The sequence below is a fragment of the Nocardia sp. NPDC004340 genome, assembly GCF_053602575.1.
This window is the reverse complement of the sequence record NZ_JBSGDW010000008.1, coordinates 56602-112457: the sequence shown is the minus strand read 5'-3', so window position 1 is coordinate 112457 and position 55856 is coordinate 56602. Positions and strand designations below refer to the sequence as shown.

55 protein-coding genes and 1 riboswitch (1 of these 56 running past the window's edge) are annotated in these 55856 nt (G+C 70.1%); of the genes, 22 read left to right on the top strand and 33 right to left on the bottom strand.

Annotated elements, in window-relative coordinates:
• The 5 genes from ACWEOI_RS27595 to sigJ form a co-directional block, all read right to left on the bottom strand.
• Positions 1–288, bottom strand: the start of a protein-coding gene (locus tag ACWEOI_RS27595; RefSeq protein WP_433666719.1) for a histidinol-phosphate transaminase. It extends 858 nt beyond the left edge of the window; only the first 288 of its 1146 coding nucleotides appear in the window; the start codon lies at positions 286–288; its stop codon lies beyond the left edge, outside the window.
• Positions 285–1622: a histidinol dehydrogenase gene (gene hisD / locus ACWEOI_RS27590; protein ID WP_433666720.1), complete on the bottom strand. Its 1338-nt coding sequence runs from the start codon at positions 1620–1622 to the stop codon at positions 285–287. Before hisD ends, ACWEOI_RS27595 begins: the two co-directional genes overlap by 4 nt.
• A 126-nt stretch (positions 1623–1748) precedes the next feature.
• Positions 1749–2564 (bottom strand): membrane protein insertase YidC, encoded by an 816-nt coding sequence (yidC, locus tag ACWEOI_RS27585; RefSeq protein WP_452361479.1) that lies wholly within the window; start codon positions 2562–2564, stop codon positions 1749–1751.
• Positions 2565–2665: 101 nt separating this feature from the next.
• Positions 2666–2962, bottom strand: a complete 297-nt coding sequence (locus ACWEOI_RS27580) for a DUF6412 domain-containing protein (RefSeq protein ID WP_452361478.1) — start codon at positions 2960–2962, stop codon at positions 2666–2668.
• Between the two features lie 74 nt (positions 2963–3036).
• On the bottom strand, positions 3037–3912 hold the full coding sequence (sigJ, locus tag ACWEOI_RS27575; RefSeq protein WP_452361477.1) for an RNA polymerase sigma factor SigJ: 876 nt from the start codon (positions 3910–3912) through the stop codon (positions 3037–3039).
• Positions 3913–3927: 15 nt separating this feature from the next.
• On the opposite strand from sigJ, the gene ACWEOI_RS27570 reads away from it, so the two are divergent.
• The 4 genes from ACWEOI_RS27570 to ACWEOI_RS27555 all read left to right on the top strand — a co-directional run bounded on the left by ACWEOI_RS27570 (position 3928) and on the right by ACWEOI_RS27555 (position 8068).
• Positions 3928–4866: an alpha/beta fold hydrolase gene (locus ACWEOI_RS27570; RefSeq protein WP_452361476.1), complete on the top strand. Its 939-nt coding sequence runs from the start codon at positions 3928–3930 to the stop codon at positions 4864–4866.
• 285 nt (positions 4867–5151) lie between these two features.
• Positions 5152–5394 (top strand): 4Fe-4S domain-containing protein, encoded by a 243-nt coding sequence (locus tag ACWEOI_RS27565; RefSeq protein WP_433666725.1) that lies wholly within the window; start codon positions 5152–5154, stop codon positions 5392–5394.
• Positions 5391–6800, top strand: coding sequence for an NAD(P)/FAD-dependent oxidoreductase (locus ACWEOI_RS27560; RefSeq protein WP_452361475.1), 1410 nt, complete (start codon positions 5391–5393; stop codon positions 6798–6800). Before ACWEOI_RS27565 ends, ACWEOI_RS27560 begins: the two co-directional genes overlap by 4 nt.
• A 116-nt stretch (positions 6801–6916) precedes the next feature.
• Complete coding sequence (locus ACWEOI_RS27555; protein WP_452361474.1) at positions 6917–8068, top strand: cytochrome P450; 1152 nt, start codon at positions 6917–6919, stop codon at positions 8066–8068.
• 156 nt (positions 8069–8224) lie between these two features.
• Here the strand turns inward: ACWEOI_RS27555 and ACWEOI_RS27550 are convergent, their stop codons facing one another.
• The 3 genes from ACWEOI_RS27550 to ACWEOI_RS27540 form a co-directional block, all read right to left on the bottom strand.
• Entirely contained in the window at positions 8225–8893 is a 669-nt protein-coding gene (locus ACWEOI_RS27550) for a methyltransferase domain-containing protein (RefSeq protein ID WP_433666728.1), read from the bottom strand.
• A 108-nt stretch (positions 8894–9001) separates the two neighbouring features.
• Complete coding sequence (locus ACWEOI_RS27545) at positions 9002–9289, bottom strand: antibiotic biosynthesis monooxygenase (protein WP_433666729.1); 288 nt, start codon at positions 9287–9289, stop codon at positions 9002–9004.
• Positions 9290–9320: 31 nt separating this feature from the next.
• A complete protein-coding gene (locus ACWEOI_RS27540; protein WP_433666730.1) occupies positions 9321–10367 on the bottom strand; it encodes an aldo/keto reductase in 1047 nt (348 codons plus the stop codon).
• Positions 10368–10514: 147 nt separating this feature from the next.
• On the opposite strand from ACWEOI_RS27540, the gene ACWEOI_RS27535 reads away from it, so the two are divergent.
• Complete coding sequence (locus ACWEOI_RS27535; protein WP_452361473.1) at positions 10515–11366, top strand: helix-turn-helix transcriptional regulator; 852 nt, start codon at positions 10515–10517, stop codon at positions 11364–11366.
• A 78-nt stretch (positions 11367–11444) separates the two neighbouring features.
• Here ACWEOI_RS27535 and ACWEOI_RS27530 read toward each other — a convergent pair whose 3' ends face one another.
• The 4 genes from ACWEOI_RS27530 to ACWEOI_RS27515 form a co-directional block, all read right to left on the bottom strand.
• Entirely contained in the window at positions 11445–13019 is a 1575-nt protein-coding gene (locus tag ACWEOI_RS27530; protein WP_452361472.1) for a protein kinase domain-containing protein, read from the bottom strand.
• A gap of 267 nt (positions 13020–13286) precedes the next feature.
• Positions 13287–14162 carry an arylamine N-acetyltransferase family protein gene (locus ACWEOI_RS27525; protein WP_452361471.1) on the bottom strand — a complete coding sequence of 292 codons (876 nt, stop codon included), beginning with the start codon at positions 14160–14162 and terminating at the stop codon, positions 13287–13289.
• A 100-nt stretch (positions 14163–14262) separates the two neighbouring features.
• Complete coding sequence (locus tag ACWEOI_RS27520) at positions 14263–15207, bottom strand: NAD-dependent epimerase/dehydratase family protein (RefSeq protein WP_452361470.1); 945 nt, start codon at positions 15205–15207, stop codon at positions 14263–14265.
• Between the two features lie 134 nt (positions 15208–15341).
• Positions 15342–16316 carry an alpha/beta hydrolase family protein gene (locus ACWEOI_RS27515; RefSeq protein ID WP_452361469.1) on the bottom strand — a complete coding sequence of 325 codons (975 nt, stop codon included), beginning with the start codon at positions 16314–16316 and terminating at the stop codon, positions 15342–15344.
• Positions 16317–16436: 120 nt separating this feature from the next.
• Between ACWEOI_RS27515 and ACWEOI_RS27510 the strand changes: the two genes are divergently transcribed.
• Both ACWEOI_RS27510 and ACWEOI_RS27505 read left to right on the top strand, forming a co-directional pair.
• On the top strand, positions 16437–17615 hold the full coding sequence (locus ACWEOI_RS27510) for a DNA glycosylase AlkZ-like family protein (RefSeq protein ID WP_433666735.1): 1179 nt from the start codon (positions 16437–16439) through the stop codon (positions 17613–17615).
• Positions 17616–17806: 191 nt separating this feature from the next.
• On the top strand, positions 17807–18319 hold the full coding sequence (locus tag ACWEOI_RS27505; RefSeq protein ID WP_433666736.1) for a TerB family tellurite resistance protein: 513 nt from the start codon (positions 17807–17809) through the stop codon (positions 18317–18319).
• A 340-nt stretch (positions 18320–18659) separates the two neighbouring features.
• On the opposite strand, the gene nadC is transcribed toward ACWEOI_RS27505, so the two are convergent.
• The 3 genes from nadC to nadA are packed head-to-tail and all read right to left on the bottom strand — an operon-like array spanning position 18660 to position 22323.
• Positions 18660–19520 (bottom strand): carboxylating nicotinate-nucleotide diphosphorylase, encoded by an 861-nt coding sequence (gene nadC / locus ACWEOI_RS27500; RefSeq protein ID WP_433666738.1) that lies wholly within the window; start codon positions 19518–19520, stop codon positions 18660–18662.
• Positions 19521–19548: 28 nt separating this feature from the next.
• The gene (locus tag ACWEOI_RS27495; RefSeq protein ID WP_433666739.1) at positions 19549–21258 is read right to left on the bottom strand and encodes an L-aspartate oxidase; all 1710 of its coding nucleotides are present in this window, start codon (positions 21256–21258) and stop codon (positions 19549–19551) included.
• A 33-nt stretch (positions 21259–21291) separates the two neighbouring features.
• Positions 21292–22323, bottom strand: coding sequence for a quinolinate synthase NadA (gene nadA / locus ACWEOI_RS27490; protein ID WP_357095208.1), 1032 nt, complete (start codon positions 22321–22323; stop codon positions 21292–21294).
• Positions 22324–22400: 77 nt separating this feature from the next.
• On the opposite strand from nadA, the gene ACWEOI_RS27485 reads away from it, so the two are divergent.
• The 3 genes from ACWEOI_RS27485 (at position 22401) to ACWEOI_RS27475 (ending at position 24263) form a co-directional block, all read left to right on the top strand.
• Entirely contained in the window at positions 22401–23159 is a 759-nt protein-coding gene (locus tag ACWEOI_RS27485; protein ID WP_433666740.1) for an NrtR DNA-binding winged helix domain-containing protein, read from the top strand.
• 95 nt (positions 23160–23254) lie between these two features.
• A complete protein-coding gene (locus ACWEOI_RS27480; RefSeq protein WP_433666741.1) occupies positions 23255–23749 on the top strand; it encodes a hypothetical protein in 495 nt (164 codons plus the stop codon).
• 25 nt (positions 23750–23774) lie between these two features.
• The gene (locus ACWEOI_RS27475) at positions 23775–24263 is read left to right on the top strand and encodes a nucleotidyltransferase domain-containing protein (protein WP_452361468.1); all 489 of its coding nucleotides are present in this window, start codon (positions 23775–23777) and stop codon (positions 24261–24263) included.
• Positions 24264–24286: 23 nt separating this feature from the next.
• Here the strand turns inward: ACWEOI_RS27475 and ACWEOI_RS27470 are convergent, their stop codons facing one another.
• A complete protein-coding gene (locus tag ACWEOI_RS27470; RefSeq protein WP_452361467.1) occupies positions 24287–24808 on the bottom strand; it encodes a hypothetical protein in 522 nt (173 codons plus the stop codon).
• 139 nt (positions 24809–24947) lie between these two features.
• Here ACWEOI_RS27470 and ACWEOI_RS27465 point away from each other — a divergent pair, with 139 nt between their 5' ends.
• The 3 genes from ACWEOI_RS27465 (at position 24948) to ACWEOI_RS27455 (ending at position 26299) form a co-directional block, all read left to right on the top strand.
• Positions 24948–25442 carry a hypothetical protein gene (locus ACWEOI_RS27465; RefSeq protein ID WP_452361466.1) on the top strand — a complete coding sequence of 165 codons (495 nt, stop codon included), beginning with the start codon at positions 24948–24950 and terminating at the stop codon, positions 25440–25442.
• Positions 25439–25858, top strand: a complete 420-nt coding sequence (locus tag ACWEOI_RS27460) for a hypothetical protein (protein ID WP_452361465.1) — start codon at positions 25439–25441, stop codon at positions 25856–25858. Before ACWEOI_RS27465 ends, ACWEOI_RS27460 begins: the two co-directional genes overlap by 4 nt.
• A gap of 75 nt (positions 25859–25933) precedes the next feature.
• Positions 25934–26299 carry a DUF1801 domain-containing protein gene (locus tag ACWEOI_RS27455; protein ID WP_433666746.1) on the top strand — a complete coding sequence of 122 codons (366 nt, stop codon included), beginning with the start codon at positions 25934–25936 and terminating at the stop codon, positions 26297–26299.
• 4 nt (positions 26300–26303) lie between these two features.
• On the opposite strand, the gene ACWEOI_RS27450 is transcribed toward ACWEOI_RS27455, so the two are convergent.
• The 4 genes from ACWEOI_RS27450 to bioB all read right to left on the bottom strand — a co-directional run bounded on the left by ACWEOI_RS27450 (position 26304) and on the right by bioB (position 28678).
• Positions 26304–26486: a hypothetical protein gene (locus ACWEOI_RS27450; RefSeq protein ID WP_433666747.1), complete on the bottom strand. Its 183-nt coding sequence runs from the start codon at positions 26484–26486 to the stop codon at positions 26304–26306.
• Between the two features lie 88 nt (positions 26487–26574).
• Positions 26575–27285 (bottom strand): DUF2567 domain-containing protein, encoded by a 711-nt coding sequence (locus ACWEOI_RS27445; protein WP_433666748.1) that lies wholly within the window; start codon positions 27283–27285, stop codon positions 26575–26577.
• Positions 27285–27500 carry a biotin synthase auxiliary protein BsaP gene (gene bsaP, locus ACWEOI_RS27440; protein WP_213561023.1) on the bottom strand — a complete coding sequence of 72 codons (216 nt, stop codon included), beginning with the start codon at positions 27498–27500 and terminating at the stop codon, positions 27285–27287. Before bsaP ends, ACWEOI_RS27445 begins: the two co-directional genes overlap by 1 nt.
• A gap of 140 nt (positions 27501–27640) precedes the next feature.
• Entirely contained in the window at positions 27641–28678 is a 1038-nt protein-coding gene (bioB, locus tag ACWEOI_RS27435; protein ID WP_357095183.1) for a biotin synthase BioB, read from the bottom strand.
• Between the two features lie 110 nt (positions 28679–28788).
• On the opposite strand from bioB, the gene ACWEOI_RS27430 reads away from it, so the two are divergent.
• The 4 genes from ACWEOI_RS27430 to ACWEOI_RS27415 all read left to right on the top strand — a co-directional run bounded on the left by ACWEOI_RS27430 (position 28789) and on the right by ACWEOI_RS27415 (position 32462).
• On the top strand, positions 28789–29373 hold the full coding sequence (locus tag ACWEOI_RS27430) for a TetR/AcrR family transcriptional regulator C-terminal domain-containing protein (RefSeq protein WP_357095181.1): 585 nt from the start codon (positions 28789–28791) through the stop codon (positions 29371–29373).
• Positions 29374–29414: 41 nt separating this feature from the next.
• A riboswitch (cobalamin riboswitch) is annotated at positions 29415–29548 on the top strand.
• Positions 29549–29582: 34 nt separating this feature from the next.
• Positions 29583–30614: an iron chelate uptake ABC transporter family permease subunit gene (locus ACWEOI_RS27425; protein ID WP_433666749.1), complete on the top strand. Its 1032-nt coding sequence runs from the start codon at positions 29583–29585 to the stop codon at positions 30612–30614.
• Positions 30611–31426 (top strand): ABC transporter ATP-binding protein, encoded by an 816-nt coding sequence (locus ACWEOI_RS27420; protein ID WP_452361464.1) that lies wholly within the window; start codon positions 30611–30613, stop codon positions 31424–31426. The genes ACWEOI_RS27425 and ACWEOI_RS27420 overlap by 4 nt, the downstream gene beginning before the upstream one ends.
• 16 nt (positions 31427–31442) lie before the next feature.
• Positions 31443–32462 (top strand): ABC transporter substrate-binding protein, encoded by a 1020-nt coding sequence (locus ACWEOI_RS27415; protein ID WP_433666751.1) that lies wholly within the window; start codon positions 31443–31445, stop codon positions 32460–32462.
• A gap of 33 nt (positions 32463–32495) precedes the next feature.
• Here the strand turns inward: ACWEOI_RS27415 and ACWEOI_RS27410 are convergent, their stop codons facing one another.
• The 6 genes from ACWEOI_RS27410 to ACWEOI_RS27385 form a co-directional block, all read right to left on the bottom strand.
• Positions 32496–33647, bottom strand: coding sequence for an alpha/beta fold hydrolase (locus ACWEOI_RS27410; protein ID WP_433666752.1), 1152 nt, complete (start codon positions 33645–33647; stop codon positions 32496–32498).
• A 95-nt stretch (positions 33648–33742) separates the two neighbouring features.
• Positions 33743–34210 carry an SRPBCC family protein gene (locus tag ACWEOI_RS27405; protein WP_433666753.1) on the bottom strand — a complete coding sequence of 156 codons (468 nt, stop codon included), beginning with the start codon at positions 34208–34210 and terminating at the stop codon, positions 33743–33745.
• A 31-nt stretch (positions 34211–34241) separates the two neighbouring features.
• Positions 34242–35543: an ATP-binding protein gene (locus ACWEOI_RS27400; protein WP_433666754.1), complete on the bottom strand. Its 1302-nt coding sequence runs from the start codon at positions 35541–35543 to the stop codon at positions 34242–34244.
• Positions 35540–36208: a response regulator transcription factor gene (locus ACWEOI_RS27395; protein ID WP_452361463.1), complete on the bottom strand. Its 669-nt coding sequence runs from the start codon at positions 36206–36208 to the stop codon at positions 35540–35542. The genes ACWEOI_RS27400 and ACWEOI_RS27395 overlap by 4 nt, the downstream gene beginning before the upstream one ends.
• A 102-nt stretch (positions 36209–36310) precedes the next feature.
• Positions 36311–37000 carry a dethiobiotin synthase gene (bioD, locus tag ACWEOI_RS27390; protein ID WP_433666756.1) on the bottom strand — a complete coding sequence of 230 codons (690 nt, stop codon included), beginning with the start codon at positions 36998–37000 and terminating at the stop codon, positions 36311–36313.
• A complete protein-coding gene (locus ACWEOI_RS27385; RefSeq protein ID WP_452361462.1) occupies positions 36997–38151 on the bottom strand; it encodes an 8-amino-7-oxononanoate synthase in 1155 nt (384 codons plus the stop codon). The genes bioD and ACWEOI_RS27385 overlap by 4 nt, the downstream gene beginning before the upstream one ends.
• Before the next feature lie 105 nt (positions 38152–38256).
• Between ACWEOI_RS27385 and ACWEOI_RS27380 the strand changes: the two genes are divergently transcribed.
• Positions 38257–38550 (top strand): hypothetical protein, encoded by a 294-nt coding sequence (locus ACWEOI_RS27380; RefSeq protein ID WP_379106386.1) that lies wholly within the window; start codon positions 38257–38259, stop codon positions 38548–38550.
• Between the two features lie 29 nt (positions 38551–38579).
• Here ACWEOI_RS27380 and ACWEOI_RS27375 read toward each other — a convergent pair whose 3' ends face one another.
• Positions 38580–39872 carry an adenosylmethionine--8-amino-7-oxononanoate transaminase gene (locus ACWEOI_RS27375; protein WP_452361550.1) on the bottom strand — a complete coding sequence of 431 codons (1293 nt, stop codon included), beginning with the start codon at positions 39870–39872 and terminating at the stop codon, positions 38580–38582.
• A 114-nt stretch (positions 39873–39986) separates the two neighbouring features.
• On the opposite strand from ACWEOI_RS27375, the gene ACWEOI_RS27370 reads away from it, so the two are divergent.
• Genes ACWEOI_RS27370 through treY form a run of 3 tightly spaced genes read left to right on the top strand, consistent with a single transcriptional unit; the run spans position 39987 to position 45512 of the window.
• Positions 39987–40970, top strand: a complete 984-nt coding sequence (locus tag ACWEOI_RS27370) for a bifunctional helix-turn-helix transcriptional regulator/GNAT family N-acetyltransferase (protein ID WP_452361461.1) — start codon at positions 39987–39989, stop codon at positions 40968–40970.
• Between the two features lie 10 nt (positions 40971–40980).
• The gene (gene glgX / locus ACWEOI_RS27365; RefSeq protein WP_452361460.1) at positions 40981–43092 is read left to right on the top strand and encodes a glycogen debranching protein GlgX; all 2112 of its coding nucleotides are present in this window, start codon (positions 40981–40983) and stop codon (positions 43090–43092) included.
• A 56-nt stretch (positions 43093–43148) separates the two neighbouring features.
• Complete coding sequence (treY, locus tag ACWEOI_RS27360) at positions 43149–45512, top strand: malto-oligosyltrehalose synthase (RefSeq protein WP_452361549.1); 2364 nt, start codon at positions 43149–43151, stop codon at positions 45510–45512.
• Between the two features lie 18 nt (positions 45513–45530).
• Here the strand turns inward: treY and ACWEOI_RS27355 are convergent, their stop codons facing one another.
• The 4 genes from ACWEOI_RS27355 to ACWEOI_RS27340 form a co-directional block, all read right to left on the bottom strand.
• Positions 45531–47030: a serine/threonine-protein kinase gene (locus ACWEOI_RS27355; RefSeq protein ID WP_452361459.1), complete on the bottom strand. Its 1500-nt coding sequence runs from the start codon at positions 47028–47030 to the stop codon at positions 45531–45533.
• 74 nt (positions 47031–47104) lie between these two features.
• Positions 47105–48289 (bottom strand): DUF2235 domain-containing protein, encoded by a 1185-nt coding sequence (locus ACWEOI_RS27350; RefSeq protein WP_452361458.1) that lies wholly within the window; start codon positions 48287–48289, stop codon positions 47105–47107.
• A 292-nt stretch (positions 48290–48581) separates the two neighbouring features.
• Positions 48582–49937 (bottom strand): threonine ammonia-lyase IlvA, encoded by a 1356-nt coding sequence (gene ilvA / locus ACWEOI_RS27345; protein WP_452361457.1) that lies wholly within the window; start codon positions 49935–49937, stop codon positions 48582–48584.
• Between the two features lie 80 nt (positions 49938–50017).
• Positions 50018–50455: a nitroreductase family deazaflavin-dependent oxidoreductase gene (locus ACWEOI_RS27340; protein ID WP_433666762.1), complete on the bottom strand. Its 438-nt coding sequence runs from the start codon at positions 50453–50455 to the stop codon at positions 50018–50020.
• A gap of 87 nt (positions 50456–50542) precedes the next feature.
• Here ACWEOI_RS27340 and ACWEOI_RS27335 point away from each other — a divergent pair, with 87 nt between their 5' ends.
• On the top strand, positions 50543–50764 hold the full coding sequence (locus ACWEOI_RS27335) for a hypothetical protein (RefSeq protein ID WP_452361456.1): 222 nt from the start codon (positions 50543–50545) through the stop codon (positions 50762–50764).
• Positions 50765–50839: 75 nt separating this feature from the next.
• Here the strand turns inward: ACWEOI_RS27335 and dnaE are convergent, their stop codons facing one another.
• Both dnaE and ACWEOI_RS27325 read right to left on the bottom strand, forming a co-directional pair.
• Positions 50840–54391, bottom strand: coding sequence for a DNA polymerase III subunit alpha (gene dnaE, locus ACWEOI_RS27330; protein WP_433666764.1), 3552 nt, complete (start codon positions 54389–54391; stop codon positions 50840–50842).
• 124 nt (positions 54392–54515) lie between these two features.
• The gene (locus tag ACWEOI_RS27325; RefSeq protein WP_452361455.1) at positions 54516–55760 is read right to left on the bottom strand and encodes a serine hydrolase domain-containing protein; all 1245 of its coding nucleotides are present in this window, start codon (positions 55758–55760) and stop codon (positions 54516–54518) included.
• Positions 55761–55856 lie beyond the last annotated feature (96 nt).

Here is a 55856-nt window from a genome sequence, read left to right as displayed (position 1 = left end):
GCCGGTCTGCCGGGTCAGGTAGGCGGCCAGGTCGGTGCGCAGGCCGACCGCGTCACGGTCCGGGTACCGGTGCAGGTCGGCGGCGGCCGCGCGCACGGACTCCGCGACATCGTCGACCAGGTCCTGGCTCGGCGGGTGCGGGTTCTCGTTGGTGTTGAGCTGGACGGGCACCGTCAATTGCGGTGCGCCGTACGGGCTCTTGCCGCGCAGGTTGTCGCGCAGCGGCAGGTCGTCGAGCGAGATCTTCGAACCGGGCACAGTGCCTTCCAGGCCGGCCTGGGCGCTCACCGCAGTTCTCCGAATCGCGCCTGCACGGCCTGGCCGTGCGCGGGCAGGTCCTCGGCGTTGGCCAGTGCGACCACGTGCCCGGAGACGTCCTTCAACGCGGCCTCGGTGTACTCGACGACGTGGATGCCGCGCAGGAAGGTCTGCACGCTCAATCCCGAAGAGTGCCGGGCACATCCGGCGGTGGGCAGCACGTGGTTGGAGCCGGCGCAGTAGTCGCCCAGCGACACCGGCGACCAGGCGCCGACGAAAACCGCTCCGGCCGAACGCACCCGGGCGGCCACGCCCGCGGCGTCGACGGTCTGGATCTCGAGGTGCTCGGCCGCGTAGGCGTTGACCACGCGCAGGCCCTGCTCGATGTCGTCGACCAGCACGGTGCCGGACTGCTTGCCCGACAACGCTTCCGCGACCCGGTCGTGGTGCTTGACCACGGCCATCTGCGCGGTGAGCGCCGCGTCCACGGCGTCGGCGAGTTCGACGCTGTCGGTGACCAGGACGCTGGCGGCGAGCACGTCGTGCTCGGCCTGGGAGATGAGGTCGGCGGCCACGTGCGCCGGGTCGGCGGTGGCGTCGGCGAGGATGGCGATCTCGGTGGGCCCGGCCTCGGCGTCGATGCCGACCAGGCCGCGGCACAGCCGCTTGGCGGCGGTCACGTAGATATTGCCGGGGCCGGTGATCAGGTCGACCGGTTCCAGCTGCGCGCCGTCGGTGTCGACGCCGCCGTAGGACAGCAGCGCCACGGCCTGCGCGCCGCCGACCGCCCACACCTCGGTGACGCCCAGCAGCTGGGCGGCGGCCAGGATGGTCGGGTGCGGCAGGCCGCCGAACTGGGCCTGCGGCGGCGAGGCCACGACCAGCGACTCCACGCCCGCGGCCTGCGCCGGGACCACGTTCATGACGACCGAGGACGGGTAGACGGCATTGCCGCCGGGCACGTACAGGCCGACGCGCTCGACCGGCACCCACCGCTCGGTGACGGTGCCGCCGGGCACCACCTGGGTGGTCTTGTCGGTGCGGCGCTGGTCGTTGTGGACCTTGCGGGTGCGTTCGATGGCGACCTCGAGGGCCGCGCGCACGGCGGGATCCAGCTCGGCGAGCGCACGCTCGAGTTCGGCGGCCGGCACCCGCACCGAGGCGGGGCGCACGCCGTCGAACTTCTCGCTGAACTCCTGCGCGGCCTCGACGCCCCGATCGCGGATCGCCTCCACGACGGGCCGCACATGATGCAGCACCGAGTCCACGTCGACGCCCCCGCGCGGCAGAGCCGCGCGCAGTTCGGCAGCAGTGGGAGTACGTCCGCGCAGGTCGACGCGGGCGAGCTCGATGCGGCTGGTCATAGCGCTGTGCAGTCCTTGTCTGTGCTGATTCGAGGGGGTTCGCGACGCAGCCGAAACCGCTTGCGACCAGCTACCAGCCTATCCGGTCACCGCCACCGCTTTATCCGCGCACCACCCGAGCGCCCGCTATTCGTGGGCGACCGCCGCCGACCCGGCGCTTTCACCGCGTCCGCCCCGCTCGGCGCGGTCGTCGCCGAAGCGGGTCGCCACCACGTGTTGCTGGGCGAATGTCCAGGCATTCTGGGTGACGAAGTACAGCAGGATCGCGATCGGCATGACCGGGCCGACCACCAGCGCGCCCGCCGGAAACACCCACTGCGAGAGCGTGTTCATGATGCGCGCGGTCGAGGCCGCCGGGCCCTCGGCCGGCGCGGGCTGGCGGGCGATGGCGGCGCGGGCGGTGAAGTGGGTGGCGATCGCGGCGATCACCATGAGCGGAATCGCGACCGCGGCAATGGTTCCGAACTCCGAACCCGCCCCGGACAGCGTGGCGGCCAGCGGCGCGCCGAACAGTTTGGCGTCCAGGAACGACTGCACCTGCCCGGCGCCGAACACGTAATTCTGGGTGTGACCGGGCTGGAAGGACCGCAGCACGTGGTAGAGCCCGATGAACACCAGCGCCTGGCCGATGATCGGCAGGAACCCGGTCAGCACATTGACCCCGGACTCCTTCTGCAACTCCTGCATGGCCAGCGCCTGCTGCTCACGGTCGCCCGCGTGCTTGCGCTTGATCTCCTGGATCTGCGGCTGCATCTCGGCCAGCTTCCGCGAGAACCGCAGTTGCGCCACGAACGGCTTGATCAGCAGTGCTCGCAGGGTGAGCACCAGGAACACGATGGCCAGCACCCAGGCCAGGCCACTGGTCGCGCCCAGCACGGACGCGAAGGCGGTGTGCCACAGCCACAGCACGGCGGACACGGGGTAATAGATGAAATCGAGCACGGGAGAAACCTCGCTGCGCGGTGCCCGCACACGCGTGCGGGCGAAGGGAATTCGGGACGCGAAGCACCCGACCCGGCTACGACCGCACGGCCGTACGCGGGTCAGGCCGCGAGAACTCCCGGCGCTCGCGGCCGCGGCCGCCCCGGCGCATCCGGATTGCTCTGCCGCAGAAACGCTCCCCGCCGCCGCTTGCCGGCCGATTCCGCCGGTCCGGCATTCACCCCGGCCACCCGCAGCGGCCCGCGCGCGGACAACACCGCCGCGGTCACCGCGACCAGTGCGACCGCGCCGAGCACGATCAGCGAATCAGGATGTGCGGCACCCAGATACAGCACCGCCCACGCGGAGACCACGAGCGCGCACACCAGCAGCGCCGCCGTCCGAATCCGCGTGATCATGCGCCCGACAGTACCCGCGTTCCTCCCCCGCGGCACCCTGTGTTTCGCACCACGGGCGCCCCACGTGTCTCGTTTCAGCGAGCGTTGAGGCGTGCGAGCTTGTCGGGATTGCCGATGGCGCGGATCGCGACCACGTGGTTGTCATGGGACTCCAACGCGATCACGACCATGACCTGGCCCGCGAGTGACACGACCACCCCCGGCTCGCCGTTGACCGACACGACCCGGAAGTCGGCGCCCGCTCCGAACAGAGTTCCGGCGAGCGTGACGCCGACCAGCTCGGCGCCGACCAGTGGTCCGAGGGGGGCGCCGGCGACTCGCCCGCCGGAGTCGAATTCGCCGACCACGTCGTGAGCGAGTACCTCCATCAGTGCCGCCAGGTCGCCGGTGGTGCAGGCGTGCGCAAATCTCTCGGCGACCGCGCGTGCCTGTACCGGTGAGACCTCGAACCGCGGCTCAGGGTTGTCGCGCAGCGCGGCTCGAGCACGACTGGCCAGCTTTCGGGCCGCGGCCGGTGAGCGGCCGACCACCCCGGCGATCTCCTCGAAGCTCACTCCGAAGACATCGTGGAGCACGAACGCGACGCGTTCGGCGGGGCTGAGGGCGTGCAGCGCCGCCAAGAGCGCCAGGCGCACGCTGTCGTCGAGGGTGACCTGATCCGCCGGGTCGGGATCGGTGCCGGCCGGCTCGACGAGCGGTTCGGGCAGCCACGGCCCGACGTAGCGGGCCCGGGTGCGGTCGGCGCGCAGCCGGTCGAGGCAGACTCGGCCCGCGACGGTGACCAGCCAGCCCTCGACATCGTCGATGCCCTCGCAGCCGTGGCGGGTGAGTCTGGCGAACGTCTCTTGCACGGCGTCTTCGGCGTCGACGAGGGTACCGAGCATGCGGTAGGAGACGTCGAGCACCCGCCGCCGGTGCAGGTGCCAAGCCTGCTCGATGATGTCGCTCATACCTACCTCCGACGAATGAGCCCGGTGAAGTGTGACCGTCACACACGACCCCGCCGACACGTCCTTAGAGATATGACCCTTACTACCGAACCCACTCGGCCTGACTGGCTTACCACGCAGGATTGGCCCCATCCGCTGTACGCGTTCGACCTCGACGGGCGCCGCGTCGTCTACACCGATACCGGCGGTGACCGTCCGGTCCTGCTCATGGTCCACGCCGGACTCTGGTCGCTGCTGTGGGCTGATCTGATCAGCCACCTCGAGGACCGGTACCGGTGCGTGACCCTCGATCTGCCTGGAACGGGCCTCTCCGATCCCGGCGAGGCCACGGTGGCATCGGCCGCCCACACGATCACATCATTCATCGACCATCTCGACCTCGACGCCGTGACACTGGTCGTACACGACCTCGGGGGCCTGGCCGCACTCGCCGCTGTCCACGATCGAGTCGACCGCGTGGCCGCGCTGGTGGCCATGAACACCTTCGGCTGGCAGCCCCGCGGCATACTGTGGCTCGCACTGCGATTCTTCGGCTCGGAGCTGATGCGGGAGGTCGACGCATGGCTCGGGTTGATCGCCTGGGTGAGTGCGACAAGGTTCGGTGTCGGCAGACGATGGAACCGCACCCGTAAGACCGCGTGGCGACGTGGTCTGCGCGACCGCGACCGTCGCCGGTTCTTGCACCGAATGTTTCGCGACGCGACCCGCGACCGCGCCACCGCCGCACGAGCGGCAAGCACGGTCACCGCGCTGACCGGCCGGCCGATGATGACGGTATTCGGCCGACTCGGCGACTACTTCTTCTTCGTTCGCCGTTGGCGGCGTCTGTTCCCGTACCTGACCAGAGTCACCGTCCCCTGGGGGCTGCACTTTCCGATGGCCGACAACCCGCAGCTCGCGGCCGAGGCCATCGACTGCTGGCACCGCGGCTGTGTGGTTCGTGCTCGACAGTGAATCCAGATCCCTCTGCCCGCGATCCAGGTGGCGTGGCGGTGGTGCGGTGCCTTTGTTGGATGGGAAGCTGAAGTGGCGGGTGGTTGCCGGTTGGCACATGGCAGAACCTCGGCCTCGGGTGCTCCGAGTCCTGTATGAGGTGCCCACCCGGCATCGGCACTTCAGGGCGTGATCGTCTTCTGAAAGTTCACGTCAACCTCTGAGGGCGTACGTGTTTCGGGCCCGCAGCGGTTTCGCAGGGGATGACCACATCGGGACATGGGGTTCGGATGAGGAGCTGAGCGAATGCGCATCGTGGTCGATCTGAACAGGTGCCAGGGGTACGCGCAGTGCGTTCCACTGGCGCCGGATGTGCTCGAGATGCTGGGTGAGGAGGCGCTGGCGTATGACCCCAACCCTGATGACGCGCAACGCCGGCGCGTGTTGCGGGCGGCGGCGTCGTGCCCGGTCCAGGCGATCGTCGTGGAAACGTACACCCCCGACGGGTCGGAGCCCGTTATCCCCGAGGGGCCGGAGCCCGCGGCATGAGCACCGCGTCGCTGGCCGCGGACCTGGTCAGGACGTTTCGGGCCGAGGGGCGGATCGTGATCGTGGGGGCGTCACTGGCCGGGCTTCGCGCCGCGGAGGCCTTGCGGGACAAGGGCTTCCACGGTCCTTTGACTCTCATCGGTGATGAGCCGCACGAACCGTATGATCGCCCGCCGTTGTCCAAGCAGGTCCTCGAGGGCTGGGTTCGCGCCGATCACACCAAGCTTCCCCGGATGCGGGCCATCGACGCACAGTGGCGGTTGGGTGTGGCCGCGACCGGTTTGGACCGGGTGAACAAGCAGGTTGTGCTGGCCACCGGGGATACGGTGCCCTACGACCGGCTGCTCATCGCCACCGGTGTCCGGGCACGACCGTGGTTCAACCCGGCCGAGGCCGCACTGGAGGGGGTCTTCACGGTGCGCACCTGCGATGACGCGGCCCGGCTGCAGGCGGCGCTGCATTCGAACCCGAAACGGGTGCTCGTCGTCGGCTCGGGGTTCGTCGGCTCCGAGATGGCTTCGGTGTGCCGCGAGCTGGGGCTGCCGGTGACCGTCGCCGAACGTGGAGGCGGGCCGCTGGTAGGGCCGCTGGGCGGGGTGATCGCCGACATCGCCGCCCGGATGCAGCGCGACGCCGGCGTCGACTTGCGCACCGGCGTGTCGGTGGAAGGGCTCGATGGCGACGCCGACAGGCATGTGCGCCGGGCCCGGCTGTCGGATGGGACCGTGCTGGATGTGGATGTGGTGGTGGCGTCCTTGGGGTCGATCCGTAACGTCGAGTGGCTGGCGGGGGCCGGGTTGGCCGCCGGCTTCTGGGGAGTCGGTTGCGATGCGGGCTGCCGGGCGTTCGACGTCAACGGGGTGGTGACCGACAACATTTTCGTGGCCGGGGATATCGCGCGCCAGCCGCACGTGCTGTACGAGTATCAGTTCATCTCGATGGAGCACTGGGATAACGCGGTGTTCGGGGCGCAGGTCGCCGCGAACAACATGATCAGCCTGGAGACCGAGCGCCGACCACATTTGCCGCTGCCTTCGTTCTGGTCCGCGCAATTCGGGGTGAACATCAAAGGGGTGGGGGTGTGCTCGTTCGGCGATGAGATCGTGTTCACCCAGGGCTCTCCCGAGGACTATCGCTTCGCCGCGGCTTACGGCCGCCGCGGCCGCATTGTCGGGGCGGTGACGTTCGATCATGGCAAATGGCTGCCGTACTACGCGGCGATGATCGAGCGCTCAGCACCGTTCCCGCCACCGCCGCCGGGCTACGACCGAGCACCCGACCCGTCACCGATGCCGGCCCGCTTTCCCGACCCGCGAGTGCCGACCGAGATTCCCGACGTGGTGCTGACCGGCCACGACCCCACCTCACGGGGCGCCGAGTTCCACTGGACAAGGGAGCCGGCATGACTGCCGCAACCGCCTGGGCGGAGGCGATGAAGTACGAACACCGCGCCGACCCGTATCCGTTCTTCGACGAATTGCGCCGAACCCCCGTCGCGCGAGTGGCCGAGAATCTATATGTCGTGACCGGCTACCAGGAACTGCTGGCGCTGGCGCACGACCCCCGGATCAGCTCCGACATCAGCCGCAGCCCGCTGGGCGCTGCCCTGAGCGCGGGCACCGGCCCGGAACCCGGCGCCGAGGATATGCGGGCCTACGGGCGCCGGCCGAGCATCATCGTCTCCGATCCCCCCGAGCACGATCGAGCGCGTCGGCAGGTCATGCGCCACTTCGGCCCACCGCATGCGCCCGATGTCATCCCCGGCATGGAACCGAGCATCGTCGATCTGTGCAACCGACTGCTCGACCGCATCAAGGCCGGTGGCAAGACCCGGATGGACGTCGTCGAGGATTACGCGTACCCCGTGCCGGTGATGGTCATCTGCAAGATCCTCGGGGTCCCGCTCGCCGACGAACCCATGCTCCATGCCTGGATCAACGACATGTTGACCGGCGTGGATCTGGGTCCGGACGCGACCACCGAGGAAGGCCAGGCCCGTGCCGCGAAGTCCCGTGCAAGCCGTGACGCACTCATGCACTATCTGGCCGACTTGATCGAGCAGCTCCAGCGCGAGCCCGGGCCGGGCTTGTTGTCCGAACTGATCCATGACGACGGCCCCGATGGTCCGATGCCCGCTGAGCAGGCATTGTCGAATGCGCTGCTGCTGCTCGTCGCCGGTCACGACTCGACGGTCAACACCATCGCCAATTCTGTGATGACGTTGCTGCGCAACCCCGGGTCCTACGACCAGGTACGCCACCGACCGGAGCTGCTCCCACGCGCGATCGAAGAGGTCCAGCGGCTGCAGGCCGCAGTGCAGTTCTTTCCCAGCCGCAGCACTACCGCCGATATCGACATCGCCGGCACCGTCATCCCGAAAGGGGCAGCGGTGCATCTGATCTACGCCGCCGCCAACCGCGACCCGAACCGATTCTCCGACCCGAACCGATTCGATATCCAACGCCCCGACAACGAACACTTCGGCTGGGGCAGCGGCATCCACACGTGCCTCGGCGGTCCGCTCGCACGACTCGAAGTCAACCTCGCGATGGAGACCTTCCTACGCCGCGTCGCCACACCCCGCCTGGTCGTCGATCCGCCACCCTATCGGCGAAGCCAGATCTTCCGCGGCCCCCGACACCTGCTCATAGACTTCGACCACATCACCGACTGAGCAGCACACGACATCGGATACATCCGGCGCCGAACGAGTGTGGACTCGCTGGCCGATAAGTATCCACCGCCGTGCGGGCGTCGGGATATCTCACCAGGAAAGGAACAGCGGGAACGAGACTGGCAGGCCCGCTGGAACATTCACTCCTGGCCGCAATCAGATTTCGTTTTTGGTGGCCACACCCGTGATCAGCGGTCGAACAATCGGGGGCATGGCCCGCCACGACATTTCTTGCACGTCTTCGACCTTCAGCCCCGACGCCCGGAGCAGCTCGAGGGTGGCGCGGTTGCAATGACAGCCCTCTGCGAACCGGCGCCAAGGGCCGGCGAGGCGGTCCTGCCAAAGGGAAAGCCGCGGCGAATCGGAGCGGACGTGCTCGAGAAACAGCAGCCGGCCGCCGGGACGCAACACCCGTCCGATCTCCCGCAACACCGGATCAGGGTCATCGACGGTGCACAATACGAGCGTTGAGACGACCGTATCCACGGTTTCATCCGCGAACGGCAAGTGTTCCGCCGTTGCGTCGAGCACGCGTGCGCGAAGGCGACTCCGACTCAGCCTCCGCGCCAACCGCGTACGCATCGCGGCCTCCGGTTCGGTCAAGATCAGCTCGTCGAGGCCGTCCGGGTAGTACCCCAGGTTGAGGCCGGTACCGCTGCCGAGTTCGACTGTCCGCCCCCTCGCACGGCTGAGCAGATTTCGCCGACGGGTGCTCATACCCGCCTTCTCGCCCATCCACAGCAGAGGGTCGTACAGTGCCGCGAAAGCCCGGGCCCACAGGTCCGAGCCTTCAACCCCTGCCGCCGGAACGGCGCCACTGCTCACAGACTTGACGGTACGCCTAGCGGCATCGTCGCATAAGTCCGGCGCGTCGAGCAGGACTCGACGGCCGTGCCCCCGCCGTGGAGTGCGGGGGCACGGGCTTCGCGACCGCTATTCGGCGACCAGGCGGCGGATGATCATCGGCTCGGCGACGATGCCCTCCAGAACCCCCGCCACGTGCTGGAAGTGGTCGGTGGCGAAGTGCTTCTCGAGGGCGTCGGCGTCCTGCCATTCCTCGACCACGACCATGTGGGCGGGGTCGTTGGGGTTGGTGAAGGGCTGGTAGGACAGGCAGCCGGGTTCGGCCAGGGACGGTTCGATCATGGCTTCCAGGGCGGTGCGCAGGCGGTCCTCGTTTCCGGCGGTGACGCGCAGTTCGGCGACGACGTGCAGGGTCATGGTGTGGTCCTCTGGTTCGGTGTGGGGTGTGTCAGTGGGTGATCGGGCCTTCGCCCGCGCCGGTGGTGCGCAGGGCGGTGGCGATGGTGTCGAGGTCGGCGGGGGTCAGGTCCAGTGTGGCGGCGTCGATCCAGCCGTCGACCTGGGCGGGGGTGCGGGCGCCGACGATCGCGCCGGTGACGCCGGGCCAGGTGAGGGTCCAGGCGATGGCGAGGGCGCCGACGGTGGTGTGGTGGGCGGCAGCGAGGGGGCGCAGCGCTTCGACCAGGGCGAGGTTGCGGTGGAGGTCGGTGGTGAATTCGGGGAAGCCCTTGCGCCAGTCGTCGTCGGGCAGGGCGGCGACGCGTTCGGCGGAGAAGGCGCCGGTCAGCAGGCCGGAGTGCTGGGGCTGGTAGACGATGCCGCCGGTGTGATGGGCTGCGGCCCAGGCCAATTCGCCCGCGGCGGCGCGCTTGATCAGGGAGAACTGGGGCTGGATGGCGTCGACGTGGGCGATGGACTCGGCGAGTTCGAGCTGTCCGACGTCGTGGTTGGACAGGCCGATGGCGCGGACCTTGCCCTCGGTGACCAGGTCGGCCATGGTCTGCCAGTACTCGTGCAGCGGGGTGACCACGGCGTCGGCCACGCCGTCCGGGTCCGAGAAGTCCAGGGAGGCACCAGTGTCGGGCCAGTGCACCTGGTACAGGTCGATGCGTTCGACGTCCAGTCGCCGCAGCGAGTCCTCGATCTCGCGGCGCACGCTGGCGGCGGCCATGATCCGCCGGGGCGCGGCGGCGCGGTCGTTCTCGTCCCAGACCAGCCCGGCCTTGGTGAAGACGAAGGGCCGGTCGGCTTCGGACAGGTCGCCGATCGCCTTGCCGACCACTTCCTCTGAGTGGCCGAGCCCGTAGACGGCGGCGGTGTCGATCCAGTTCACGCCCGCGTCGATGGCGCGGCGCAGGGTGGCGATCGAGCCGGCGTCGTCCTGCGCGCCCCAGGCGTAGCGCCAGCCCGCGCCGCCGAGTGCCCACGCGCCGAAACCGATTCGGCTGATGCGCATGTCGGTGGTCCCGAGCTGACGGGTGGGAAGGGAGGTCATGCTGTGCTCCTCGGGAGTCGGTGTCCGCCGTGGTGTGCGGCGCTGAGCACTACAGTCGTCCGATCCGGGCGCGGCAAACAGTGCGGCGTCTGCCTGGGCACGGCATGACCAGGATGAAACCCGGGGCCCGCGTGGTTACCTGGTTCCATGACCCTGGACCGTCGCGCCGAACTCGGTGAATTCCTGCGCTCCCGCCGCGCCCGGCTGAGCCCGGAGGAGGTGGGCCTGGTCTCGCACGGGGCCCGCCGCCGGGTGCCGGGACTGCGGCGCGAGGAGCTGGCGCTGCTGGCCGGGGTGAGCGTGGATCACTATGTGCGCCTGGAGCAGGGACGCAGTCTGCAGTTCTCGGAGTCGGTGCTGGACGCGGTGGCGCGGGCGCTGCGCTTGAACCAGGTCGAGCGCGACCACCTCTACCGGCTGGCCCGCCCGTGGTCGGGTGAGGAGCCGCCCGCCGCCCAGCAGGTGCGCCCGGGCTTGCGGCGGCTGCTGGACGCCGCCCACGACGTGCCCGCCTACATCGTGGGCCGCGGGGTGAGCGTGCTGGCGTGGAATCGCCTGGCGGCGGCCCTGATCGGCGATTTCGGCGCGATCGCCCCCGAGCAGCGCGACTTCCTGCACCTGGTGTTCCTGGACGAGGGCGCGAAGGACCTCTACGAGGACTGGGACGACAAGGCCGCCGACACCGTGGCGTATCTGCGGGTGGACGCCGCCCGCAATCCCGGCGACCCTCGCATCACCGCGCTGATCGCCGAAATGAACTCCGCGAGCCCCGAATTCGCCGCTCTGTGGGAACGCCACGAGCTCAAGGACAAGACCCACGGCCGCCACATCTACCGGCACCCGATCGTGGGCCGCCTCGATCTGGGCTACGAAACCCTGCGCCTGCCCGACGATCCCGATCAGGCCTTGGTCGCCCATCACGTCGAGCCGGGCTCCCCCAGCGCCGACGCCCTGCGCCTGCTGGCCTCGCTCGCCGCGGATCCGGCCACCCACCACTAGCCGACCCGGGCAGGACCCCCGGAAAGCACTGCGCCGCACCGGTGATCCGGTGCGGCGCAGGTGGTTCGAGCGATCGGGCTACTTGGTGTCGCTGTCGATCAGCAGGGAGCCGCCGCTGTCGACGACCCGCAGCGTCACCGACTTGCTGCCGCTGTTCTTGGTGCTCAGGCTGGCCAGCGAGATGTCCACGGAGCCATCGGGATTGTTGCTGTCGGTCCCGCGGGCGCCCTCGATGGTCGAGTAGCGGCTGATCGGATTGTTCGTCCAGTAGGTCTGGAACGCCGTCGCGCTGCCGTACACCTGCTGCGCGGCCGGGGTGAGCCGGGTCCACGCCTCCTGGTACCGCTGCGAGGTGAGGGCGTCGTAGAACTTGTCCACGGCGTCCGCGCCATTGCCGACGCTCACGGTCGAGGCGCTCTTGGTCTGGCCCAGGCCCGAGGGCGTGCCCTTGGTGGAGCTGGCCGAGGTCGAGGCCTTCACCGAGGTGGTGGCGCCGCCCGCGCCGGGCGAGTCGTTCGAGCCGGAGTCGCTCATCATGCCGTAGACGATGCCGCCGGCCACCACGACGACCGCGGCGAGCAGGATCCAGACCAGCTTCTTCTTGCCGCCCGGCTCCGAATCCGGTTCCGGCGCGGGGTGATTGCGGGTCGGCGGGCCGCCGTTGGGGACCGGCCGCGGCGGCGGGGTCTCGAGCAGCTGGGCCTGGCTCATGGCGCCGGTCGGGATGTCGGCGTTGGCCGACGAACGGCGTTCCATCTGCCGGGTCTGCTGGCGCGGCGCGGCGCCGCCCTGCGGGGTGATCGGGCCGGAGCGGCGGGCGGCGAGCACGCGGGTGGCCTCGGCGTCCGGGCCGACCTCGGCGAATTCGGCCATGATGTCGCGCACGTCGAGCATGCTCGGCCGGTCCTCCGGCTCGAAGCTGAGCAGGCTGAGCAGCAGGTCCGACAGCGGCCCGGCATTGCGCGGCTCGCTGATCTGACCGTTGGCCGCGGCGTAGAGCAAGGCCAGCGGATTCGGGTTGGTGCCGTAGGGCGGTTCGCCTTCCAGCGCGTGGAAGAGCGTGGCGCCCAAGGCGAAGACGTCGGCGGCCGGGGTCGGTTCGGCGCCGCGGGCGACCTCGGGGGCGAGGTAGGCGGCGGTGCCGGAGATGAGCCCGGTGGCGGTGAGGGTGACGTCGCCCTTGGACTTGGCGATGCCGAAGTCGGTGATCTTCACCGCGCCGTTGTCGCCGAGCAGGATGTTGCCCGGCTTGACGTCACGGTGCACGATGCCGGCGCGGTGCGCGGCGATCAGCGCGGAAGCCACCTGTTCGCCGATGCGCGCGCACTGCGGCAGCGGCAGCGTGCCCTGCGCGGACAGCACCACGGCGAGGCTCTGCGAGGGCAGGTACTCCATGATCAAGCACGGGTCGCCCTCGTGCTCGGTGATGTCGAAGACGACGATGGCGTTCGGATGCTGGAAGCGGGCCGCGTTGCGCGCCTCGCGCGCGGCCCGCTGCTTGACGATGTCCTTGTCCGCGTCCGACAGGCTCGGCTGGGTGAGGATCTGCTTGATCGCGACGGAACGTTCCAGCCGCTGGTCGACGGCTCGCCAGACGACACCTGTGCCGCCGCTACCAATCCGTTCGACCAGGCGGTAATGCCCTGCGATCACTTGGCCGGTTTCGATGGCACTACTCCGAGGTTCTTCGAGATGACTGTGACAATGCGGTTGCCCGCGCGTTTCCCCGCACGAGTGTAGCGGGCGACGCGCGGATCGCCGACGTCAGCGTGAGATATGGCGGAGATCTCGATGAGATCTGCGCCGCCCGTCGGCGACCCGCTTGTGACCGGGTCGGCGTATGCGCTGGTCGCGACACATACATGACCAGACATAGACCGATCGGTTTGGTGCGTGTTTGCTCCCACACACCGATCGAGTTCAGCTACTTTTCACCGCCGCGGCCCACTCCGCGCGGACCAACCGGGCGGCGTCGTCGGCATCGAGCTCGATATCGAAGACCTCCGCGAGCACCTTGGGCAGCTCGGCGACCTCGAGCTCACGCACCTCCTCCGACCCGTCGGGATGGTGCGTGGTCCAGGTGGTGCCGTCGATCTGGTGGTGTGCGTCGGGCAGGAAGCGCTGTACGAAGGGCCGCATGGTGAACGGCGATCGCGCCGAGGTGGACACGTAGTGGTTCCCGACCGCGAAATCGACGCGATACTGCGGGGTGATGGCGAAGGTGTGCCGATCCACCCAGCCGTCCTTCCCGAACTGGTACAGCGTCCACAGCTCGCCGCCGACCGCGTCGGTGGTCCGCTCCAGCCGGAAACGCCATGCGCCCGCGCCGAATTCACCGCGGTCGGGGGCCAGCTCGATCGGTTCCAGGGGGCCGAAGCCGAAACCGACGTCGCACAGCCACAGCCGGTCGTCGTCGGCGGTCTTCACCCGCAGCAGCGCGTGGGTGGGCGGACGCAGGCCGGTCGCTCCCAGCGTGACCCGGCCGGACATGGCGGTGAACTCGAAGCCGAGCCGTTCCAGCGCGGCCGCGAACAGTCCGACGTTCTCGTAGCAGTAGCCGCCGCGCCGCCGCCGGATCAGCTTGTCCTGCAGCGCCTCCAAGTCCAGGGGGATGCCGCGGCCGAGGATGATCTCGAGGTTCTCGAACGGGATCGTGGTGGTGTGGGCGCGCACCAGGGCGCGCAGGGTCTCCAGGGTGGGCGTGCGCGCACCGGTGAATCCGATCCGGTCCAGGTAGGCGTCGAGGTCGAGCTCCGCGCCCAGCCAGGTGTAGGTGGGGTCCGCCGGTGTGTTCATCACTGCCTTCCTTCGCGCCCGATTCGCGTGGATCATCCGTCTTCCGTGGTGATCAACGGTAGTGGGCGCGGCTGTGTTCCGACGCGACCGGACCGCCGGGTCAGGCGTGGACGCGCGCCAGGGTGCGCAGTCCCTCGCGGTAGCTCGGATAGCGCGGCGCCCAGCGCAGTTCGGCCCGGGCCTTGGCATTGGAGGGGCGGAGCGAGAAGTCGAGCATCTGGGCCGCGGTCAGCGGGGAGGTGATGCGCATCAGGCGCGGCGGCACCCGCAGCGGCGGGCGCGCGCCGACGGCCGCGGCGGCGGCGTCGAACATGGCCTCCCAGGTGGCGGGCTCGTCGTCGACGATGTTGTACGCCTGGCCGGGCACGCCGCGTTCGAGCGCGGCCACGGTCGCGGCGGCGGCGTCCTCGACGTGCACGAAGCCGGTGTGCCCGGTGGTCGTGCTGGGCAGCGGGAACAGTCGCCGCCGCAGGGCGCGGGTGAAGGACGCGGACGCGCCGGGTCCGTAGAAGACGCCGTAGCGCAGCGCGATTCCGTCGATGCCGGGCGCCCGCCAGGCGTGGCATTCGGCCTCGTGCAACGCCCCGATGAGGCCGTCGTTGACGTCGCCGGGGATGCGGCCGAAGGGGTCCTGCTCGGTCACCGGCCGCGGGCCGTGGTCGCGCATGCCGTAGCCGAAGATCACCGATTGCGTCAGGTACCGGCGCGCGCCCGCACGCTGGGCCAGTTCCACCAGGTGCTTGCCGCCGGTCTCGCGTAAGGCGTTGGTGCGCAGCAGGCCCGGCGAGTGGTAGTGGGTGGGCGGCGAGTTCCGGTAGGCGGTGAGCTCGTGGATGACCGCGTCGGCGGTGAGCCGTTCGGTGGCGCGCAACAGCTCCGAGCGATCCATCACATTGGCGACCAGCGGGGTGGCTCCGAGCGTCCGCGCGACCTCCGCGCCGCGGCCGTCACGGGTGAGCGCGTACACCTGGTGCCCGCGGGCGCGCAGCGCCGTCACCAATGGCCGCCCGATCGCCCCTGTCGCTCCCGCCACCACGACTTTCATTGCGCTTCATCCCGTCTCGCCCTGCCGATGCCGGGGCCGAGCCTAGTGTTCGGCGCCCGATCGTGTGGCACGGCGGTCGGCCCACGCAGGGCTCGACGTCGGAAGCGGTTACCGGTTGCGCGCGGGACCGGCTGTCAGGCCGCGCATTTGGCGTTCGCCGGGGCCGGCGGGGCGGTGTTGACGCCCGCGCCGACATCGATGGTGTAGTCGTGGTCGCCGCCGAGGGGTTCGGTGCCCTGCAGCAGTCGCATGACCGCGCAACCGGATTCGAAGAACACCGGATTGATGCCGTGCTCGCCGGGCACGACGCGGCCGTCGAGATCGCGGCCGCTGACGACGGTGTACATGGACACCCGCTTGCCCGCGAGCATCAGCGCGGCGCGCATCTCCATCGAACTGGTATAGGGCACCACCGTATCCGCGGTGCCGTGCACCAGCACCGCCCGCTGGACGTCGATGCGCCCGGGCATGAGCACCGGCGAGCGGTCGATGTAGGCCTGCGGGCAGGTCAGCGGAATGCAGCCGCCCGCATCGCGTTCGATCTCCGGCCGCAGTTGCTTGCCGGCCAGGTTGGCTTCCAGCCAGGCGGTGAGATCCCCGGCGTGGCCGAAGGTGTCGACCCAGTAGTCGTAGGTGCCGGGCGGGGCGTAGGCGGCGGCCAGTCCGCTGGTGACGCCGCCCTGGCTCCAGCCCCACAGCACGGTGGGTCCGAGGCCGGGGTGTGCGCCGCGGTACCACTGGGTGGCGGCGACGGTGTCGCGCCAGCCCGCCCACACGTTCCACTCCCCCGTGCGCCACGCGCCGGAGTCGGAGCGCTGGTCCATGGTGACCAGGGCGGCGCCGGTGTTCTTGACGATCGAGGCCATGTAGTCGGGGAAGTCGCTCGCGCTGCCGTCGTGGCCGTGCACCGCCACGATGAGCGCGCGGGCCCCGCCCTCGGGTTCGTAGACGCGGCCGGTGGCGGTCTCGCCGTCCACGATGAGGCTGATCGGCCGCATGGACACGCCGTCGCCGGCCGCGCCCGCGATGCCCGGTAGCCCGACCATGGCCGCCGCCACCACACTCGCGACCGCACCGATTACCCGCAACCCTCGCCGATGAGCACGCACGTCCGGCATCGTCGCATGTCCGGGCGGTCCGGTCGGGAACCCACGCCGGGCCGGTCGGCGCGCCGGAAAGGATGTGCCGGGGTGTGCCCGAATCAGGCTGCCGGCGGCTAGGATTCGACCATGCGTTCGATGGATGCCGCGGAGCGGCGGGCTCGACTCGGGGTGCGGCACCGGCTGGCGGCGGCGGAACGCGGCGACACGGTCGAGTCGATCGTGCGGTCCCTGGTGGTGTTGCACGCGACCGACCCGGCCACCGTGTACCTGTCGGTCGCGGCGCGCTCGGCGGACCTGGAGACCGGCCACGTGGAGAAGTCGCTCTACGACGACCGGATCCTGCTGCGCATGCTGGCCATGCGGCGCACCATGTTCGTCGCACCCGTCGATCTGGTGCCGGTGCTGCAGGCCGCGGTCGCCGACGCGCTGGCGCACAAGCAGCGCAAGACCTATGGGCGCTATCTGGAACAGTCCGGCGCGGTGCCCGGCAATGTCGTGAAGTGGTGGAACGCGGTCGAGTCGAAGACGCACGACGCCTTGCTGGCCCGCGGGGCGGCGACGGGAGCGCAGCTGAGCAAGGCGGTGCCCGAGCTGCGGACCCAGGTGGACACCGCGCCGGGCAAGCCGTACTCCAAGCCCACCAATATCACCACCTGGGTGCTGGTCACACTCGGCTGCGAGGGCCGAATCGTGCGCGGCCGTCCCAATGGGACCTGGTCCAGCAGCCAATACACCTGGGCGCCCATCGAATCCTGGCTGCCCGATGGGATCGCGGTCATGCCGGTCGAGGAGGCTCGCGCCGAGCTGGTCCGGAAGTGGTTGCGCGCCTTCGGTCCCGCGCCGGTGAGCGATCTCAAATGGTGGACCGGCTGGACGCTGGGCGAGGTCCGCAAGGCGCTGGCGCTGGTGGACACGGTCGAGGTGGACCTGGGCGGGGAGACCGGCCTGGTGCTGGCCGACGATCTGGAGCTCACGCCCGCCCCGGAACCGTGGGCGGCGTTGCTGCCCGCGCTGGATCCCACGCCGATGGGCTGGCAATCGCGCGACTGGTATCTGGGACCGCATCAGCCCGCCCTGTTCGACCGCAACGGCAATATCGGCCCGTCGGTGTGGTGGGATGGTCGCATCGTCGGCGGCTGGGCGCAGCGACCGGACGGCGACATCGCCTGGCGGCTGCTCGAGGATGTCGGCGCCGACGCCGAGCGCGCCATCGCCGCCGAGGCGGACCGGCTGCGCGGCTGGTACGGCGAGGTCCGCCCGATCCCCCGCTTCCGCACGCCGCTGGAACGCGAACTGTCCGCCTGACCGTCCGGCCCCCGCGCACGGCGCGCCCGATGATCACGGGCGCGCCGAACGCGGTTGCTGTGCGCGAGTATTCGGAGAATTTCTGCGGGCCCCGCCACGGCGGACTGTTACTGTCGACCGTGTTGTTCGCACGATCCGGGCCCGGACTCGGGGAGGTCCACGGGTTCGGCCATTTCTTCGGAGTGTGTGTCATGGCGTTCTCGAATCGGCTGGTCTCCCCGGCTGCCCCGCGCACCGATCCGGCCGCCGCCGCGCCCGCCGGATCCCCGGACGCGCGGCCCGCACCGCATCTCACCAGGTTGCCGGGAGGGCTCGACGAGCAGTGGGGCGATGCCTTCCGAGATGCGGCGCTGGGCATGTGCGCGGTGTTGTCCGCGACCGACGGCCGTATCGATCCGGCGGCGCGGATGCGGGTCGCGCAGATGGTCGGGGCGCACGAGGTGCTCGGCCGCCGGCCCGCCGAGGACCTGCGAAACCGGTTCGAGGACAACTGCGCCCGGCTCATCATGGATCCGGCGTTCGGCCACGCCTACGTGATGGCCCAGATCGCCAAGGCCACCGAGTATCCCGACCAGGCGGCCGCCGTGCTGCGCATCGGATTGACGGTGGGGCGAACCGATGGCGAACTCGGAGCACACGCGGCCACGGTGATTCGCGAGGCATGTCAGGTGCTGCGGTTGGACCCAAGGGAATTCGGTCTGTAAAGCCCCCCTGGCTTTTGCTGGACATTGCCCGGAGCCGACGCGCATTCTTGGGTCGTTTGCTGCCCAGCGAGGGGATCCACTCTGCATGGCGATCCAAGGGTTTCTCAATATCCTGCTCGACACCGTCCACCCGAATCGGGGCTGGCGGTACTGCGGATGGTGCGAAGGCACCGGGGCCGCAGGCTATTCCGAGGCGGGTTCGGCCATCCTGTGCACCGGGTGCGGGGGCATCGGCTGGCTCGTCGACCCGCCCCTTCCCCGGGCCTGAACCGGCTCCGAGCAGCGACGCGGCCCCGGGCGAATGACACCCCGGGGCCGCGTCGACGCAACGGTTTCCGCGCTACATGTCCAGGCCGAGATCGAGCACCCGGACCGAGTGGGTGAGCGCGCCCACGGCCAGGTAGTCGACGCCGGTGCGCGCGTAGTCGGCGGCCATGTCCAGCGAAAGCCCGCCCGAGGACTCGAGTTTGGTGCGCGGCGACCGGGTGTTGCGGCGCTGCACCGCCGCCTGGGTGGCCCACAGCGGGAAGTTGTCCAGCAGTACCAGTTCCACGTCCTCGGCGAGCACGGCGTCGAGCTGTTCGAGGCTGTCCACCTCGACCTCGCACTCGATGTCCGGGTCCAGCTCCCGCACGGCGCGCAGCGCGGCGACCACCGAGCCCGCGGCCACCACGTGGTTGTCCTTGATCAGCGCGGCGTCGCCGAGACCCATGCGGTGGTTCACGCCGCCGCCGACCCGCACCGCGTACTTCTGCAGCGCGCGCAGGCCCGGCAAGGTCTTGCGGCTGTCGCGGATCCGGCATTCGGTGCCCTCGACGGCGTCCACCCACTGGGCGGTCGCGGTGGCGATGCCGGACAGGTGGCACACCAGATTCAGCAGCGTGCGTTCGGCGGTCAGCAGCCCGCGCGTCGGCGCGACCAGGCTCAGCACGGTGTCGCCCGGCTGCACCCGGGTGCCGTCCGGCACGCGCCCGGTCACCTCGTAGTTGCCCGCCCCCAGCACCTCGTCGAGCACCAGCAGCCCGACGTCCAGCCCGGCGACGGTGCCCGGCTGCCGGGAAGCCATGCCCGCCTTGGCCACCGCGTCCGCGGGCACCGTGGCCAGGGTGGTGATGTCCGGGCCGTACCGCAGATCCTCGTCGAGGGCGGTGCGGATCAACGCGACCAGTTCGTCGCGATCGAGTCCGGCATCGAGGGTCATGACAGCACTCCTTGTTCTCTGACGCCGCTCACGACGCGGCGGGGATAACGTCGCGGCCCCACGTGGGCGCCGCCTCCGCGTCCTCGGTGACCAGCTTCGGGCGGCCGTCGGAACCCAGCCGCACGGTGGTGCTGCGGCGCAGCTCCTCCCGCGGGTCCGGATAGTCCGAGCGGGTGTGGCAGCCGCGGCTCTCGGTGCGGGCCGCCGCGGCGACCAGCAGCGCGCGGGCGGTGAGGGTGAGGGCCGAATCCTCCAGGTCGCGCAGGAAGGCCGCGGCCGCGTCGGCGGGCACGCCCGCCCGATCCACGCGCGCCGGGTCGTCGGACCCGTCGGCCTCCGCCGCCCCGCGGTTCAGCGCCCACTCGACGGTGATGTCGGGAGCCTCGTTGTCGGAGACCAGGCCGAGCATGCGCAGGATGGCGGCGCGCAGCCCGTCGCCGTCGCGGACCACCCCGGCGCGTTCGGTCATCAGCTCCTGCAACAGTTTCCGGTCCGCGCGCGGGAACCGCAGCGGGCCGACCTCGGAGATCGGGGCCGACATGCCCTGCCGTTCCGCGGCGGCCGTACCCGCGCGCTCGCCGACCACCAGGCCCTCGAGCAGGCTGTTGGAGGCCAGGCGATTCGCGCCGTGCAGCCCGGTGCGGGCCACCTCACCGGCGGCGTACAGGCCGGGCACCGTGGTGCGGCCGGAGGTGTCGGTGAGGATGCCGCCGCACTGGTAGTGGGCGGCCGGCGCGACCGGGATCAGGTCGGTGGTCGGGTCGATGCCCGCCGCCCGGCACGAGGCCGTGATGGTCGGAAAGCGTTGCGGGAAGCCCTCGAGCGCGCGGGCGTCGAGGTAGACGTGGTCGTCGCCGAGCTCGTGCATGCGGGCCGCGATGGCCTTGGCCACCACATCGCGCGGGGCCAGGTCGCCGAGCGGGTGCACGCCCGCGGTCACCGAATCGCCCCGGGAATCGACCAGGATCGCGCCCTCGCCGCGGACCGCCTCGCTGATCAGCGGGCGGCGGCCGAGACCGCCGGGGGTGAACAGCACGGTCGGATGGAACTGCAGGAACTCCAGATCCGAGACCAGCGCCCCGGCCCGCAACGCCAGCGCGATGCCGTCGGCGGTCGCGCCCGCGGGATTGGTGCTGCACGCGTAGAGCTGGCCGAGGCCGCCGGTGGCGAGCAGGACCGCGGGCGTGTGCACGATGCCGAAGCCCTTGTCCGACAGCGCGATCACGCCGCGCACGCCCTCGGGTCCGGTGACGATGTCGAGGACGGCGGCCCCGAAGATCACCGGCAGTCCGGCGGCGTTCAGGGCCCGCTGCACCTCCGCGCCGGTGGCGTCGCCGCCCGCGTGGATGATGCGGCGGGTGCTGTGCCCGCCCTCGCGGGTGCGCGACACCTCGCCGTCACGGCCCAGGTCGAAGACCGCGCCCAGGTCGGTCAGCGCGTCGACCGCCTGCTGACCGCCCTCGACGATGGACCGCACCGCCTCGACGTCACACAGTCCGGCGCCGGCGACCACGGTGTCGTGCACATGGGATTCCACCGAATCCCCGTCCGGCGCGACCACCGCGATCCCGCCCTGCGCGTACTGGGTCGAGGTGTCGGTGGGTCCGCCCTTGCTCAGGGTCAGCACCCGCAGCCCGTGCCGGGAGGCGGTGCGCGCGGCGGTCAGCCCGGCCACGCCACCACCCACCACGACGAGGTCGGCCTCGGCTTCCCAGGTGACCGAAATCGATGTGTTCACTTGCTCATCCCTCCCCCGACGGGGCGGGCGTGGCTACTCGCCGCCGCCCGGGTTGCCGATCTCGATCATGCGCTGCACCGAATTGCGGGCCAGGGCGGCGGTTTCGGGATCGACGTGGACCTCGTCGCGGTTCTCCACCAGGCAGCGGAGCAGGGCGGCGGGGGTGATCATCTTCATGTACTTGCAGGACGCGCGGTCGTTGACGGCCTGGAAGTCGATGCCCGGGGCGGCCTTGCGCAGCTGGTGCAGCATGCCGACCTCGGTGGCGACCAGGACCTGACTGGACTTGGCGGCCTTGGCGGCGTCGATCATGCCGCCGGTGGACAGGATGTGCACCCGGTCGGCCGGGAACTCACCCGCGCCCGCCAGGTACAGAGCCGAAGTGGCGCAACCGCATTCGGGGTGCACGAACAGCTCGGCGTCGGGGTGGGTGCGCGCCTGCTCGTTGAGCTCGTCGCCGTTGATGCCCGCGTGCACGTGGCACTCGCCCATCCAGATGTGCATGTTCTCGCGGCCGGTCACGCGCTTGACGTGCGCGCCCAGGAACTGGTCCGGCAGGAACAGCACCTCGCGGTCGGGGTCGATGGAGGCGACCACGTCGACGGCGTTGGAGGAGGTGCAGCAGATGTCGGTCAGGGCCTTCACCGCGGCGGTGGTGTTCACGTAGGAGACCACCAGCGCGTCCGGGTACTCGGCCTTCCAGGCGCGCAGTTCGTCGGCGGTGATGGAGTCGGCCAGCGAGCAGCCCGCCCGCTCGTCCGGGATGAGGACCGTCTTCTCCGGGCTGAGGATCTTGGCGGTCTCGGCCATGAAGTGCACACCGCAGAAGACGATGGTGTCCTCGGGCGCCTCCGCGGCGATCCGGGACAGGGCCAGGGAGTCGCCCACATGGTCGGCGATGTCCTGGATCTCCGGCAGCTGATAGTTGTGCGCCAGGATGGTGGCATTGCGCTCGCGCGCCAGCCGCTTGATCTCCGCCGCCCAGTCCGGGGTGGCTTCCACACCGGTGTACCCCGACGGCCCGTCGGCGATGCGCTCGGTCAGCGTGCCCACTGCTGCAGCCATGGCATGGCTCCTTCTCTCATGCGCCCGGCAACTTCGCCGATTCGCATCCACACGGTTTTCGACTTAGAATCGAAAACGTGGCCCATCGTAGCACCATCCACGAAACGCTCACCGCCGTGTTCCAGGTTCGTCGCTTCCCGGAAACCATCGGTGCAGGTGAGAGCGCTAGGGACCGGCGCAGCGCGGTCACGGATCGGTGCCCGCCCGGCCAGCGCACCGAACTCGCGGTCCTGTTGTGGGAGCGCGCCCTCGACCCCGCCAAGGACACCTGGTCACTTCCCGGCGGCCGCCTGCGCGACGGCGAGGACCTCGACGCCTCGGCCGCGCGCCAGCTCGCCGAGAAGGTCGATGTGCGCGAGCTGACCCACCTGGAACAGGTGTGGGTGTTCAGCGATCCCGACCGGGTGCCCGGCGACCGGCGCATCGCCTCGGCGTACCTGGGTTTGGTGCCGTTGACCGCCGAACCGGTGCTGCCGCCCGACACCCGCTGGCATCCGGTCTCGAACCTGCCGACCATGTCCTTCGACCACGGCACCGTCGTGCGGCACGCGCGAAACCGGCTGGCCGCCAAGCTCTCCTACACCAATATCGCCTTCGCGCTGGCGCCCGCCACCTTCACCATGTCCACGCTGCGTGAGATCTACTGCGCGGCACTGGGATACGACGTGGACACCACCAACCTGCAGCGGGTCCTGACCCGCCGGAAGGTGATCACGCCGACCGGCGAGACCGCCTCCCCCGGCCGGGCCGGCGGCCGCCCCGCCGCGGTCTATCGCTTCACCGACTCCGAGATCCGGGTCACCGACGAATTCGCGGCCTTCCGCCCGCCCGCCTGAGGCCCCCATTTTTGGTGGCAGCGGCGGCGGGTAACCCGAAAAGCGCTGCGCCCGATAGTGGAATGAACGTCCAAGATCACTATCGAAGGAGTGCCATGTCCGCATCCGTGCGCATCGGAACCGCCCTCGCCGGGGCCGCCCTGACCGCGGCCGCCGTGTCGATCTCGGGATCCGCGGTCGCGTCCGCCGAGACGGTGGTGGCCGATCCGAACGCCTATCTCGTCGGCGACACGGTCTATTTCAGCTACTCCAACCTCGCCAACTGCGCGATCAAGCCGACCGGCGACGTCGGCTGCGACGCGACCAGTATCGATCTGCGCTGGTACGGCCTGCCGGTCACCAACCTGACCATCGACGCCGCGTTCCTGCCCGCCCATCCCGCGATCGGACCGATCGGCGTGCACGGCCGCCCGGGCAGCCCGCTGCTCACCGGCGGCGGCCCCACCCCCGGCTCGAACTCGCCCTACGGTCCCGACGCCACCATCACCTACGCGGGCACGACCTGCAACGGCAGCGGTTTCCGCGGCGCGATCTCGTGCAACGCCAAGGGACACCACTTCACCTTCGGCTTCGTCACCGACTACAACTGAGCCGCCGGCCCCTAGGCTGCGTCCCATGCGAGCCGCCGATGTCCTGGCCCTGCACCACGCCTGCTCTCGATCCGGGCTCACCGTCTGGATCGACGGCGGCTGGTGCGTGGACGCCCTCCTGGGCGAGCAGACCCGCCCGCACCATGATCTCGACATCGCGGTCCACCGCCGCGACGCCGACCGAGTCCGCGAAATCCTCACGGACATGGGCTATCTCGCCTCCCCGACACCCGACGACACCCCGTGGAACTTCGTCCTGGCGAAGGGCCCGGACGCCTCGGTCGACCTGCACGTCTTCGAACACGACGCCGACGGCGCGGTGAGCTACGGCATCGCCTACCCCGTCGAATCCCTCACCGGCACCGGCACTATCGACGGTGAACGGGTCGACTGCATCGCCGCCCGCTGGATGTACACCTTCAAGACCGCCTACCCTCCCGCCGCCAAAGACCTCCACGACGTCCGCGCCCTGGCCGCGAAGTTCGGTTTCCCACTACCGGACGTGTACCGATAACCCCGACACCGTCCGCTGATCGGCTACCAGCGCAGCATGGGCAGCGGCCGCAGCGGGTGAGTGACGGCGTACGCGACACCCCGACGCGCCAGGAAGGCGTGGAAGCCCTCGTACGGGAGTTGGGCCACAACGGATTCGATGTCGGCGCGGGCCAGCGGACGCCGAACCAGGCCGCGACTGGCGTCGATCCGGTCGGCGACGCGGAAGGTCTCGACGAGGCGGTCGTCGACGGCGCGGAGCCGGTGATGGTCGAGGACCAGGCGGCGCGCGGTGCCGACATCGGTGATACCGAAATCGGCGGCGTGCACGGTGGCCAGGTCGGCGGATGGATCGAGATAGTCCCAGGTCCCCGCGGTCCACACACCGAGGTCGTGCACGGCCCACGCCAGGGCCGCCACATCGGGAACCGGCTCCCCCAGCAGCAGTCGCTGGTAGTTCAGGCTGCGCAGAACGTGATTGCGGTAGGCGGGAAACGACGCGCCGAGCTGGTCGCGATACCGGTCGAGCACCGCATCGACGATCGGATGATCGGTCTGTATCCGCATGGGCTCCCCTGGTGTGTCATCCGGACTTCAGCGGACACTACACCCGGCATCGCACCGCGGGCGGACGAGCGACCCCCCGAAAACCTGGGTCCCCGAAAGTCCTTGTGAAACAAGGGTTATTCAAAAATACTTCTCGGCCATGAACACCAAGAAGGCCGGTCGCTACGCCGCGGTGGGGGCCGCGCTCGCGGCCGCGGCGGTACAACTCTCGACCGGAACGGCCACGGCCGCGACGGGCCACGTCTCACTCTGGGTGGGCGGCGGAACGGACCTGCTCGCCTGCCGGGCGACGGCGCAACAGTGCCAGGTCATCGGGTACGCCTACGACATGACCACCCCGATCACCCTCAGCGTCAACGGGAAAACGATCGCCTCCGCCCTGCCGACGCCGACATCGGGCACGATCGAACCCGGGGAGCTGAAGATCCTGTGGGTCCCGCAGACGGCCGGCCCGAACACCATCACCGTGCAGCAGGGCAGCGACTCGCAGTCGGTCACCATCCAGATCATGGACAACAACTCGCTGGAAGCCTTCGCCCAGCGAACCGAAGCGTACCTGCGGACCCTCCCGTGCAAGACGGGCAGCGCCACCATCTCCGCCGGTTGCCAGTTTCCCGCAGGGGACGTCCATTGAGAACGACCACCCGCGCCGCACTCGGAGCCGCCCTGCTGACCGCGGCGATCCCGCTGTCGACCGGAACCGCGGCCGCCCAGGACTTCCAGATCGACCTGATGCAGATGGACCCCGGCCGCTACAGCTGTGAACTGTCCACCGAAACCTGCTGGATCTCGGTCGTACTCCTGACCGACCTCACCACGCCCGTCACCATCAGCGTCGACGGCACCGTCATCGCCACACCCACGCCCTCGACCAATTGCTGGTGCACCAACGAAACCGCGTGGATCCCATCCAAGGGCGGCCGGTACACCCTGACCGCCAAGCAGGGCGACCGAACCGCCACGCGCACAGTCACCATCGGCGACTACAACGGCGTGCAGGGGATCCTGGAGCGCTACCTCGGAATCAATACCGGCAGCGGCAGCAGCTAGGAGTCATGTCGATTTCGCACCGCCGGACGCCTATCACCGACCCCATTCAGCTAACTATCGGCATACTCTGGGCCCATGCCACGAAGTACTGCGAGCACCGTCGACGACTACCTCGGTGAGCTGGCCGAGGACCGGCGACCGGCCCTGACCCGGCTGCGCGAACTGTGCCGGGAAACCCTCGTCGGATTCCACGAGGACATGGATTTCGGCATGCCGGTCTACGAGCGCGACGGCATCGCCGAGATCGCGTTCGCCAGCCAGAAGCAGTACATCTCCTTCTATCTCATGCGCGGCGACATCCGCGAGGCCTTCGCCGAGCACCTCGATACCAAGGACATGGGCAAAGGCTGCCTGCGCTTCCGCAAACCCGAAGCCATCGACTTCCCGCTGCTGCGAACGATTCTCGAGGCGACGGCCGCGAGCCGCGGCGCCGTCTGCTGATTGGCTAGTCGCCCCGGGAACGGTCGCGGTGCTTAGTGGTGCGCCGGTAGCGGCGGCCGCTCGGGATCGGCTGGGACGCATTGGATCTGCGGAGTTCGTGGCGGTGACGCCAGGCGGTGAGGTCCGGGCGCTCGGCCGGTGCGGCGGCGTCGGGCGGCGCGGACTTGCCCGGCGGTGCGGTCTTCATGGGGTCCCCCTGGGTGGTGCGAATCCGTGGTCGCGAACACGGTAGGGGGTACAACAAGCGTGGTCCAGCGATTATTGCCGGATTCGGGTCAGCGGGGGGCTTCGGGTTCGGGGGCTTCGAAGGGGACCGCCGGGCCGTGGGGCGCGTGGGGTTGCGGCGCACCGGAATTGCCGGGGTAGGGGCCGTAGAGGATGGCGGAGCCGTACTGGGACGGGGCGACGATCACCGGGTCGGGGCGCGCGCCGCCGAAGGGTAGGTATTCGCCGGTGCCCAGATCGTCGGAGGTGCTCAGCGCCGCGAGCAGCAGGATCACCACCGCGGCGGCCAGGGGCTGCGCGATGAGGGCGGCCCAACCCTCCACGGAGGGCGCGAATTCCACGATGGTGTGGATCGGCGGATGGCTCGGGCGGACGTGGCGCTGCTCGGCCACCGCCTCGCCGACCACCTTGGTGAGCAACGCGCCGAGCGCGGAACCGAGAATGATGCCGGTCAGCAGGACCGGGCCCCGCACCCGCCGCCAGCGCCAGGCCGCGACCGTCCCGAGCACGCCGAGCACGATGCCGATCAGCACGAAGATGGCGAGCGCGTCGAAACGGTGCAGGCTCTCACCGGTCAGCGCGGTGCCGCGGTCGGGTTCGACCACCAGCAGTTGTTCCGCCGGAGCGAGATACGCCCAGGCCACCCCGGCCAGAGCGCTCACCGCGGCGAGCGCGGCACACACCGCCGCCGCCGCACGCACTTCCCGCATCAGTACATCGACGCGTAGTCCGCCCGGCTCGGCGGCGAATGTGGCTGCCACTAGCGGTGTTCCAGGCTCGTGGAGTCGAGCACCCCGTGGCGCGAGCACTTGGCCCACCAGCCGTCGGGGCTGACCTGCACGATCATGCGGCGTCCGCATTGTTCACAGAAGCGCGGCGGCTCCAGGCCCAGGGCCGCCGCGGGGGGTACCGGATCGTCCAGCCCCGGCACGACTCGCTTGCCCGTGAAAGGGTTGTAGCGCTCCTCGATGTCCACGACCACCTCGATGGATCCTTCGCGTATCGAACTCGGCGGGCAGATCAGGTCCAGGGGAATGCAAACCCCCGCACCCCTACCGTACGAGACGGGTTCGGGGCATTGGCCCCGAACCCCCTTTTTCTCTCAGTGGATTTCGCTCAGAGCGTTTCGTTGAGCGCCTTGATCGGCATCTTGAGTTCGCCGAGCAGATCGATGTCGGACTCGGCCGGACGACCCAGGGTGGTCAGGTAGTTGCCGACGATGACGGCGTTGATACCGCCCAGGATGCCCTGCTTGGCGCCCAGGTCGCCGAGGGTGATCTCGCGGCCGCCGGCGAAACGCAGGATGGTGCGCGGCATGGCGAGACGGAAGGCGGCGACGGCGCGCAGCGCGTCGGCGGCCGGGAGCACCTCGAGGTCACCGAAGGGGGTGCCCGGGCGCGGGTTGAGGAAGTTCAGCGGCACCTCGTCGGGCTCCAGCGAGGCCAGGTCGGCCGCGAATTCCGCACGCTGCTCCAGGGATTCGCCCATGCCGAGGATGCCGCCACAGCAGACCTCCATGCCGGCCTCGCGCACCATGCGCAGGGTCTCCCAGCGCTCGTCGTAGGTGTGGGTGGTGACCACGTTCGGGAAGTGCGAGCGCGCGGTCTCCAGGTTGTGGTTGTAGCGGTGCACGCCCATGGCGGCCAGCTGGTCCACCTGCTCCTGGTTCAGCATGCCCAGCGAGCAGGCGACCTGGATGTCGACCTCGTTGCGGATGGCCTCGACGCCCGCGGCGACCTGCGCCATCAGGCGCTCGTCCGGACCGCGCACCGCGGCCACGATGCAGAACTCGGTGGCGCCGGTCTTGGCGGTCTGCTTGGCCGCCTCCACCAGCGAGGGGATGTCGAGCCAGGCGGCGCGCACCGGCGACTGGAAAAGGCCGGACTGCGAACAGAAGTGGCAGTCCTCGGGGCAGCCGCCGGTCTTGAGCGAGATGATGCCCTCGACCTCGACCTCGGGGCCGCACCACTTCATGCGGACGTCGTGCGCCAGGCCGAGCAGCTCCTCGAGCCGCTCGTCGCCGAGCCGCAGGACCGCGAGGGTCTGCTCCTGGGTCAGGCCGACGCCGCGCTCGAGCACCTGCTCGCGAGCGATGGCGAGGATGTCATCGCCTGCGTTGGTACCGGCTTCGGTGGTGACGGCTACCTGGGTCATGTCCGCGGGAATCCCTTCGTCCGGCCGTGTGGCCGAGCAACTTGAACGGTGTTCAGGGTAGGCTAGCAGCCCGGAACGTGAGCCGGAACACGAGAGGGTCGGATTCTTCAGTGCAACTCCATCGCACGGACGTGGTCGACGGGGCCATCGCCATCCTCGACCAGTACGGGCTGGCGGATCTCACCATGCGCCGCCTGGCCACCTCGCTGCACGTCCAGCCCGGCGCGCTGTACTGGCACTTCCCCAACAAGCAGGCCCTGCTCGGCGCGGTCGCCGACCGCATTCTCGCGCCCATGGACGAACCGGTCCGGGCCGAGGAATGGTCCAAGCAGATGACCGAACTCGCGCACCGGCTGCGCGAGAGCCTGCTCGCCTACCGCGACGGGGCCGAACTGGTCTCGGCCACCTACGCGTCCCGCCTCACCACCAGCAAGGGCCGGGAACGACTGGCCAGCGCCGCGATTCGCGCCGGCATGACGCGTGAGGAGGCCGAACTGGCCGCCTACACGCTGCTGTACTACGTGCTCGGGCAGACGGTGGACGAGCAGTCGCGCATCCAGATGGACTCCGCGGGCGCGCTCACCGAGGAGAACTCGCCGCTGTACGACATGCCCGACGCCACCGCGCGATTCGACTTCGGATTGCAGCTGTTCGTGAGCGGCGTGCGGCATCTGCTCGGTTCGCGGATCCGCTGACCTTCGCGGACACCGGGATGAACCGACCAGTCGGAACCGGCGAAGGTTCCGGACGGTAGGGTTCCCCTCGTCAGTATCGGCGGGTGCGGGAATCCGGTGGGAATCCGGAGCGGTCGCGCCACTGTGAGCACCGGATCCCGGTGCGAGTCAGACCTCCCCCGCCGCGCAACACTCTGGAGAGGCCGCGTCATGCCCGAGGAGCTACCGCGATGAGCCGCGCGCGGACTTCGCTCGCCCTGCCCGTCATGGGAGCGCTGCTGGTCGTGGCCATGATCGTCGCGACCGGATTCGGCGCGGAGACGATCCCGGTGCGCGAGGTGCTCGCGGTGCTGCGCGACCGGCTGACCGGCACCGCGCACACCGATCTCGGGCTCGACACCATCGTGTGGCAATTGCGGGTGCCGCGAACCGTTCTCGCCGCCATCGTCGGCGCGGGCCTGGCGGTCGCCGGGGCGGCCATGCAGACCCTGGTCCGCAATCCTCTCGCCGACCCCTACCTGCTGGGCGTCTCCTCCGGTGCGGGCGTCGGCGCGGCGGCGGTCATCACCTCCGGGGTGTTCGCCGGGGCCGGACTGTGGGCGCTGTCGGCGGGCGCGCTCGCCGGGGCCTTCGCCGCCGCGGCCGCGGTATTCCTCATCGCCCTGGCCCAAGGCGGGCTCACGCCACTGCGTCTCGTGCTCACCGGCACGGTGCTGGGCTCGGCCTTCGCCGCCTTCAGCAGCTACCTGATCTTCCGCAGCAGTGACCCGTCCGCCGCCCAGTCGGTGCTGTTCTGGCTGCTCGGCAGCCTCTCCGGCGCGGACTGGACCCGAATCCTGTTGCCCGGCTGCGTGGTCGCGGCCTGCCTGACCGCCCTGCTGCTCGCCGCCAACTGGCTCGACGCGCTGAACCTGGGCCCGGACACGGCGGCCTCCATCGGAGTTCCGGTGCGCGAGTTGCGCATCGCGCTGTTCGTCCTGCTGGCGGTCCTGGTCGGCGTGCTGGTGGCGGTCTCCGGCGGCATCGGTTTCGTCGGGCTGGTGGTCCCGCACGCCGCCCGGCTCCTGGTCGGGCCGCGCCACCGCGTCCTGCTGCCCGCGAGCGCCCTGTGCGGGGCCACCTTCCTGGTCGTCGCCGACGCCGCCACCCGAGTCCTGGTCCGCCCCACCGAGATCCCGGTCGGCGTCCTCACCGGCCTCATCGGAGCCCCCGCCTTCCTGCTCCTCATGGGCCGCCGCACCTACCGATTCGGTCCGGCGTGAGGCCCCGCCGGGCCGGGTCGCGTCACCGGGGCGCGGGCGAGCTGCGGGCCGCCGGACTGGCCTGCGCGGCGGGACGGCGCACGGTGGTCGCGCGGGTCGACTTCACGGTGTCGCCGGGCGAGACGGTGGGCATCGTCGGGCCGAACGGCGCGGGCAAGACCACGCTGTTGCGGACCCTGGCGGGGTTGATCGCACCGGTCGAGGGCGGTGTCGAGGTGGATGGCCGTCCGGTGCACCAGGTTTCGGCGCGGGAGCGGGCGCGGCTGGTGGGTCTGGTCGGGCAGGACGAGGTGCCGCCCACCGATCTGCTGGTGGGTGAGCTCGTGGCGTTGGGCCGGACGCCGTACCTGCCGCCGTGGGGCGCGGGCGGGCCGGGCGAACGGGCGGCCGTCCAACGGGCGCTGGGTCGGGTGGATCTGGCCGGGTTCGAGGGGCGCGCGGTCGGGCGGCTGTCCGGCGGGGAACGGCAGCGGGTGCTGCTGGCGCGGGCGCTCGCCCAGGACACGCCCGTCCTGCTGCTAGACGAGCCGACCAACCATCTGGATGTCACCCATCAGCTCGAATTGCTGGCACTGACCCGGGAATTGGAACGGACCGTCGTCATGAGCCTGCACGACCTGACCCTCGCGGATCGGTTCTGCGACCGGGTGCTGGTGCTCGACGACGGCCGGGCCCGCCCCCTCGAACCGCCCGGCACCGCGCTGCGGCCCGAGGTGCTCGACGAGGTGTTCGGCGTGCGGGCGCGCCGGATACCGGATCCCGACACCGGTGATTCCCATCTGCTCATCACGGCTCGAACGGCACAGTCTTGACTCGAAAGGCACGGTCTTGAACAGGATCCTTCCGCTCGTCGCGGTCACCGCCATCGCGGGAGTGCTCACCGCCTGCGGATCGCCGCAGGCGGCGACCGGGAACATGACCGTGCGCAATTGCGGTGCGGAACAGCGGTTCCCGTCGCCCGCGCAACGCATGTTCGTCAATGACGGGAACCTGATCTCCATGGTGCTGGCCCTGGGAGCCCAGGACCAGACGGTGGCGGTGTCGAGCCTGAAGCGGGACGCGGACACGCTGCGCAAGCATTACGGGGACGGCGTGGACCGGCTCAATTCCGTTGCCCCCGACTATCCCTCGCGGGAGACGGTGCTGGCCCAGCGCCCCGACGTGATGGTGGCGGGCTGGAACTACGGCTACTCGGAGTCGGCGAATCTGACGCCGGAGTCGTTGCGGGCGGCCGGCGTCGCGCCGTACGTGCTCACCGAGAGCTGCCGCCGGCCCGGCGGCGAGCGGGGTGTGGTGGATGCCTGGACCGCGCTGCGCACGGATCTGACCGCGCTGGGCGCGATCACCGGGCGCGCGGACCAGGCGGCACGGGTCACCGGGGATCTGGATCGCCGAGTGTCCACCCTGCTGGCAGCGCCGCAGCCCGAGCGGCGGCCGACGGTGTTCCTGTTCGACAGCGCCTCCGACACCGTCTTCTCCAGCGGGCAATACGGTGCGCCGCAGGCGATCCTGGAGGCGGCGGGCGCGCGCAACGCGCTGTCCGATGTGGCCGACACCTGGACGGCGGTGTCGTGGGAGCGGCTGGCGGCGGCCGACCCGGACGCCATCGTGTTCGTCGACTATCCGCCGCAGACCTTCCAGCAGAAGGTGGATCTGCTGCGCGGCAAGCCGGGCATCCAGAATCTGCGGGCGGTCACGCAGGGCCGTTTCCTGAACCTGCCGTACGCGCTGTGGACCAGCGGGCCGTTGAACATCGACGCCGCCGAGCAGGTGCGGGCGCAGCTGGAACGCTGGAACCTGGTGCCCGCCTCGGGCATTCGCCCCGCCGCCGACGACGCGGTGCGCTAGGCGGACCACGCCGAGCCCACCGGCGCGGCCCGGTCAGTGGCCCACCGCGGCGGCTCCGGACTGATCCCGCCACAGCTGCCGCACGAACGGCACCACCTGCTGTTCGATGACGGTGTTGTACTCCTGCGGCCGCTCGATCGGATTGGCGTGCCCCGTGGTTCGCGTGGTCACCACCAGCAGGGTCCCGCGCACCCCGCCGACCCGGTCGATGAGCACCTGGTGCGAGTACTCCACGTCCACCACCGGATCGTCGTACGGGTCGTGCGGCCGGATGAACACGATGGCCGGGCGTGGTTTGCCCGCCGCGGGTTTGGCCAGCGCCCGCAGGTCGTCCACCGCGCCGCCCGCCACGATGGCCTTGAACTGCGCCTCGATCAGACCGTTGCTGGCGGCGTCGGTATTGAGGATCTTGGACCGCAGCACATCGTCGACCGCGCGCCGGAACTCGCCGCCGCGGATCACGTAGCGCCCGCCGACGAAACGGTCATGGCGCGCATACACTTCCACGGCCAGCCGCAGCATGCGGCTCTCCCGCGCCCCGGGCACCCAGCCCATCCAGCGCAGCATCTCCTCGCCCTGGTCGCGGCTCTCCGGCCGCACCGCGTTCAGATCCACCGGCGTGCAGTCCAGGATCACCGCCCGCACCCGTGTGCCGTCGCTGTCCTCGTGCAGGTGCTTGGCGATCTCGAGCGCGATGACCCCGCCCATGCTGTGCCCGGCCAGCACCACGTTCGGCACCTTGGCGGCGGCGGTGACCTTCACGATGAGGTCCGCGATCACCTTGGTGTCGATACCGGTGTTGTCGTAGCGGACCGCCCACACCGACCCCAGCCGCGACAGCGACGGCAGCGCCCGCGCGGTGTCCCCGGCGTCGAGGACGCCCAGCCCGACCAGGTCGAAGACGGCGGTGTCGGTGGCCTGCAACTCCGCGGGCGCGGCGATGGGCAGCACCGAGGGTTCGGTGCGGGCCAGCCGATCCTGTTCGGGGAGTACGTCCAGGCCGATGTACTCGACGAACGCGCCCAGCGCGACCAGCGGAACCAGGCCCAGTCGCAGGGCCAGCAGCCGGGCCCGCCGGAAGCGACCCCAGCGCGCGCCGAGCCGGGTGGACCGCAGGCGGGCGCGCCGTCGCCGATCGTCGTGGTCGGCGGCGCCGGACGGATACGGGAACCCCGGCAGGGCCATCAATCCACTGTACGAATTTCCGGCTCGTCATCCAGGCTTGTGCTGCGCGTCATCCGCTGGTACCGCGCGCGTCACCTGCGCGTGCCGCGGCGGAATCAGTGTCCCTCGGCGCGTTCGGCGAGGGCGGCGAGATTGTGCAGGGCCGTGCGGAAGCCGACCTCGTTGTCCTCCGGGGACAGCCCCGGCGGCAGATTGTCGTGCTGGGCGGTGACGCGGGTGCCGCCGGGCGCGTCGTCGAGGGTGTAGGTGACCGTCATCTCGCCGGTCAGTTCCGGATTGTCGGTCTCGAACTCGATGGTCTGCACCACCTCCCGGTCGGGGACGACGCGGGCGAAGACCCCGTGGAAGGTGTCGGTGTGCGGGCTCGTCTTGCCGGCCTCGGCGGGCAGGTCGTAGGTCAGCGAGATGCGGAACCGCCCGCCGACGCGGGCATCGAATTCGTGGACGCGGCTGGTCATTCCGTCGGGCACCATCCAGGTCCGGACCGAATGCGCGTCCAGGAGGGCGCGGAAGACACTGGGACGCGGAGCACCGACGAACTTCTCGACTCGAGTGGAAGGCACGGGCGCCACCCTACGCTCGCTGTGACCAAGATCACGACAGCCCCGGCGCAGCCGTGCCCGCGTCGTCCGGCGCGACCGGCAGGGTGAGGGTGGCCAGGGTGCCGCCGCCGGGCGCGGGAACCAGTGTCACCGAACCGGAATGGACCGCGGCGACCCACTGCACCAGCGACAGTCCGATGCCGTGCCGCCCGCCCACGCCGACCGCGCCGCGCCGGAACGGGTCGGTGAGCGCGGGATCCAGCCCGCGCCCGTGATCGCGCACGGTCACCTGCCCCGCCGCGACCCGGACCTCCACCGGCGGCCCGCCGTGCACCAGCGCGTTGTCGACGAGATTGCGCACGGCCAGGGCCAGCAGCTCCGGGTCCGCCCACACCGCGGTGGGTTCGGTATTCAGCCCGATCTCACCGCCGCAGTCGGCGACCACGCCCTCCACCAGTTGATCCAGGAACAGCCGCTGCCGATCCAGTTCGCCCGCACCGGTTTCCGCGCGGGTGCGGGCCAGCAGCCCGGCGACCATGCGGCCCATGCGATCGGTGAGCGAGCGCGCGTCGGTGACCGCGCGGCGGGCGTCGGCCGGATCCCGCAGCGCGGCATCGAGATAGAGGCGCAGGGTGGCCAGCGGCGTGCGCAATTCGTGCGACGCCTCCGACAGGAACCGTTCCTGCTCGTCGAGCATCCGCACCGCCGGGCGCATGCTCACCCCCGACAACAGGTGCCCGGCCAGCGCCGCGAGCGCCACCAGGGCGAGTCCGCCGCTCCACAACGCCACCACCAGCCGGCGGTGGTCACGGGCGCCGGGCTCCGGATCACCGCCCGCGACGACGACGGCCCCGACGGTGGCGTCGTTGTCCCAGGCGGGAGCCACCGCCAGCCGCACCGGATCCCCGTCCCGATCGGCGGTGGTGTGCCACTGCGTCTCCTCGGCGTCGGCGGACCGCCGCACCAGTCCGGTCAGGTCGGCGGGCAGCCCGGAACGCTTGTGTACGAACAGTTCCCGCCAGCTGTTGTCAGGCTGCCGCACCAGGATGGTGACCGCGTTGACGCCCCCGACCAGATCCTCGTCCCCGCGCACCGTCTCCAGATCGACGCTGCCGTCCTCGTTCCAATACACCTCCCGCGCCACCCCGGTCACGACCCGATCCACCCCGGCGTCGAGATCGTGTTCGCGGGAGTGCGAATCGATGGAGGCCGCGATCGACGCGAGCACGACCAGGCACAGCGCGGTCAGCCCGGTGAACAGCCCGGTCAGCAGCCACCGCGTCCGTCGCAACCGGCCCGGCGAGGTCGGAGTTCCCGGTCCGCGCCAGGACGCGAGTCGCTGCCGGATACTCATGGCGCGATGGTGAATCCGGCGCCGCGGACGGTGTCGATGAGCGGCGGCGCGCCGAGTTTGCGGCGCAGCTGGGCGATCACGACATCGACGACATTGGAGGCGGGCTCGGCCATTTCGTCCCAGCAGCATTCGATGAGTTCGGCGCGCGTCACGACGGAACCGGCCCGGGCGGCGAGGAGTTCGAGCACGCCGAATTCCTTGGGCGTCAAGGTGAGCAGCGTGCCCGCGCGGTGGACGCGGCGGCGCGGGCGGTCCACGATCAGGGTGCCGACGACGGTGCGGGTGGGCGCGGGCAGTTCGCGGCGGCGGCACAGCGCGCCCACGCGGGCGGCGAGCTCGTCCATGGCGAAGGGTTTCACGACGTAGTCGTCCGCGCCGTGCGCGAACCCGTCGAGCCGGTCGGCGAGCGCGTCGCGGGCGGTGAGCACGACGACCGGGGTGCGCCGCCCGGCCTCACGTTGCGCGCGCACCAGGTCGAGCCCGTCCCCGTCGGGCAGTCCCCGGTCGACGACCAGGCAGTCGTAGCTGTTGACGGCGGTCTTCAGGTCGGCGTCGGCGTAGTCGCGGGCCAGATCCACCGCGAATCCCGCCGCCCGCAGGCCCGCGGCGACCTCGTCGCCCAGGTTGCTGTCGTCCTCGACCACGAGTACCCGCACCTGCGCCATTACAGCATCCATACCGGTCATCCGGCCACGACTCCCGGCGCGCTCATACCGTCACCGTGGCAGAACGCCCGTGAGGAATTCGTTAGGGCGGGCGGCTACCGGTCAGGGTCGCAGATACCGATCGGTCCAGTCCGGGTCGAACCAGCCCGGCGCGGCCGCGGTGAACTCGGCCCGGCCCCAGGCCCCGGCGCCCGCGGGCAGCGAACCCACCAGGTCGACGCCCGTGACGGCGGGCAGGTCGGTGCGATTGCACTCGGACGCGAGATCGGGTGCGGCGGGCCAGGATCCGATGACCAGGCCCGCGCAGTCGACACCGGCCGCGGCCAGCGTGCGGGTGGTGAGCTCGCTGTGGTTGAGGGTGCCCAGCCCGGCGGCGGCCACCAGCAGGACCGGGGCGCTCATCTTCTGGGCCAGGTCCAGCAGGGTGAACTCGCCCATGCGCACCAGCAGCCCGCCCGCTCCCTCGACCAGGATCAGGTCGGCGTCGGCGCAGGACTCGATCCCGGCGACCGTCTCGGCCAGGGTGAGCAGCGGTTGACCGCAGCGGCGCGCGGCGGTGTCGGGGGCCAGCGGGTCGGGGTAGCGCGCGAATTCGAGGGTGCGGGTCACGCCGCTGAGCCGCGTGATGTCGGCCAGGTCGCCGGGCTCGCCGGGGGCCATGCCGGTCTGCGCGGGCTTGACCACCGCGACCTCGGTTCCGGCGGCGCGGGCGGTCGCCGCCAGCGCGGCGGTCACGATGGTCTTGCCGACATCGGTCGAGGTGCCGGTGATGAAGAGCAGGTTCGCGGTCATACCGAAACGACCTCCCGCCCACGGGCTTCGGCCAGCACCTCGCCGAGAACGGTGGCGATGGTGGCCAATTCGGCCTCGGTGAGATCGGCGCGCGCGGTCAGGCGCAGGCGCGAGGTGCCCTCGGGCACCGACGGCGGCCGGAAGCAGCCGACGCTGAGGCCGCGCGCCCGGCAGGCCTGGGCGGCGTCGTAGGCGACCTGCGCCTCGCCGAGCACGACCGAGACGACCGCCGACTCCGGGTTCCCGACACCGGCGATGCGGGCCAGGTCGGCGGCGCGGTCGAGGACCCGCTGGGCCATCTCGGGCTCGCGGCGCAGCAGCGCCAGCGCCGCGCGGGCCGCGCCGACGGCGGCCGGAGCCAGGCCGGTGTCGAAGATGAAGGTGCGGGCCGCGTCGATCAGATGCGCGCGCACCCGCTCACTGGCCAGCACCACACCGCCCTGCGCGGCAAAGGCTTTGGAGAGGGTCGCGGTGATGATCAGGTCGGGTTCCCCGGCCAGCCCGCACTCGTGCACCAGGCCGCGCCCGCCGTCGCCGCGCACACCCAGTCCGTGCGCCTCGTCCACGATGAGGACCGCGCCGTTGGCCCGGGTGACGCGATGCAGTTCGGTCAGCGGCGCGAGGTCGCCGTCGGCGCTGAACACCGAATCGGTGAGCACCAGCGCGCGTTCCTCGGTGCGCTGCGACAGCAGCCGATCCACGGCGGCGGGATCCTTGTGCGCCGCGATCTCCACCCGCGCCCGCGACAAGCGGCAGGCGTCGACCAGGGAGGCGTGACTGCCCTCGTCCGAAACCACCAGCGCCCCACGCCCGGCCAGCGCGGTGACCACACCCAGGTTGGCGGCGTAGCCGGAGGCGAACACCAATCCGGCTTCCGCGCCCACGAATTCGGCGAGTTCGCGCTCGAGCTGTTCGTGTTCGACGGTGGTCCCGGTGACCAGCCGCGAACCGGTGGAGCCGGTGCCCCAGTGCCGCACCGAGGCGACCGAGCCCTCGACGACCTCGGGGTGGCGGACGAGCCCGAGGTAGTCGTTGGAGGCCAGGTCGATGCTCGCCGCGTCGGAGGTGCGGGGTCGCAGTTCACGGCGCAGCCCCGCGTCGACGCGTTCGGCGGCGCGGGTGTCGAGCCAGCTCAAGGGATCGGCAGTCACAGCTCGGAAGCATACTTGAACGCCGTTCAGGTGGCCATGGGTGTCGGCGGACGGCGCTATGCTTGAGGATCGTAAGGAGGCTGCGCGATGCCACGATGGGCAATAGTGGTCGAGCAGACGACCGGCTTCGGCGACTCCAAGACCTGGAGTCCGAAGATCCTCACCGAGGTGGTGGGAACCCGCGAACAAGCTCTCGCGAAGGTCCCTGACCTCGTCTCGAAATTCATTCCCGATCATCCGAAGTTGATCAGCCGCCGCACGATTCTGCGCGACGGCGACACCTTCATGCTGATCGCACGTGGCTGGTCCGATGACTATCACTGCGTGTTCAAAGTCTGGGAAGTCCTGTCAGATAGCGACAATGCAGACAAAGCACGCGAGAAACGGGTCAACCGCTAGGAATTCGGCATCCCGGCGGTAGTCCAGGATCAGGCCGCGGCAGCCGCGAGCATGGCGGCGGTGATCCGGCGGACGTCCTCCGAGGTGCTGATGAACGGGGGCATGGCATAGACCAGGTTGCGGAAGGGCCGCAGCCAGGCTCCCGCGTCGACGGCGGCGTGCGTCGCCGCGCGCATGTCCACCGGGTGATCGAGCTCGATCACCCCGATGGCACCGCGCACCCGCACGTCGGCGACGCCGGGCAGGTCCCGCGCCGGGGCCAGACCGGAGTTCAGCTCGGCCTCGATCCGGGTGACCTCGCCCTGCCAGTCCCGCGAGAGCAGCAATTCGATCGAGGCGACCGCCACCGCGCAGGCGAGGGGATTGCCCATGAAGGTCGGGCCGTGCATGAGACCGCCGTGCGAACGGCTGATGGTCTCGGCGATCTCCGCGGTGGTCAGGGCGGCGGCCAGGGTCAGGTAGCCGCCGGTGATGGCCTTGCCGACGCACATCACGTCGGGGCGGACCCCGGCCTGGTCGGCGGCGAAAAGCGTTCCGGTGCGGCCGAATCCGGTGGCGATCTCGTCGAAGACCAGCAGGACGTCGTGCTCGTCGCAGAGGCGGCGCAGTTCGGTCAGGTAGCGCGGGTCGTGGAAACGCATGCCGCCCGCGCCCTGCACCACGGGTTCCACGATGACCGCGGCCAATTCGTGGGCGTGCTCGGCGATGGTCCGTTCCAGTTCGGCGACGTACTCCGGCCGGAAGTCCGCGGGGGGCGCGCTCGCGAAGATCTGCGGGACCAGCACGTCCGACCACAGCGAGTGCATGCCGCCCTCGGGGTCGCACACGCTCATGGGGGTGAACGTGTCGCCGTGGTAGCCGCCGCGCCAGGTCATCAGCCGGTGCTTGCCGGGCCGGCCCAGCGCGCGCTGGTACTGCAGGCACATCTTCACCGCGACCTCGACCGACACCGAGCCGGAATCGCAGAGGAACACCTTGTCCAGGCCCTCGGGGGTGAGCTCGACCAGCAGCCGCGACAGCCGCACGGCGGGTTCGTGGGTGAGACCGCCGAACATGACGTGACTCATCTTGCGCGACTGCGCCAGCAGCGCCGCGTCCAGCACCGGGTGCTGATACCCGTGCACGGCCGCCCACCAGGAACTCATGCCGTCCACCAGTTCCCGGCCGTCGGCCAGGGTGAGCCGGGTGCCCGCCGCCGAGGCCACCACCAGGGGTTCGGTGCCGGCCGGGAAGCCGCCGTAGGGATGCCACACGTGGGCGGCGTCGAGGGCGGTGATCTCGGCGGGCGACAGCGCGGCCGATGCCGTCAAGGGGTCGGTCAATGCCACAGGTGGTCCTTCGAGGAGCGGGCTTGAACGGCGTTCAAGTTACCAGAACCGCCCTACGACCCGGCAAGCGCGCGTAACCTTTGACTCGGTCAAAGGATTGGAGCCCGGATGGCCTCGGAAACGACCGATCGCCTGGTCGAAGCCCGTCACATCGCCGCGGTGCGCGCCTTCAACCGGCACTACACCCGCGTCATCGGAGTCCTGCAGGGTGGGATGCTCGGCACCGAATACTCGCTCACCGAGGGCCGGATCCTGTTCGAGCTGGCCCACTTCGGGGCCGCCGAAGTCGTGGATCTGCGGCTGTCGCTGGACCTGGACGCGGGCTATCTGAGCCGCATCCTGGCCCGCTTCGAGGAGCGCGGGCTGGTGGCGCGGCGCCGGTCCGAGGCCGACGGGCGGCGGCAGGTGGTGGAGCTGACCGAGGCGGGCCGCGCCGCGTTCGACCTGCTCGACCAGCGCACCCAGCAGCAGATCGGGGATCTGCTGGTCCCGCACTCCCCCCTCGTGCGCACCCGGCTGGTCGGGGCCATGCGGACCATCGAGCGAATCCTCGACGGCGAGACCGAGCAGAGTCCCGACGCCGATCCCGACGCGGTCACCCTGCGCGCCCCGAAGCCAGGCGAGCACGGCTGGGCCATCGCCCGCAATGCCGTGCTCTACGCCGAGGAGTTCGGCTGGAACCACGAGTACGAGGCGCTGGCCGCCAAGATCATCGGCGACTGGCTGAATTCCCATGACCCGCAGCGCGAACGGGCCTGGATCGCCGAATACCGGGGCGCGCCCGTCGGCTGCGTCTACTGCATGCGCGAGGACGACCACACCGCGCGGCTGCGGCTGCTGCTGGTCGAGCCCTCCGCGCGCGGGCTCGGCGTGGGCAGCGCGCTGGTCGGCGAGTGCCTGCGCTTCGCCACCGCCGCGGGCTACACCGAGATGGTGTTGTGGACCAACAGCGTCCTCGACTCCGCCCGCCACATCTACGAACGCGCCGGATTCGCACTCGCCGAATCGAATCCGCACCACAGCTTCGGCGTCGACCTGGTCGGCCAGACCTGGCGGCGGGCACTGCGATCGGCGGCCGACCCCGGCCGATAGGGTTCCGGGTATGGCTCCCGCGACTCCCGGCACCACCGGGCTCGGTGTCTGGCCCGGGACCGCCTACCCCCTGGGCGCTACCTACGACGGCGCCGGGACCAACTTCTCGGTCTTCTCCGAGGTGGCCCGGCGGGTGGAGCTGTGTCTCATCGACGCCGAACACCGGGAGACCCGGATCGAGCTCGAGGAGGTCGACGGGTACGTCTGGCACGCCTACCTGCCCGGGATCGGCCCCGGGCAGCGCTACGGATTCCGGGTGCACGGCCCCTTCGAACCGGCCGAGGGCCTGCGCTGCGATCCGAGCAAACTGCTGCTCGACCCGTACGGCAAGGCGTTCGAGGGCGACTTCGGCACCGCCATCGCGCCCTACAACTACGGGCAGAACTCGCTCGGGCACACCATGACCGGGGTGGTCATCAACCCCTGGTTCGACTGGGCCGACGACCGCGCGCCGAAACGGCCGTACCACGAGACGGTCATCTACGAGGCGCACGTGAAGGGCATGACCGTCACCCACCCCGAGGTGCCGCCGGAGCTGCGCGGCACCTTCGCGGGCATGGCGCATCCCGCGATCATCGACCACCTGCGCGGACTCGGCGTCACCGCCGTGGAACTCATGCCGGTGCACCAGTTCCTCGACGACCGCATCCTGCTGGACCGGGGACTGCGGAACTACTGGGGCTACAACAGTTTCGGCTACTTCGCACCGCACCGGGGCTACGCCGCCGGGGCCTCCCCCGCCGCCGCGGTCCCCGAATTCAAGGCCATGGTGCGCGCCTTCCACGCCGCGGGCATCGAGGTGATCCTCGACGTGGTCTACAACCACACCGCCGAGGGCAACGAGTTCGGGCCGACGCTGAGCTTCCGCGGCCTCGACAATGCCGCGTACTACCGTCTGGTCGACGGCGATCCGCAGCACTACATGGACTACACCGGCACCGGCAACAGCTTCAACATGCGGCATCCGCACGCCTTGCAGCTGATCATGGACTCGCTGCGGTACTGGGTGCTCGACATGCACGTGGACGGTTTCCGTTTCGACCTGGCGGCCACCCTGGCGCGCGAATTGCACGACGTGGACCGGCTTTCCACCTTCTTCGACCTGGTGCATCAGGATCCGGTGGTGAGCCAGGTCAAGCTGATCGCCGAACCCTGGGATGTCGGGGAGGGCGGCTACCAGGTCGGCAACTTCCCGGTCGCCTGGACCGAATGGAACGGCAAATACCGTGACACCGTGCGGGACTACTGGCGCGGGCAACCGGCCACCCTGGGCGAGTTCGCGTCCCGGCTCACCGGCTCCTCGGACCTGTACGAGGCCACCGGCCGCCGCCCCAGCGCCAGCATCAACTTCGTCACCGCGCACGACGGGTTCACCCTCACGGACCTGGTGTCCTACAACGAGAAACACAATGACGCCAACGGCGAGGGCAACCAGGACGGCGAAACCTACAATCGCTCCTGGAACTGCGGCGTGGAAGGCCCCACCGACGACCCGGAGATCGTGGCCCTGCGGGCCCGGCAGCGCCGCAACCTGCTCGCCACCCTGATGCTCTCGCAGGGCACCCCGATGTTGTTGCACGGCGACGAGTTCGGCCGCACCCAGCACGGCAACAACAATGTCTACTGTCAGGATTCGCCGCTGTCGTGGATGGACTGGACCCGCATGGACGCCGAGGCCGAGCTGCTCGAATTCACCAGGCGCACCGTCGCCCTGCGCGCCGCGCACCCGGTGTTCCGGCGGCGGCGCTTCTTCGATCCCGCGCCCGCGCCGGACGGGCTCGGTGACATCGCCTGGTTCACCCCCGGCGGCGCGGCCATGACCGACGCCCACTGGGAGACCGGTTTCGCGCGCTCGCTCGCGGTGTTCCTCAACGGCGACGGCATCGGCGAACCGGGCCCGCGCGGGCAGCGCGTCACCGACGACTCGTTCCTGCTGTGCTTCAACGCCCACGACGCGGCCCTCGACTTCACCCTGCCCGACGGCCGGCACGGCCGGGCCTGGACGGTGGCGCTGGACTGCTCCACCCCGACCGGCGAACCGGCAGGCAGCGACCCGCACGGCGCGTCGGCCACGGTGCAAGTGCCCGCACGCTGTCTCGTCGTACTGCGCCGTACGGCATGATCGGTAGCGACATGACCAGCTCGCCCGAACACACCACCGGCCCCATCGCCCGCCAGATGCCCGTGCGCAGCACCTACCGCCTGCAGCTGCGGCCCGACGCGCTCACCTTCGCCGACGCGCGCGGTATCGCCGAATACCTGCAACAGCTGGGCATTTCGCATCTGTACCTGTCGCCCGTCATGAGCGCGGCCCGCGGCTCCACCCACGGCTACGACGTCACCGACCCGACCACGGTGTCGGCGGGGCTGGGCGGGCCGACCGGGCTCAAGGCCCTCGCCGACGAGGTGCGCAGCCGCGGTATGGGACTCATCGTCGACCTGGTCCCCAACCACGTGTCGGTGGCCGATCCGCGGCAGAACCAGTGGTGGTGGGAGGTGCTGCGGGACGGCAGGGACTCGCCCTACGCCACCTGGTTCGACATCGACTGGACCTCCGGCAACGGCGCGGGCGGGCGGATCGCGCTGCCGGTGCTGGCCGGCGAGAACGATCCGGCCGCGCTGACCGTGGACCGGTCCGGGCCCGAACCCATGCTGGCGCTGCACGACATGCGCTTCCCCATCGCGCCGGGCACCGACGGCGAGAACGCGCTGCGCATCCACGACAAACAGCACTATCGCCTGGTCAACTGGAAATCCGGGCTGTGCGGGTACCGGCGCTACTTCACCGTCGGCGGGCTGGCCGCGCTGCGCCAGGAGGACCCGGCGGTCTTCGAGGCCACCCACCGCGAACTGGCCGCCTGGTGCGAGCACGACCTCATCGACGGTGTGCGCGTGGACCATCCCGACGGGCTGGCCGAACCCGCGCAGTACCTGCAGCGGCTGCGACGGCTGATCGGGCCGCAGCGGCTGCTGCTGGTGGAGAAGGTGCTCTCCAACCGCGAGCCCCTCGACGCCACCCTGCCCATCGACGGCACCACCGGCTACGACGCGCTCGCCGACATCGGCGGGGTGCTCATCGACCCGGACGGCGAGAAGCAGCTCACCGATCTGTCGCGGCAGTTCACCGGGCACGGTAGCGACCGGGCCTGGTTCACCGAGCAGGAGCACCGGATTCGCCGCGCGGTCGCCGAGACCATGCTGGTGCCGGAGGTGCGGCGGCTGGTGGCGGCGGTCAAACGCGACGCCCGCGCCGACGTGTTCGACACCATGGCGCTCACCAACGCCGCCATCGAGGTGCTGTCGTTCATGCCGGTGTACCGCACCGACTACGCGCCGCTGGCCGGGATGGTCGGCGCGGTGGTCGCGGAGGTGGCACGCCGCAATGCCGAACTCACCGCCCCGCTGCAGGTGCTGGTGACCGCGCTCGCCGTGGGCGGCGAGGCCGCCACCCGCTTCCACCAGGTGGGCGGGGCGATGAGCGCGAAAGCGGTGGAGGACACCATGTTCTACCGCGCCGCCCGGCTGGTGTCGCTGCAGGAGATGGGCGCCGACCCGGCCCGGTTCGGCTGCTCCCCCATCGAATTCCATCTCGCCAACGCCGAACGCGCGGCCCGCTGGCCCGCGACCATGACCGCGCTGTCCACCCACGACACCAAGCGCGGCGAGGACGTGCGCGCCCGCATCGGCATGCTGTCGCAGGTGCCCGACATCTGGGCGCGGTCGGTCAACACCTGGGAGGAGATCGCGCCCGGGCCCGACGGCGCGACCACACTGTTCCTGCTGCAGAACATGTTCGGCGTGTGGCCCGCCGACGGACGGCCCGCCGCGAGCGTGCCCGGGCTGCGGGAACGGCTGCACCAGTTCGCGGAGAAGGCGGTCCGCGAGGCGGGCACCCAATCCTCGTGGGAGGAACCCGATATCGAGTTCGAGACCGCGGTGCACCGCTGGATCGACGCCGTCATCGACGGACCGGTCGGCGCGGAACTCGGGGAGTTCGTCAACGATCTCGCCATCCACGCCTGGACCGACTCCCTGGCCCAGAAGCTGCTGCAGCTGTGCGGCCCCGGCATTCCCGACATCTACCAGGGCTGCGAACTGTGGGAGGACTCCCTCGTCGACCCCGACAACCGCCGCCCGGTCGACTTCACCCACCGCTCCCTGCTGCTCCAATCCCTCACCGGCACCCCCGATCTCGACCCCACCGGTGCGGTCAAGATGTGGATCGCCGCCTACGCGCTGTGGTTGCGCCGCGAACGCCCCGACTGCTTCGTCGGCGGCACCTACACCCCCCTCTTCGCCTCCGGCGACCGCGAACACCACCTGCTCTCCTACGCCCGCGGCCGCACCGGCGAATCCCCCGAGATCATCGTCGCCGTCACCCGCCACAGCATCCGCCTCGACGAGGCCGGCGGCTGGGGCGACACGGTCCTCGACCTTCCCCAGGGCCACTGGACCGATCGCCTCACCGGCCACACCTTCTCCGGCCGCGCCCGACTCGAGAAACTCTTCGCCCGCCTCCCGGTCGCCCTGCTGGTGCGCTGACACCCTTGTCGGTGTCGCTCAGATACCGACTGTGCGGCAGGGCGGTTGGGGGGTGCCGTCCCCGGCGGTGGTGGGCCAGGTCATGGCGGCGGAGGTCTGGGGACCGAAAACGCCGTCCTTGGTGACGGTGTGGCGGTCCTGGGCGACGAGGACGGCGCGCTTGGTGTCGGGACCGTAAATGCCTTCGGGGTCGTTGATTTCGGCTTGATAGCAGACCCGTAGGGCGGCTTGCAGGGTCGTGACGCCCGCCAACGGGCCCTGCGCGGCGTCCTTGGTGGAGAGCACGCAGCGGCGGCCTCCGTCCGCGGTCGCGGGGACGATGACGGGGCGGTCGGGGGTCTGGGGGACGGTGGCCGTGTACTGGCAGCGGGCGGTGATGGGGGCGGAGGGCACGGTGGCTTCGGGACGGGCCGAGTCCGAATCCCAGCGCAGCACACCGGCGATCACCGCGGCGCCCGCCACCGCACCGACCACACCGGTGGTGGCGATGCGCCACCAGGCCGATCGGCGCGAACGGTACGCGAGCGCGCTCGCTCCGGGGTTCGCGTCCACGGTCTCCGCCGAATCCGCGGCCAGCAGGCGGGCGATGTCGGCGTCGTCGAGCCGCATCGGCGTCGATTCGAGGCGGTCCGGGCTCGATTCGGTGGGGGCGGTGTCGAGGACGTCCGCGCGGCCGGGGGCGGGCGGGGCGAACGCCAGGGGTGGCCGGTCGGAGTCGCGCAGGCGTAGGGCGGCTTTCGCGGCAGCGGCGAAGTCGCCGCAGCCGGGGTAGCGGTCGGCCGGTTGCCAGGCGGTGCCCTTGGCCAGCACCACGCCGAGCAGGCCGGGGAGGCTCGGATCCGTTGCGGGGATCGGGATCTCGCGCGGGAGGTGGCCGGTGGTGAGCTGGTAGAGGGTGACGGCCAGGGCGTGGACGTCGGCGGGCGGGCCGACGGTGCGGCCCGCGCACTGTTCGGGTGGGGCGTAGGGCTGGGAGAAGGCCCAGCGGCCGGTGGCGGTCCGGGTTTCCTCGGCGGCGAGGCTGCGGGCGATGCCGAAGTCGCCGATCAGGACCCAGTCCGCGCCCGCGGTGCCGGTGGTGCGGAAGATATTGGCGGGCTTGACGTCCCGGTGGATGACCTGGTGGGCGTGCGCGTAGTCGAGGGCGGCGGCGACGTCGACGACCATGCGGACCGCGCGGTCGGGGTCGATGCCGAGGGGGTTGGCCTCGATGAGGTCGGCCAGGTCGCCGCCGGGAACGTACTGCATGGCCATCCACAGCGTGCCGTCCGCGTCGCCGAAGTCCTTGACGTCCACGATGTTCGGGTGTTGCAGATTGGCCACCAGCTGCGCCTCGCGGCGGAACTGGGCGGTGCCGGCGGTGCCGGTCTTCATGGGGGTGAGCAGTTTCAGCGCGACGGGCATGTCCAGCGCCCGGTGCCGGGCCAGGTAGACCGTGCCCATCCCGCCCGCGCCGAGCCGGCGCTCGATGACGTATCCGGCGAAGACCGACCCCGCGGCCAGCTCGGTTGCGTCCACCGTCCGCGCACCTCCTCCCGGAGCCCGCCGATTCGAGGAGGATAGCGCCGTCACGCCGGTCCGGCAGCCCATTATCAGGCGGCGGATTCCGCCGACCCGCTCCCCTCGTCGATGCTCACCGGATGCCGGGGCAGCGGAACCAGGTCGACCGTCTCGATCAACTCCGGCGGGACGGGGCCGGGGCGGTGCTCGCACCAGCGCCGAATATTGTTCGGGCGGTAGCCTTTTCGCTCCTCGACGGTGGAGGCCAGGAAGCTGTCCTGGTCGCCGGGCTGCAGCAGTTTGCGCCACGAGTCCCAGTAGAAGCGCGAGCTGCGCCAGGTGGTGGCCATCCGGGCGACATTGAGGATCCGGAAGCCCGGGCTCAGCGAATCGTGCAGGTGCGGGGCGTCGAACGGGCAGCCGCGCAGCAGGTCGTCGAGTCGATCGTGGTCGAAGGCCAGGCCCTCGGCCTCGGCTTCGGCGATCATCCAGCGCAGCGTGATGTCGGACAGGCCGCAGTCGGCGTAGCCGCCGCCGATATCGCAGTGCACGCCCTCGAACCAGACCTGCTTCACCCGGTCGGGCCGGTCGGCGTAGAGCTCGCGCTGATCGTCGGGGACCTCCCACAGGCAGGGCGAGAAGGCGCGCCGCCGCTCGTCGATGGCCAGCGCCTGCCGCGCGCACAGCACGATGCGGGAGAGCCGCACATCGTGGAAGCGGTGCAGGCGCGCGGTGATGCCGGGGACGCCCATCGCACCCACGGTGTCGAAGACGCCCAGGAAGTTGATGGTCGGGGCCTCGGGGTGGGAGTTCCGGGCGCGGAACTCGGCCCATTCGGGCGGGTCCGGATCGTCGGCGTGCTTCTTGCGTGTCCGGTAGATCTTCAAGGCCTTGGGGTACTGACCGCCGATCATGGCCTGGTAGGTCAGGATGCCGAGCCGGTTGATCATCCCGGCCAGGCTGCGGGCGGTGTACGCGCCGCGACTGAAGCCGAAGATGTAGATCTCGTCGCCGGGTTCCCAGTTCAGGGCCAGCTGCCAGTAGGCGGCCGACAGGTTGGCTTCCAGGCCCAGCCCGAAGGCGCCGCCCATGAGCTTGTCGGACATGAAGCCGCGGGAGCCCGGCCCGGGGACGTAGTTGATGCGCTGGCCGACGCGGTTCCCGTCCCGATCCGTCCCGGTCAGCGCGACCGTCTCGGCGATCTTCACGATATTGGACACCGCCGAGCTCGATTCGGCCTGCCACGTGCCGTCGCAACACACCACGAGTCTTTTCATGAACGCCAGCCTCCCGTTCTGACCGTCCGGTTTCCTGCGTAGCGAACTACTCGAATAATCGCGGTCCCGCCGCGCGCCCGTTAACCCCGCGCGCGCCCCCATAAGTACCCGCACCAGCGCCGTTAACGCGCCGGGTGCGGCCCGCGATCGGTCATGAATCGTTCACGATCGGCGTGGCACCGTGAGCCCATGTCCCCACCGCCGCGGTCCCCTGCTGCACGCCTGAAAACCCCACGGGGGCAACCGGTCCCGTGTGATCCGAACGAGGGGTCGGATCACACGGGTCACCGGGTCAGGTCAGATACCGGTAGGCGGGCGAGTTCGGGTCCAGCCGCTGGCCCTGGATCGGCGAGGCCTCCAGCCGTGCGATCAGCGGCTCCAGGCAGTCCGGGCTGCCCAGTTCGATGCCGACCAGCGCGGCCCCGGTCTCCCGGTTGTTTCGCTTGACGTACTCGAACAGGGTGATGTCGTCGTCGGGACCGAGCACCTCGTCGAGGAAGCGGCGCAGCGCACCGGGCTCCTGCGGGAAGTCCACCAGGAAATAGTGTTTCAGGCCCTGATGCACCAGCGAGCGCTCGATCACCTCGCCGTAGCGGGAGATGTCGTTGTTGCCGCCCGACAGCAGGCACACCACCGTCGAGCCCGGCGCCACGTCGATCTCACGCAGCGCCGCCACCGACAGCGCGCCCGCCGGCTCGGCCACCACGCCCTCGTTCTGGTACAGCTCCAGCATGGCCGTGCAGATCGCGCCCTCGTCCACGTGCATCATGCGGAAAGTGCCCGCGCCGGACTCGGTTTCGGTGCTGGTCAGTAAAGGCAGCGAGGCGTGCGAACGAACCAGGCCGCCGAAGCGCGACACCGCGGTGTAGGGCACCGCGCCGATCCGGCGCACGGCCGCGCCGTCCACGAACGGATCGATCTCGGGCAGCGTGACCGGGCCGCCCGCCACCAGCGCGGCGGTCATGGACGCCGCGCCCGTGGGCTCCACACCCAGGATCGCGGTCTGCGGCGACCGCTCGCGCAGGTAGGTGCCGACCCCGGCCAGGCAGCCGCCGCCACCCACCGGCACGATCACCAGATCGGGTGCGCGGCCGAGCTGTTCGAGGAATTCGGCGGCGATGGTGCCCTGCCCGGCCGCGGTGCGCGGATCGTCGAAGGGCGGGACCATGGTGGCCCCGGTGCGGGCCGCATCGTCGGCGGCGGCCGCGGCGGCCGCGTCGTAGGTGTCGCCGACCGCGATGAGTTCCACGAATTCCGCGCCGTGCACGCGGATCCGGTCGCGCTTCTGCTTCGGGGTGGTGCGCGGCACGTAGATGCGCCCGCGCACGCCCATCGCCTTGCACGCGAAAGCCACGCCCTGGGCGTGGTTTCCGGCGCTGGCGGTGACCACGCCGGCGGCCTTCTCGTCGTCGGTGAGCTGCGCCATCAAGTTGTAGGCGCCGCGCAGCTTGTAGGACCGGACGGCGGTGAGGTCCTCACGCTTGAGGTAGACCTCCGCGCCGGTCAGCGCCGACAGCCGCGGAATCCGCTGCAGCGGCGTCGGCTCGATAATGTTCGAAATTCGCTTGGCAGCCGCGTCGATCTCGTCCGCCGTCAATTCGGGCAGCGGACCGGACACTTTCTCTGCTACTGCAAGCGGATCAGACACCCGAACATGCTAGCCGGGCGCGTGCGCCCCGGTGGAGGCAGCGCCCATTTCGGGGCCGCCTCCGGGATCGGTACGGCGTGTCAGGCGCGTGGCGTGAGGACGAACAGCGGGATCTCGCGGTCCGTCTTCTTCTGATAGGCGTCGTAATCGGGCCAGACCTCGGCGGCCCGCTTCCACCACACCGCCTTCTCGTCGCCGGTGGCCTCGCGCGCGTCGTAGTCCTTGACCACGTCGCGGTCGCGCAGTTCCACGTGCGGGTCGGCCTTGATGTTCCAGTACCAGACCGGATGCTTGGGCGCGCCGCCCAGCGAGGCGACCACCGCGTACTCGCCGTCGTGTTCGACGCGCATGAGCGGGGTCTTGCGGAGTTTGCCGGACTTGTTGCCGCGGGTGGTCAGCAGGATGACCGGCACACCCTGCAGGGTGGTGCCCGTGGCTCCCCCGGAGTTCTCGTACTTCTCGGCCTGCTCGCGTGCCCAATCGGACGTGCTGGGTTCGTACTCTCCGTGAAGTGGCATACGACCAGCAACGGCCCGGGCTCGTGTGTTGTTCCCGACAGAAAGTTTCGGTTGCCCGAACTTTGGTTCGACGTCTACCCTGACCATATGGCAGTGGTTCACCCTACGGACACCGAGCGCGTGGTCGCGCGCGTCGCCGCCGTGGATATCGCCGGGACGGCGTGGCCGGTCTACAAGCTGGAAGCCTTGTTCGCCGGTGTGGTGGTCGCCCTGACCCTCGCCCTGATCACCGGGTCCGCGCAGGCCGCCGTGCTCGGCGCGGCCGTGATCGCGGCCCTGCGGTGGATCGCCGGTTCCGTCCGGCGCTGACAATCTCGTGTGCCCCTCGCTGACGCGAGGGGCCCCCAGGGCAAGAAGGGGTGGGTAATCCCGGCCCGTGGCCTGTCAGCCCGCGAGGCAGCCCGGGCCCAGGAGGGCCTTGAGGTCTCCCATGAGCGCCGAGGACGGCGAGACGCGCAGGTTGTCGGCGACCTTCAGCTTGGTGGTGCGGTCGCGGGAACCGACGTGCTTGATGTGCACGTCCGCGGTGCCGGGGTGGCGGGACAGGACACGCTTGAGCTCGCCGATCTTGTCGGGCGTGCACAGGCGGGTGGGGATGACCACCTGCAGCGGCTTGTCGACGCCGATCGACGAGAGATCCGGCACCACAAGGTCGTTGGCGATCAGCGAGACCCGGTCGTCGCGGGCGTTGACGCGGGCCTTCACCAGCACGATGGCGTCCTCGGTGACGTCCATGCCGTAGACCGAGTAGGACTGCGGGAAGAACAGCACCTCGATGCCACCGGTGAGGTCCTCGAGCTGCGCCGAGGCCCAGGGCAGGCCGTTCTTGTTCACGCGGCGGGTGACATTGGCGAAGATGCCGCCGATGGTGACCTGCGAACCGTCTTTGATGTCGCCTTCGAGGATGGCCGGAATATTGGTGTCCGACTGCGCCGTCAGCACGTGCTCGACGCCGTTGAGCGGATGCCCGGACACGTAGAGCCCCAGCATTTCCCGCTCCAGGGCGAGCTTGTGCTTGGTCTCCCACTCGTCGTCGGGGACCTTCACATTGAAGACGCTCGCGATCGAGTCGTCACCCTCGTCCAGACCGCCGAAGAGGTCGAACTGGCCGATGGCCTCGGCCTTCTTGGTCGACATGCAGGCGTCGATGGCGTCGGAGTGCACCAGCAGCAGGCCCTTGCGCGGATGCCCGAGCGAGTCGAAAGCGCCCGCCTTGATGAGGGATTCGGTGACCTTCTTGGTGCAGGCGATGGCGTCGATCTTGTTCAGGTAGTCGGAGAAGTCGGTGAACTTCGACTTCTCCTTGCGCGCCGCGATGATCGAGGCCACCACGTTCGCGCCGACATTGCGGACCGCACCCATGCCGAAGCGAATGTCATTGCCCACCGAGGCGAATTCGAGTTCGGACTCGTTGACGTCGGGCGGCAGCACCTGGATGCCCAGGCGGCGGCAGTCGGCCAGATAGACGGCGGCCTTGTCCTTGTCGTCACCGACAGAGGTGAGCAGACCGGCCATGTACTCGGCGGGATAGTTGGCCTTGAGGTACGCGGTCCAGAACGACACCAGGCCGTAGCCGGCGGCGTGCGACTTGTTGAACGCGTACCCGGCGAACGGAAGAATGGTGTCCCACAACGCCTTCACCGCGGGCTTGGAGAAGCCATTGGCCACCATGCCCTCCTCGAAGCCCTCGAACTCGGCTTCCAGGATCTCGGCCTTCTTCTTACCCATGGCGCGACGCAGAATGTCTGCTCGACCCAGCGAGTAGCCGGCGACCTTCTGCGCGATCTGCATGATCTGCTCCTGATACACGATCAGGCCGTAGGTATCACGCAGGATGTCCTTGAGCGGCTCTTCCAACTCAGGGTGAATCGGCTTGACCTCTTGCCGCCCGTTCTTGCGGTCGGCGTAGTCGTTGTGCGCGTTCATGCCCATGGGGCCGGGGCGGTACAGCGCGAGCACGGCGACGATGTCCTCGAAGCCGGTGGGCTGCATACGGCGCAGCAGATCTCGCATGGCGCCACCATCGAGCTGGAACACGCCGAGAGTGTCACCGCGCGCGAGCAATTCGTAGGTGGCGGTGTCTTCCAGCGGCAGGGTGTCGAGGTCCAGGTCGATGCCGCGGTTGGCCTTCATGTTGACCAGGCAGTCACCGATGACCGTCAGGTTGCGCAGACCCAGGAAGTCCATCTTCAGCAGGCCGATGGCCTCACACGACGGGTAGTCCCAGCCGGTGATGATGGCGCCGTCCTGCGCGCGCTTCCACACCGGGATCGCGTCGGTCAGCGGCTCGGACGACATGATGACGGCACAGGCGTGCACACCGGCGTTGCGGATCAGACCTTCGAGACCGCGGGCGGTTTCGTAGATCTTGTTGACGTCCGGGTTGGTGTTGATGAGCTCGCGGACCTCGGCGGCCTCTTTGTACCGCTCGTGCTCCGGGTCCATGATGCCCGAGAGCGGAATGTCCTTGGCCATGATCGGCGGCGGCAGCGCCTTGGAGATCTGGTCGGCGATCGCGAAGCCGGGCTGGCCGAACTGCACGCGGGCCGAGTCCTTCAGCGCCGCTTTGGTTTTAATCGTACCGAAGGTGATCACCTGGGCGACGCGGTCGCTGCCCCACTTGTCGGTGGCGTAGCGGACCATCTCACCGCGGCGGCGATCGTCGAAGTCGATATCGATATCGGGCATGGACACGCGCTCGGGGTTGAGGAAGCGCTCGAACAGCAGACCGTGCGGAATCGGGTCGATGTTCGTGATGCCCATGGCGTAGGCGACCAGCGAACCGGCCGCCGAACCACGGCCCGGGCCGACATTGATGCCGACCGAGCGGGCGTAGGTGATGAGGTCGGCGACGATCAGGAAGTAGGCGGGGAAGCCCATTTCGTTGACGACGCCGATCTCGTAGTCGGCGCGGGTGATGTAGTCGGCCGGAACGCCGTTGGGGAAGCGCCGATCCAGGCCGCGCATGACCTCCTTGCGCAGCCAGCTGCCCTGGGTCTCGCCCTCGGGCACCGGGAAGATCGGCATGCGGTCGCGGTGCGCCCAGACGTCGTCGTAGGACTGGACGCGCTCGCCGATGAGGACCGTGTTGTCGCACGCGCCGGGGACTTCCGCGTCCCAGATGGCGCGCATCTCCTCGGCGGACTTGAGGTAGTAGCCCGAGCCGTCGAACTTGAAGCGGGTCGGGTCCGAGAGCGTCTTGCCGGTCTGAATGCACAGCAGCGCTTCGTGATTGCCCGAGTCGTGCTCGTGCACGTAGTGGCAGTCGTTGGTGGCCAGCGGCGGGATGCCCAGCTGCTTGCCGACGTTCAGCAGGCCCTCGCGCACCCGGCGTTCGATGGACAGGCCGTGGTCCATGATCTCGAGGAAGAAGTTCTCGGGACCGAAGATCTCCTGCCACTTGGCGGCGGCCTCGAGGGCCTCGCGCTCATGGCCCAGGCGCAGGCGGGTCTGCACCTCGCCGGACGGGCAGCCGGTGGTGGCGATGATGCCCTCGGCGTGCTCGGCGATGATGTCGGCGTCCATGCGCGCCCACTTGCCCAGCTGGCCTTCGATGGAGGCGAGGCTGGACAGTTTGAACAGGTTGCGCAGACCGGTCGCGTTCTCCGCGACCATGGTCATGTGGGTGTAGGAACCCGAACCGGAGACGTCGTCGCCCTTCTGCGACGGGTCGCCCCACAGCACGCGCTTGGTGTTGAACCGGGACTCGGGCGCGATGTAGGCCTCGATGCCGATGATCGGCTTGATGCCCTGCTTCTTGGCGGAGTTGTAGAACTCCGAGGCGCCGTACATATTGCCGTGGTCGGACATGCCGACGGCGGTCATTCCCAGCCGGGTCGCCTCTTTGAACAAGGGCGTGATCTTCGCCGCGCCGTCGAGCATCGAGTACTCGGTGTGGTTGTGGAGATGGACGAATGATCCCGACGAGGCTGACACCCGGACATACTATGCGGCCCCACCGACGAGTTCCGCAGCCACGCGGGGGCGCCTCCGATGATCGGCGTGGCGGGCCCTGCGTGTCGTGGCAGAGGTCACGCGGAGCCGCTCGCGGGCATCGGAATCAGGCGGCGGCGGGCCGGGCGAGGGTTGTGGTGCGGCGCGCCGCGTTGGCGCCCCGCACCGCCAGCGGCAGCACCCATGCCGACGCGATCTGGTCGAGGCTCATGGCCCCGATGCCTAGCCGATTGTGGACGAATCCGACCGACAGGCCCAGCCGGGGTTCCGCCCAGCCGAAGGACCCACCCAATCCGATGTGCCCGAAGCCGGCGCGCGCCCCCGGCACCGGCAGCGAGTGATAGCCCATGTGCCACATCATCGGGATGTAGAACAGCGCGTGGTCGAGCCGATAGCTCTCCACCTGCCGCATGGCCGCGATGGTCTCCGGCGAGAGGAACTGGCGGCCCTCGTGCATGCCCTCGTTGGCGAGCGCCCCGTACACCGTGGCCAGTCCGGTGGCGGTGCAGACGCCGTTGCCCGCGCCCAGTTCGGTGTGCAGGATCGGCGGGTCCTCGCCCTCGAGGAGTTGGTCGAGACCGGGCAGGAACAGCGCCCGCGCCGCCGCGCCGACCGCGCCGGGCAGTGAGTACGCGCGGCCGAGCACCAGCGAGACGTAGTTGGCGCCGACGGCCGACAGCTTGTTGCCGCTCAGCACCGCGGCGCTGGTCGGCGATCCCGCCGGGGGCAGGCCCAGGTGGATGCCCTCCGCGCCCAGCGGTTCGGCGACCTCGGTGCGGATCAGTTCGGCCATGCCGCGCCCGGTGACCGCGCGGGCCAGCCCGGCGAGCAGCCAGCCGAAGGTGAGCGCGTGATAGGTCGGGACGCCCAGCAGGTGATCGGGTTTCGCGGCGGCCAGCTGGTCTTCCATCATGCGATGGTCGAGCACGTCGTCGAGGCCGCGCGCGATCTCGGGCAGCCCGTAGAGCCCGGCGCGATGGGACAGCAACTGCCGCACCGTGATTCGACCCTTGCCGTTGGCCGCGAACTCCGGCCAGTAGTGGGCGACGGGGGCGTCGTAGTCGAGGAGACCGCGGTCGGCGAGCCGGTGGATGACGGTGGCCGCGATGCCCTTGGTGGCGGAGAAGACGATGGCCCCGGTGTCGGCGTCCCAGGCCCGGCCCGGCGCGGCCTCCCCCGTCCAGATCCGCACCAGCGGCTCCCCGCGCAGGTACACCGTGAGCGCGCCCCCGGCGCCAGGGTGACCGCCGACCAAGCGGGCAAAAGTGCGAACCAGCGGGCCGAATTCGGCGGCCGCGTAACCACCCACCGTGGAGGGCAGGTCGACGAGCCCCGTAGCGTCATTGCTCACGTAATCCACGGTACGAGTGACCAGTCACCGAGGGCAATGACGACACCGGGAGAGTTACTGTCGTTGGCCCAGTGGTTATTTCGAAGTGGCCGGGTA

Excerpts from the sequence above, each read along its gene's own strand:
- ACWEOI_RS27400 (WP_433666754.1), bottom strand. The coding sequence starts at position 35,543 with ATGAGTATCCGGCAGCGACTCGCGTCCTGGCGCGGACCGGGAACTCCG.
- sigJ (WP_452361477.1), bottom strand. The coding sequence starts at position 3,912 with ATGAGCGACATCATCGAGCAGGCTTGGCACCTGCACCGGCGGCGGGTG.
- ACWEOI_RS27470 (WP_452361467.1), bottom strand. The coding sequence starts at position 24,808 with ATGCGGATACAGACCGATCATCCGATCGTCGATGCGGTGCTCGACCGG.
- ACWEOI_RS27510 (WP_433666735.1), top strand. The coding sequence starts at position 16,437 with ATGCGTTCGATGGATGCCGCGGAGCGGCGGGCTCGACTCGGGGTGCGG.
- ACWEOI_RS27520 (WP_452361470.1), bottom strand. The coding sequence starts at position 15,207 with ATGAAAGTCGTGGTGGCGGGAGCGACAGGGGCGATCGGGCGGCCATTG.
- ACWEOI_RS27580 (WP_452361478.1), bottom strand. The coding sequence starts at position 2,962 with ATGATCACGCGGATTCGGACGGCGGCGCTGCTGGTGTGCGCGCTCGTG.
- ACWEOI_RS27535 (WP_452361473.1), top strand. The coding sequence starts at position 10,515 with ATGACCCTGGACCGTCGCGCCGAACTCGGTGAATTCCTGCGCTCCCGC.
- ACWEOI_RS27455 (WP_433666746.1), top strand. The coding sequence starts at position 25,934 with ATGCCACGAAGTACTGCGAGCACCGTCGACGACTACCTCGGTGAGCTG.
- ACWEOI_RS27335 (WP_452361456.1), top strand. The coding sequence starts at position 50,543 with ATGGCAGTGGTTCACCCTACGGACACCGAGCGCGTGGTCGCGCGCGTC.
- ACWEOI_RS27545 (WP_433666729.1), bottom strand. The coding sequence starts at position 9,289 with ATGACCCTGCACGTCGTCGCCGAACTGCGCGTCACCGCCGGAAACGAG.
- glgX (WP_452361460.1), top strand. The coding sequence starts at position 40,981 with ATGGCTCCCGCGACTCCCGGCACCACCGGGCTCGGTGTCTGGCCCGGG.
- ACWEOI_RS27480 (WP_433666741.1), top strand. The coding sequence starts at position 23,255 with ATGTCCGCATCCGTGCGCATCGGAACCGCCCTCGCCGGGGCCGCCCTG.
- treY (WP_452361549.1), top strand. The coding sequence starts at position 43,149 with ATGCCCGTGCGCAGCACCTACCGCCTGCAGCTGCGGCCCGACGCGCTC.
- ACWEOI_RS27560 (WP_452361475.1), top strand. The coding sequence starts at position 5,391 with ATGAGCACCGCGTCGCTGGCCGCGGACCTGGTCAGGACGTTTCGGGCC.
- ACWEOI_RS27425 (WP_433666749.1), top strand. The coding sequence starts at position 29,583 with ATGAGCCGCGCGCGGACTTCGCTCGCCCTGCCCGTCATGGGAGCGCTG.
- ACWEOI_RS27475 (WP_452361468.1), top strand. The coding sequence starts at position 23,775 with ATGCGAGCCGCCGATGTCCTGGCCCTGCACCACGCCTGCTCTCGATCC.
- ACWEOI_RS27395 (WP_452361463.1), bottom strand. The coding sequence starts at position 36,208 with ATGGCGCAGGTGCGGGTACTCGTGGTCGAGGACGACAGCAACCTGGGC.
- bioB (WP_357095183.1), bottom strand. The coding sequence starts at position 28,678 with ATGACCCAGGTAGCCGTCACCACCGAAGCCGGTACCAACGCAGGCGAT.
- ACWEOI_RS27410 (WP_433666752.1), bottom strand. The coding sequence starts at position 33,647 with ATGGCCCTGCCGGGGTTCCCGTATCCGTCCGGCGCCGCCGACCACGAC.
- ACWEOI_RS27525 (WP_452361471.1), bottom strand. The coding sequence starts at position 14,162 with ATGAACACACCGGCGGACCCCACCTACACCTGGCTGGGCGCGGAGCTC.
- ACWEOI_RS27465 (WP_452361466.1), top strand. The coding sequence starts at position 24,948 with ATGAACACCAAGAAGGCCGGTCGCTACGCCGCGGTGGGGGCCGCGCTC.
- ACWEOI_RS27370 (WP_452361461.1), top strand. The coding sequence starts at position 39,987 with ATGGCCTCGGAAACGACCGATCGCCTGGTCGAAGCCCGTCACATCGCC.
- ACWEOI_RS27340 (WP_433666762.1), bottom strand. The coding sequence starts at position 50,455 with ATGCCACTTCACGGAGAGTACGAACCCAGCACGTCCGATTGGGCACGC.
- ACWEOI_RS27350 (WP_452361458.1), bottom strand. The coding sequence starts at position 48,289 with ATGAAAAGACTCGTGGTGTGTTGCGACGGCACGTGGCAGGCCGAATCG.
- nadC (WP_433666738.1), bottom strand. The coding sequence starts at position 19,520 with ATGACCCTCGATGCCGGACTCGATCGCGACGAACTGGTCGCGTTGATC.
- nadA (WP_357095208.1), bottom strand. The coding sequence starts at position 22,323 with ATGGCTGCAGCAGTGGGCACGCTGACCGAGCGCATCGCCGACGGGCCG.
- ACWEOI_RS27540 (WP_433666730.1), bottom strand. The coding sequence starts at position 10,367 with ATGACCTCCCTTCCCACCCGTCAGCTCGGGACCACCGACATGCGCATC.
- ACWEOI_RS27450 (WP_433666747.1), bottom strand. The coding sequence starts at position 26,486 with ATGAAGACCGCACCGCCGGGCAAGTCCGCGCCGCCCGACGCCGCCGCA.
- bioD (WP_433666756.1), bottom strand. The coding sequence starts at position 37,000 with ATGACCGCGAACCTGCTCTTCATCACCGGCACCTCGACCGATGTCGGC.
- hisD (WP_433666720.1), bottom strand. The coding sequence starts at position 1,622 with ATGACCAGCCGCATCGAGCTCGCCCGCGTCGACCTGCGCGGACGTACT.
- ACWEOI_RS27570 (WP_452361476.1), top strand. The coding sequence starts at position 3,928 with ATGAGCCCGGTGAAGTGTGACCGTCACACACGACCCCGCCGACACGTC.
- ACWEOI_RS27565 (WP_433666725.1), top strand. The coding sequence starts at position 5,152 with ATGCGCATCGTGGTCGATCTGAACAGGTGCCAGGGGTACGCGCAGTGC.
- ACWEOI_RS27505 (WP_433666736.1), top strand. The coding sequence starts at position 17,807 with ATGGCGTTCTCGAATCGGCTGGTCTCCCCGGCTGCCCCGCGCACCGAT.